The 57,490-nt window shown below is 68.2% G+C and carries 49 protein-coding genes (1 of these 49 cut by a window edge); 25 read left to right on the top strand and 24 right to left on the bottom strand.

Annotated features, from left to right (window positions below; translation table 11 throughout):
- From tmk to F1193_RS07210, 7 genes are all read left to right on the top strand, one after another.
- A protein-coding gene (gene tmk, locus F1193_RS07240) for a dTMP kinase (RefSeq protein WP_150097008.1) crosses the window boundary here: on the top strand, nucleotides 1-542 show its 3' portion. 148 nt of this gene lie to the left of the window's left edge; only the last 542 of its 690 coding nucleotides appear in the window; its start codon lies off the left edge, out of view; its stop codon occupies nucleotides 540-542.
- On the top strand, nucleotides 539-1,570 hold the full coding sequence (locus tag F1193_RS07235; RefSeq protein WP_150097007.1) for a DNA polymerase III subunit delta': 1,032 nt from the start codon (nucleotides 539-541) through the stop codon (nucleotides 1,568-1,570). Before tmk ends, F1193_RS07235 begins: the two co-directional genes overlap by 4 nt.
- A gap of 12 nt (nucleotides 1,571-1,582) precedes the next feature.
- The gene (metG, locus tag F1193_RS07230; protein WP_150097006.1) at nucleotides 1,583-3,139 is read left to right on the top strand and encodes a methionine--tRNA ligase; all 1,557 of its coding nucleotides are present in this window, start codon (nucleotides 1,583-1,585) and stop codon (nucleotides 3,137-3,139) included.
- 14 nt (nucleotides 3,140-3,153) lie between these two features.
- Complete coding sequence (locus F1193_RS07225) at nucleotides 3,154-3,963, top strand: TatD family hydrolase (protein ID WP_150097036.1); 810 nt, start codon at nucleotides 3,154-3,156, stop codon at nucleotides 3,961-3,963.
- Nucleotides 3,960-4,760, top strand: a complete 801-nt coding sequence (locus F1193_RS07220; RefSeq protein WP_150097005.1) for an MBL fold metallo-hydrolase — start codon at nucleotides 3,960-3,962, stop codon at nucleotides 4,758-4,760. Before F1193_RS07225 ends, F1193_RS07220 begins: the two co-directional genes overlap by 4 nt.
- 372 nt (nucleotides 4,761-5,132) lie before the next feature.
- Nucleotides 5,133-5,963 (top strand): nucleoside triphosphate pyrophosphohydrolase, encoded by an 831-nt coding sequence (mazG, locus tag F1193_RS07215; RefSeq protein ID WP_150097035.1) that lies wholly within the window; start codon nucleotides 5,133-5,135, stop codon nucleotides 5,961-5,963.
- A gap of 242 nt (nucleotides 5,964-6,205) precedes the next feature.
- Nucleotides 6,206-6,892 carry a hypothetical protein gene (locus F1193_RS07210; protein WP_150097004.1) on the top strand — a complete coding sequence of 229 codons (687 nt, stop codon included), beginning with the start codon at nucleotides 6,206-6,208 and terminating at the stop codon, nucleotides 6,890-6,892.
- Between the two features lie 16 nt (nucleotides 6,893-6,908).
- Here the strand turns inward: F1193_RS07210 and F1193_RS07205 are convergent, their stop codons facing one another.
- Nucleotides 6,909-7,940 carry an aldo/keto reductase gene (locus F1193_RS07205; RefSeq protein ID WP_210247318.1) on the bottom strand — a complete coding sequence of 344 codons (1,032 nt, stop codon included), beginning with the start codon at nucleotides 7,938-7,940 and terminating at the stop codon, nucleotides 6,909-6,911.
- Between the two features lie 236 nt (nucleotides 7,941-8,176).
- On the opposite strand from F1193_RS07205, the gene htpG reads away from it, so the two are divergent.
- Together htpG and bioB are read left to right on the top strand one after the other, a co-directional pair.
- On the top strand, nucleotides 8,177-10,114 hold the full coding sequence (gene htpG / locus F1193_RS07200; RefSeq protein WP_150097003.1) for a molecular chaperone HtpG: 1,938 nt from the start codon (nucleotides 8,177-8,179) through the stop codon (nucleotides 10,112-10,114).
- 122 nt (nucleotides 10,115-10,236) lie between these two features.
- Nucleotides 10,237-11,229 carry a biotin synthase BioB gene (gene bioB, locus F1193_RS07195; protein ID WP_150097033.1) on the top strand — a complete coding sequence of 331 codons (993 nt, stop codon included), beginning with the start codon at nucleotides 10,237-10,239 and terminating at the stop codon, nucleotides 11,227-11,229.
- Nucleotides 11,230-11,238: 9 nt separating this feature from the next.
- Here bioB and F1193_RS07190 read toward each other — a convergent pair whose 3' ends face one another.
- Together F1193_RS07190 and fliK are read right to left on the bottom strand one after the other, a co-directional pair.
- On the bottom strand, nucleotides 11,239-11,511 hold the full coding sequence (locus tag F1193_RS07190; RefSeq protein ID WP_150097002.1) for an EscU/YscU/HrcU family type III secretion system export apparatus switch protein: 273 nt from the start codon (nucleotides 11,509-11,511) through the stop codon (nucleotides 11,239-11,241).
- Nucleotides 11,508-12,872, bottom strand: a complete 1,365-nt coding sequence (gene fliK / locus F1193_RS07185; protein WP_150097001.1) for a flagellar hook-length control protein FliK — start codon at nucleotides 12,870-12,872, stop codon at nucleotides 11,508-11,510. The genes F1193_RS07190 and fliK overlap by 4 nt, the downstream gene beginning before the upstream one ends.
- A gap of 251 nt (nucleotides 12,873-13,123) precedes the next feature.
- On the opposite strand from fliK, the gene F1193_RS07180 reads away from it, so the two are divergent.
- A complete protein-coding gene (locus F1193_RS07180; protein ID WP_150097000.1) occupies nucleotides 13,124-14,062 on the top strand; it encodes a PepSY-associated TM helix domain-containing protein in 939 nt (312 codons plus the stop codon).
- A 93-nt stretch (nucleotides 14,063-14,155) separates the two neighbouring features.
- Nucleotides 14,156-14,659 carry a Uma2 family endonuclease gene (locus tag F1193_RS07175; protein ID WP_281287229.1) on the top strand — a complete coding sequence of 168 codons (504 nt, stop codon included), beginning with the start codon at nucleotides 14,156-14,158 and terminating at the stop codon, nucleotides 14,657-14,659.
- 1 nt (nucleotide 14,660) lies between these two features.
- Here F1193_RS07175 and gatA read toward each other — a convergent pair whose 3' ends face one another.
- From gatA to F1193_RS07160, 3 genes are all read right to left on the bottom strand, one after another.
- Complete coding sequence (gene gatA / locus F1193_RS07170; RefSeq protein WP_150096998.1) at nucleotides 14,661-16,142, bottom strand: Asp-tRNA(Asn)/Glu-tRNA(Gln) amidotransferase subunit GatA; 1,482 nt, start codon at nucleotides 16,140-16,142, stop codon at nucleotides 14,661-14,663.
- 4 nt (nucleotides 16,143-16,146) lie between these two features.
- Nucleotides 16,147-16,434, bottom strand: coding sequence for an Asp-tRNA(Asn)/Glu-tRNA(Gln) amidotransferase subunit GatC (gene gatC / locus F1193_RS07165; RefSeq protein WP_150096997.1), 288 nt, complete (start codon nucleotides 16,432-16,434; stop codon nucleotides 16,147-16,149).
- A 109-nt stretch (nucleotides 16,435-16,543) separates the two neighbouring features.
- The gene (locus F1193_RS07160; protein WP_150096996.1) at nucleotides 16,544-19,969 is read right to left on the bottom strand and encodes a YhdP family protein; all 3,426 of its coding nucleotides are present in this window, start codon (nucleotides 19,967-19,969) and stop codon (nucleotides 16,544-16,546) included.
- Nucleotides 19,970-20,327: 358 nt separating this feature from the next.
- On the opposite strand from F1193_RS07160, the gene F1193_RS07155 reads away from it, so the two are divergent.
- Both F1193_RS07155 and F1193_RS07150 read left to right on the top strand, forming a co-directional pair.
- A complete protein-coding gene (locus F1193_RS07155; RefSeq protein WP_150096995.1) occupies nucleotides 20,328-20,882 on the top strand; it encodes a peroxiredoxin in 555 nt (184 codons plus the stop codon).
- A 274-nt stretch (nucleotides 20,883-21,156) separates the two neighbouring features.
- On the top strand, nucleotides 21,157-22,230 hold the full coding sequence (locus F1193_RS07150; protein ID WP_170263435.1) for a M23 family metallopeptidase: 1,074 nt from the start codon (nucleotides 21,157-21,159) through the stop codon (nucleotides 22,228-22,230).
- Nucleotides 22,231-22,374: 144 nt separating this feature from the next.
- Here the strand turns inward: F1193_RS07150 and F1193_RS07145 are convergent, their stop codons facing one another.
- A complete protein-coding gene (locus F1193_RS07145; RefSeq protein WP_150096993.1) occupies nucleotides 22,375-23,262 on the bottom strand; it encodes a polyphosphate kinase 2 family protein in 888 nt (295 codons plus the stop codon).
- Nucleotides 23,263-23,577: 315 nt separating this feature from the next.
- Between F1193_RS07145 and F1193_RS07140 the strand changes: the two genes are divergently transcribed.
- Entirely contained in the window at nucleotides 23,578-23,898 is a 321-nt protein-coding gene (locus F1193_RS07140) for a hypothetical protein (RefSeq protein ID WP_150096992.1), read from the top strand.
- A gap of 209 nt (nucleotides 23,899-24,107) precedes the next feature.
- Here F1193_RS07140 and prfB read toward each other — a convergent pair.
- A protein-coding gene (gene prfB, locus F1193_RS07135) for a peptide chain release factor 2 (RefSeq protein WP_150096991.1) occupies nucleotides 24,108-25,239 on the bottom strand; the annotation gives its coding sequence in 2 pieces (ribosomal slippage) (nucleotides 24,108-25,169 and nucleotides 25,171-25,239; 1,131 coding nt in all).
- A gap of 246 nt (nucleotides 25,240-25,485) precedes the next feature.
- Here prfB and F1193_RS07130 point away from each other — a divergent pair.
- On the top strand, nucleotides 25,486-26,007 hold the full coding sequence (locus F1193_RS07130) for a PAS domain-containing protein (RefSeq protein WP_150096990.1): 522 nt from the start codon (nucleotides 25,486-25,488) through the stop codon (nucleotides 26,005-26,007).
- On the top strand, nucleotides 25,985-27,361 hold the full coding sequence (locus F1193_RS07125; protein WP_150096989.1) for a methyl-accepting chemotaxis protein: 1,377 nt from the start codon (nucleotides 25,985-25,987) through the stop codon (nucleotides 27,359-27,361). Before F1193_RS07130 ends, F1193_RS07125 begins: the two co-directional genes overlap by 23 nt.
- A 251-nt stretch (nucleotides 27,362-27,612) precedes the next feature.
- Here F1193_RS07125 and F1193_RS07120 read toward each other — a convergent pair whose 3' ends face one another.
- Nucleotides 27,613-28,980 (bottom strand): TrpB-like pyridoxal phosphate-dependent enzyme, encoded by a 1,368-nt coding sequence (locus F1193_RS07120; RefSeq protein WP_150096988.1) that lies wholly within the window; start codon nucleotides 28,978-28,980, stop codon nucleotides 27,613-27,615.
- A gap of 302 nt (nucleotides 28,981-29,282) precedes the next feature.
- Between F1193_RS07120 and F1193_RS07115 the strand changes: the two genes are divergently transcribed.
- From F1193_RS07115 to F1193_RS07095, 5 genes are all read left to right on the top strand, one after another.
- A complete protein-coding gene (locus F1193_RS07115; RefSeq protein WP_150096987.1) occupies nucleotides 29,283-30,746 on the top strand; it encodes a cryptochrome/photolyase family protein in 1,464 nt (487 codons plus the stop codon).
- Nucleotides 30,747-30,811: 65 nt separating this feature from the next.
- Entirely contained in the window at nucleotides 30,812-32,110 is a 1,299-nt protein-coding gene (locus F1193_RS07110) for an NAD(P)/FAD-dependent oxidoreductase (RefSeq protein ID WP_150096986.1), read from the top strand.
- 6 nt (nucleotides 32,111-32,116) lie between these two features.
- Nucleotides 32,117-32,992 (top strand): DUF1365 domain-containing protein, encoded by an 876-nt coding sequence (locus F1193_RS07105; protein ID WP_150096985.1) that lies wholly within the window; start codon nucleotides 32,117-32,119, stop codon nucleotides 32,990-32,992.
- Between the two features lie 24 nt (nucleotides 32,993-33,016).
- Nucleotides 33,017-34,249: an SAM-dependent methyltransferase gene (locus F1193_RS07100; RefSeq protein ID WP_150096984.1), complete on the top strand. Its 1,233-nt coding sequence runs from the start codon at nucleotides 33,017-33,019 to the stop codon at nucleotides 34,247-34,249.
- Nucleotides 34,246-35,610 carry an MFS transporter gene (locus F1193_RS07095; RefSeq protein ID WP_150096983.1) on the top strand — a complete coding sequence of 455 codons (1,365 nt, stop codon included), beginning with the start codon at nucleotides 34,246-34,248 and terminating at the stop codon, nucleotides 35,608-35,610. Before F1193_RS07100 ends, F1193_RS07095 begins: the two co-directional genes overlap by 4 nt.
- A 1-nt stretch (nucleotide 35,611) precedes the next feature.
- On the opposite strand, the gene F1193_RS07090 is transcribed toward F1193_RS07095, so the two are convergent.
- Nucleotides 35,612-36,385, bottom strand: coding sequence for an SDR family NAD(P)-dependent oxidoreductase (locus tag F1193_RS07090; protein WP_150096982.1), 774 nt, complete (start codon nucleotides 36,383-36,385; stop codon nucleotides 35,612-35,614).
- A 10-nt stretch (nucleotides 36,386-36,395) separates the two neighbouring features.
- On the bottom strand, nucleotides 36,396-37,076 hold the full coding sequence (locus tag F1193_RS07085) for a ChrR family anti-sigma-E factor (RefSeq protein ID WP_150096981.1): 681 nt from the start codon (nucleotides 37,074-37,076) through the stop codon (nucleotides 36,396-36,398).
- A 281-nt stretch (nucleotides 37,077-37,357) separates the two neighbouring features.
- On the opposite strand from F1193_RS07085, the gene sseA reads away from it, so the two are divergent.
- Complete coding sequence (sseA, locus tag F1193_RS07080; RefSeq protein ID WP_150096980.1) at nucleotides 37,358-38,203, top strand: 3-mercaptopyruvate sulfurtransferase; 846 nt, start codon at nucleotides 37,358-37,360, stop codon at nucleotides 38,201-38,203.
- Nucleotides 38,204-38,386: 183 nt separating this feature from the next.
- Entirely contained in the window at nucleotides 38,387-41,872 is a 3,486-nt protein-coding gene (gene pyc, locus F1193_RS07075) for a pyruvate carboxylase (protein WP_150096979.1), read from the top strand.
- 181 nt (nucleotides 41,873-42,053) lie between these two features.
- On the opposite strand, the gene F1193_RS07070 is transcribed toward pyc, so the two are convergent.
- The 5 genes from F1193_RS07070 to F1193_RS07050 form a co-directional block, all read right to left on the bottom strand.
- Entirely contained in the window at nucleotides 42,054-42,389 is a 336-nt protein-coding gene (locus F1193_RS07070) for a GIY-YIG nuclease family protein (protein ID WP_150096978.1), read from the bottom strand.
- A 365-nt stretch (nucleotides 42,390-42,754) separates the two neighbouring features.
- Nucleotides 42,755-43,516: an amino acid ABC transporter ATP-binding protein gene (locus tag F1193_RS07065; protein WP_210247317.1), complete on the bottom strand. Its 762-nt coding sequence runs from the start codon at nucleotides 43,514-43,516 to the stop codon at nucleotides 42,755-42,757.
- Nucleotides 43,517-43,524: 8 nt separating this feature from the next.
- Nucleotides 43,525-44,655, bottom strand: coding sequence for an amino acid ABC transporter permease (locus tag F1193_RS07060; protein WP_150096976.1), 1,131 nt, complete (start codon nucleotides 44,653-44,655; stop codon nucleotides 43,525-43,527).
- A gap of 3 nt (nucleotides 44,656-44,658) precedes the next feature.
- On the bottom strand, nucleotides 44,659-45,843 hold the full coding sequence (locus F1193_RS07055) for an amino acid ABC transporter permease (protein ID WP_150096975.1): 1,185 nt from the start codon (nucleotides 45,841-45,843) through the stop codon (nucleotides 44,659-44,661).
- 37 nt (nucleotides 45,844-45,880) lie between these two features.
- Nucleotides 45,881-46,909 carry an amino acid ABC transporter substrate-binding protein gene (locus F1193_RS07050; RefSeq protein ID WP_150096974.1) on the bottom strand — a complete coding sequence of 343 codons (1,029 nt, stop codon included), beginning with the start codon at nucleotides 46,907-46,909 and terminating at the stop codon, nucleotides 45,881-45,883.
- Nucleotides 46,910-47,324: 415 nt separating this feature from the next.
- On the opposite strand from F1193_RS07050, the gene metC reads away from it, so the two are divergent.
- Both metC and F1193_RS07040 read left to right on the top strand, forming a co-directional pair.
- A complete protein-coding gene (gene metC / locus F1193_RS07045; protein ID WP_150096973.1) occupies nucleotides 47,325-48,515 on the top strand; it encodes a cystathionine beta-lyase in 1,191 nt (396 codons plus the stop codon).
- Nucleotides 48,516-48,531: 16 nt separating this feature from the next.
- Complete coding sequence (locus tag F1193_RS07040) at nucleotides 48,532-49,527, top strand: DUF4424 domain-containing protein (protein ID WP_150096972.1); 996 nt, start codon at nucleotides 48,532-48,534, stop codon at nucleotides 49,525-49,527.
- A gap of 340 nt (nucleotides 49,528-49,867) precedes the next feature.
- Here F1193_RS07040 and F1193_RS17050 read toward each other — a convergent pair whose 3' ends face one another.
- The 8 genes from F1193_RS17050 to F1193_RS07000 form a co-directional block, all read right to left on the bottom strand.
- The gene (locus F1193_RS17050) at nucleotides 49,868-50,029 is read right to left on the bottom strand and encodes a hypothetical protein (protein WP_170263433.1); all 162 of its coding nucleotides are present in this window, start codon (nucleotides 50,027-50,029) and stop codon (nucleotides 49,868-49,870) included.
- 523 nt (nucleotides 50,030-50,552) lie between these two features.
- Nucleotides 50,553-51,347, bottom strand: a complete 795-nt coding sequence (locus F1193_RS07030; RefSeq protein WP_150096971.1) for a DUF2092 domain-containing protein — start codon at nucleotides 51,345-51,347, stop codon at nucleotides 50,553-50,555.
- A gap of 217 nt (nucleotides 51,348-51,564) precedes the next feature.
- The gene (locus F1193_RS07025; RefSeq protein WP_210247316.1) at nucleotides 51,565-52,263 is read right to left on the bottom strand and encodes a TVP38/TMEM64 family protein; all 699 of its coding nucleotides are present in this window, start codon (nucleotides 52,261-52,263) and stop codon (nucleotides 51,565-51,567) included.
- Nucleotides 52,264-52,266: 3 nt separating this feature from the next.
- A complete protein-coding gene (locus F1193_RS07020) occupies nucleotides 52,267-52,998 on the bottom strand; it encodes a glycosyltransferase family 2 protein (RefSeq protein ID WP_150096970.1) in 732 nt (243 codons plus the stop codon).
- 202 nt (nucleotides 52,999-53,200) lie between these two features.
- Nucleotides 53,201-54,049, bottom strand: a complete 849-nt coding sequence (locus F1193_RS07015; RefSeq protein WP_150096969.1) for a metal ABC transporter permease — start codon at nucleotides 54,047-54,049, stop codon at nucleotides 53,201-53,203.
- The gene (locus tag F1193_RS07010; protein ID WP_150096968.1) at nucleotides 54,046-54,906 is read right to left on the bottom strand and encodes a metal ABC transporter permease; all 861 of its coding nucleotides are present in this window, start codon (nucleotides 54,904-54,906) and stop codon (nucleotides 54,046-54,048) included. Before F1193_RS07010 ends, F1193_RS07015 begins: the two co-directional genes overlap by 4 nt.
- Nucleotides 54,903-55,883 carry a manganese/iron ABC transporter ATP-binding protein gene (locus F1193_RS07005; RefSeq protein ID WP_425457215.1) on the bottom strand — a complete coding sequence of 327 codons (981 nt, stop codon included), beginning with the start codon at nucleotides 55,881-55,883 and terminating at the stop codon, nucleotides 54,903-54,905. The genes F1193_RS07010 and F1193_RS07005 overlap by 4 nt, the downstream gene beginning before the upstream one ends.
- A 14-nt stretch (nucleotides 55,884-55,897) precedes the next feature.
- Nucleotides 55,898-56,764 (bottom strand): metal ABC transporter substrate-binding protein, encoded by an 867-nt coding sequence (locus F1193_RS07000; protein ID WP_150097030.1) that lies wholly within the window; start codon nucleotides 56,762-56,764, stop codon nucleotides 55,898-55,900.
- Between the last annotated feature and the right edge of the window lie 726 nt (nucleotides 56,765-57,490).

The raw sequence follows: 57,490 nt of genomic DNA, 5'->3' as shown, positions 1-57,490 counted from the left end.
CGCCCGGCGCCGAGGCGATCCGCCACGTGCTGCTGTCGGGCGCGGCCAAGCCGCTCGGTCCGGCGGCCGAGGCAATCCTGTTCGGCGCGGCGCGGGCGGACCATGTCGCCAACGCCATCGAGCCGGCGCTCGCCGCCGGCAAATGGGTGCTGTGCGACCGGTTCATCGATTCCACCCGCGTCTACCAGGGCGCGCTCGGCGAGGTCGATCCAAAGCTGGTCCGGGCGCTGGAGCGCGTCGCTGTCGCTGAGACAAAACCCGACCTCACCTTGGTGCTGGATGTGCCGACTGAACTCGGCGTGGCGCGCGTTGAAATCCGCGGTGCCGGCAGACCACCCGATCGTTTCGAAGGCGAAGACCTCGCATATCACCGCCGCGTACGCGACGCCTATCGCCAGCTTGCCGAGCGCGAGCCGAACCGCTGCATCCTCATCGACGCCAGCCGCAGGGCCGACGAGGTCGCCGCGGCGATCTGGCAGGCGGTGACCTCGCGCCTGATCGTCCCCGACATGCTCGCCCAGGCCCGCGAGGTGCTGGGGTGAAGGACGCGCCGGAAGAGGGCGACCGCGTCGCCGGCACGCCGCATCCGCGCACCAACCGGCGCCTGATCGGTCAGGAGGCCGCCGAGGCGGCGATGCTGGAGGCGTGGCGCGGCGGCCAGATGCACCATGCCTGGCTGATCGGCGGGCCGGAGGGCATCGGCAAGGCCACCTTCGCCTATCGTGTCGCGCGCTTCATGCTGGCGTCCGGCGACCCCGCCGCCGCGAGCCTCGACGTGCCGGCCGACCACCCCGTGGTCAAGCGCATCATGGCGCAGTCGAATTCCGACCTGTTCGTCCTGCGCCGCGTCATCACGCCCGAGCGCACCACGCTGCCGAGCGTCATTCCCGTCGATGAGGTGCGAAAGACGGTGGGCTTCCTCGGCTCCACCGCGGCGTCGGGCGGCTGGCGGGTGGTGATCGTGGACTCGCTCGACGAGCTGAACACCGCCGGCGCCAATGCGCTGCTGAAAAGCCTGGAGGAGCCGCCGCCGCGCGTGCTGTTCCTGCTCATCGCCCACCGGCCAGGACGGGTGCTCGCCACCATCCGCTCGCGCTGCCGCAAGCTGATGCTACATCCCCTCGGCGAGGCCGAGCTTTCGCGGGTGCTCGCCGAGGTGGTCGGGCTCGATGCGGAAACGCCGAACCTTGCCGAAGCGATTGCCGCGTCCGGCGGCTCGGTGCGGCGGGCGCTGGCGCTGCTCGATCCCGAGCAGGCAGCCGTGCAGGGTGCGACCCGCGCTGTGCTGGCCAGGCTGCCGGCGATCGACGGCACCGCGCTGCACGCTTTGGCCGACCGGCTGGCGGCTGGCGGGGAGGCGGCGTTCACCGCCTTCATCGAGGCGGTGGAGGATTATCTGGCGGCGCCGCTCGCTGCACCGCACCAGGCCGGCGCCGCCCGCCTTGCGGCCCATGCCGAGGTGTGGGACAAGCTCGCCCGCGCGGCAGCCGAAACCGACGCCTTCAATCTCGACCGCAAGCCGTTCGTGTTCTCGGTCGTTGCGTCCCTGGCCGAGGCCGCGCGCCGCTGACACGAGGGCCGAATGAAGGGCCGTTACTATATCACCACCGCCATCGCCTATCCCAATGGCGTGCCGCACATCGGCCACGCCTATGAGGCGATCGCCACCGACGCCATCGCCCGCTTCCAGCGGCTCGACGGCTACGACGTGCTGTTCCTCACCGGGACCGACGAGCACGGCATCAAGATGCTGCAGACCGCCCAGCGCGAGGGGCTGACCCCGGCCGAGCTGGTGGCGCGCAACGTGCCGCGGTTCCAGGCGATGGTCGAGCGGTTCGACATCTCCAACGACGATTTCATCCGCACCACCGAGGCGCGCCACAAGCAGGCCTGCACCGAACTGTGGCAGCGCATGGCGGCGGCCGGCGACATCTATCTGTCGAAATATTCCGGCTGGTACTCGGTGCGCGACGAGGCCTACTACGCGGAGGAGGAGACCACCGTCCGCGAGGATGGCGTGCGGATCGGCCCGCAGGGCACGCCGGTGGAATGGACCGAGGAGGAAAGCTATTTCTTCCGCCTGTCCAAGTACACCGAGCCGCTGCTGAAATATTACGACGAGCATTCTGACTTCATCCTGCCCGAGGCGCGCCGCAACGAGGTGGTGAGCTTCGTCAAGGGGGGCTTGCAGGATCTGTCGATCTCGCGCACCACCTTCGACTGGGGCATTCCGGTGCCGGGCGACCCGGACCACATCATGTATGTGTGGGTGGACGCGCTGAACAACTACGTCACCGCCACCGGCGTGCTCAATGGCGGCGGCCCGCGCGAGGCCTACTGGCCGGCCGACCTCCACGTCATCGGCAAGGACATCACCCGCTTCCACGCCGTCTATTGGCCGGCCTTCCTGATGTCGGCGGGGCTGCCGCTGCCCAAGCGCGTGTTCGGCCACGGCTTCCTGTTCAACAAGGGCGAGAAGATGTCGAAGTCGGTCGGCAACGTTGTCGACCCGTTCGCACTCGCCGACGCCTACGGCGTCGATGCCGTCCGCTATTTCTTCCTGCGCGAGGTGCCGTTCGGCCAGGACGGCTCCTACACGCCCGAGGCCATCGTCAACCGCACCAATGCCGACCTCGCCAACGATCTCGGCAATCTGGCGCAGCGCTCGCTGTCCTTCGTCGCCAAGAACTGCGAGGGCAGGGTGCCGGCGCCCGGCGCGTTCTCGGAGGCCGACGCCACGCTGCTCGCCGCGGCCGATGCGATGATCGGGGCGGCGCGCGAGGCGATGAAGACCCAGCAGATCCACGCGGTGCTCGCCACGGTGTGGGCGGTGGTGGCCGACGCCAACCGCTATTTCGCCGGCGAGGCACCCTGGGCGCTGAAGAAGACCGATCCCGAGCGCATGGCCACCGTGCTCTATGTCACCGCCGAGGTGATCCGGCAGGTGGCGATCATGGCCCAGCCGTTCGTGCCGCGCGGCGCGGCGAAGCTGCTCGACCTGGTGGGCGTTCCGGCCGACGCCCGCGGCTTCGACCAGCTCGGCCCGGCCGGCCGTTTGGTCGCGGGAACGGCATTGCCGGCGCCCGAGCCGGTGTTCCCGCGCTACGTCGACCCCGACGCCCCGGCCAAGGGCGGCTGATGCAAGATCGCCCGATGATCGTCGACAGCCACTGCCATCTCGACTTCCCCGACCTCACCGCCGAGGCCGACGCCGTGGTGGCGCGGGCGCGAGCGGCCGGGGTCGGGCGGATGGTGACGATCTCGACCCGCGTGCACCGTTTCGCCGAGGTGCTGGCGATCGCCGAACGGTTCCCCGACGTGTTCTGCTCGGTCGGCACTCACTGCCACCATGCCGCCGAGGAGGAGGACGTCACCACCGACGACCTCGTGCGGCTCGCCCAGCACCCCAAGGTGGTCGCCATCGGCGAGGCCGGGCTCGACTATCACTACGACTTCTCGCCGCGCGACGTGCAGGAGAAGAGCTTCCGCCGCCACATCGCCGCCGCCCGCATCACCGGCCTGCCGCTGGTGATCCACGCCCGCGAGGCGGACGAGGACACGGCGCGCATCCTGGAGGAGGAGATGGGGCAGGGGCCCTTCCCGGCCCTGCTGCACTGCTTCACCGGCTCGGCCGAACTGGCGCACCGGGCGGTGGCCCTCGGCCACTACGTCTCGTTCTCGGGCGTGCTGACGTTCAAGAAGACCGACGAGCTGCGCAGGATCGCCGCCGAACTGCCGGCTGAGCGCATTCTGATCGAGACCGACGCGCCGTATCTGGCGCCGGGCAGGTGGCGCGGCAAGCGCAACGAGCCGGCCTATATCGTCGAGACGGCGCGCGTGCTGGCCGAGGCGCGGGGGCTGTCGCCGGCCGCGGCGGCGGACCTGACGACGGAAAATTTCTTTCGGCTTTTCAGGAAAGTGCCCAAGGATCTTCAAGCGCCGGAGCTTCGGGTGTCCGCATGACGCTGGTGGCGACGATCCTCGGCTGCGGCTCCTCGGGCGGTGTCCCGCGCGTCGGGTCCGGCTGGGGCCGTTGCGATCCCGCCGAGCCGAAGAACCGCCGCCGCCGCTGCGCCATGCTGCTGCAGCGCCTCGGGCCGGCCGGCACCACCACCGTGCTGATCGACGCCGGACCCGATCTGCGCGAGCAGCTTCTCGATGCCGGCGTGACCCATCTCGACGGCGTGCTGATCACCCACGAGCACGCCGACCACACCCACGGCATCGATGACCTGCGGCCGCTGGTGATCCATCAGCGGCGCCGCGTCGACGTCTACATGGATGCCGAGACCTCGGCGGCGATGCGGACGCGCTTCGGCTATTGCTTCGCCACGCCGCCGGGCAGCGAATACCCGCCGATCCTGACCGAGCACCGCATCCACGCCGACGAGCCGGTGACCATCGCCGGCGCCGGCGGACCGATCACCGCGCTGCCGTTCCGGCTGGTGCACGGCGGCATCGAGGCGCTGGGCTTCCGCATCGGCGATCTGGCTTACAGCGCCGACGTGAGCACGATCCCGCCCGAAAGCGTGGGCGCGCTCGACGACCTCGGCACCTGGATCATCGACGCTCTCCGTGACGCGCCGCATCCCAGCCATTTCTCCCTGGCCGATGCGCTGGCCTGGATCGAGCGGATCCAGCCGCGCCGGGCCATCCTCACCAATCTGCACACCGATCTGGACTTCCAGGATCTGGCGCGGCGCCTGCCGGAGGGCGTCGAGCCGGCCTTCGACGGCCTGCGTATCGAGATCCGCCCGTGACGATCAGGCCGTAATGCCAAGCGCCGCAGGATCGCATCGCTGCGGCCGCGCCCGCACGCTGAACCGGACCACCGAACACGAGGACGACCGCGAAAACCGAAGCCGGCCGGCAGACGCGCCCAGCAACCCACAGCCAATCCAAGCCCCAAATCCAATCCTCAAAACCGAGCCTCAAAACCGAGCCTTCATTTCAGGCCCTCCAAACCGCTGGCACAGAACAATGTTCCATAATATTCCTTATGCGAATCGGCCAATCCGGGTCGTCATCTCACCGGGACACCGATCTGTCAGCGACCATCAGGCCCTCCACCGCGACCGCCGGACCTCCAGCCGGATCGCGCTCGCAGCCGGAGCCGTCGCATGAGCCAGCGTATTGAGCCGTCCCGCGACATCGCCCGGCTGCTGGAATTGATGGCGGCGCTACGCACGCCGGGCACCGGCTGTCCCTGGGATCTCGACCAGGATTTCGCGACCATCGCGCCCTATACGATCGAGGAAGCCTATGAGGTGGCCGATGCCATCGCCCGCGGCGATCTCGTCGACCTCAATGACGAGCTGGGCGACCTCCTGCTGCAGGTGGTGTTTCACGCTCGCATGGCCGAGGAGATCGGCCGGTTCGATTTCGGCGACGTGGTCCAGGCCATCACCGCCAAGCTGATCCGCCGCCATCCGCACGTGTTCGGCGATGCCCGCGACCTCGACCCCGAGGCCGTCAAGGCGCTGTGGGCTGCGATCAAGGCCGAGGAGAAGGCGGAGAAGGCCCGCGCGCACGCGGCGGCCGGCCAGACGGCCGAGGTGCGGGCCAGCGCGCTTGACGGCGTTCCCCTCGCCCTCCCCGCGCTCACCCGCGCCCTCAAGCTGCAGGAAAAGGCCGGCCGGGTGGGCTTCGATTGGGGCGCGGTCGCTCCGGTGATCGCCAAGATCAAGGAGGAGATCGCCGAGATGGAGGCCGAGATCGCGGCCGACGACCGCGACGCCGCGGCCGGCGAGATCGGCGACGTGCTGTTCGCCGTGGTCAATCTGGCGCGCCATCTCGGCGTCGATCCCGAGGATGCGCTGCGCCGCACCAACCACAAATTCACCCGCCGCTTCCACGCCATCGAGGCGGCGCTGGCGCGAGACGGGCGCACGCCCGAGCAGTCCGACCTGGCCGAGATGGACGCGCTGTGGAACGCCGCCAAACAGGCGGAATCGCGGGAATGAGCCAGGCTCGGCTCCCTCAGGGCTCGGCTCCCATCATGCCGGAAACGAACGGCACGGCGCCATGTCATGCGAACGTCGCACTTTATGGCGAGTAGCATCTCGGACACTCTTCGCCGCTGAAATCGACGATTTCACGAGTGGCGAACCTCGTTGCGGACGACGCGGGCCATCACGGCCGGCCGGGCGCGCTTGGGAGGATCGGGAGGAGACGCGGTCATGAATGTATCCCGGAGACAGGCTCTGTGAACCTGAAGCGACCGTCGATCATCCGCAATCGCAGCCTCGCCGCGGCCCTCGTCGCCGCGCTGCTGCTGGCCAATCTGATACCGGCAGGCGGCGAGGCCGATGACCTCGCGCTGGCGATGAACGAGCAGGTGCTGGCGGATCGCCGGATCGCGGCCGAGTATGTCCGCACCGGCAACAGCGCCCTCGCCGCTGCGGCGCTGAAGCGGCTGTCGCAGGCGCTGGCCGGCAGCACGCACGGCGACCTCGCGGCGGCGGCGCTGACCGCCACCAAATCCGGCGATGCAACCGGGGCCACCGACCTCCTCGAAGAGTTGGCCGAGGCACTGGCCGAGGACCGCCATGCCGCCGACCAGCGGGTGTTTGCCGATTGCGTTCGCGAGGCGAAGAAGGTCTACGATCCGCTCGACGCCTACCGTACCGACAAGCCGGACCTGAAGGTCTCGACCACCGCCGTGGCTATTTCGGCTGCGGCCGCCAGCGTCAGCGCGGCGCTGGAGCGCTGCGAGGCCGAAGCCGGGCCGGCGGTGGCCGGCAACGCGGATTTTAAGCAGATCATCGCCGACGCCCGCCGCGCGCTGGACCAGATCGCCGTCGCCGTCGACGCCGAGGACGCCGATCAGCTACCCGGCCTTCTGACCGATCTGCGCGCCCATGTGTTCCTGCTGCTGTTCCACTATGGCTGACGACGATGCCGGCCGGTCAGCCCGGCATCGCCGGGCCGCTGCCCGCGCCGGTGGCTGAAATGGCGCGGGCGATCTCCTCGATGTCGGCCCGGCTCAATTCGAGCGTTGCGGCATCGAACCAGCCGTCGACCTGCTCCGGGCTGCGTGCGCCGACGATCGCGCCGGTGACTCCCGGCCAGGCCAGCGTCCAGGCCACAGCAACGGTGGCGACCGTGGTGGCGCGCCGCAACGCGATGGGCTGCAGGGCCGCGGCAAGCTGGAGATTGCGGTCGAGCTTGTCGCCCGCAAAGTCCGAGGCGCGCGAGCGCCAGTCGGAGGCTGGGAGATCCCTGGCGCGCTCATGCGTGAAATGACCGGTCAGCAGGCCGGACTGCATCGGGCTGTAGACGATCACCCCGGTACCGTGGACGTCGCACCATGGCAGTTCCGTCGCCCCCACCTCGCGGTGGATGGCGGAGAATGGCGGCTGCAGGCTGTCGACATGGCCAATCCGCTCGCACACCCGAAGCTGCTCGGCGGTGTGGTTGGAAAGGCCGACCGCGCGGACCTTGCCCTCGGCCTTGAGATCGAGCAGCGTCTGCCAGTAGGCTTCGAGCGGCGTGCCGTCGCCGGCCGGCCAGTGCATCTGGTAGAGGTCGATCCGCTCGACACCGAGCCGCTTCAGCGACGCCTCGACCTCCCGCCGGATGCTCTCCGGCGCGCCGACGCGTGAGGGCATTTTCGTCCGGTCGGCCTCGTCCCAAACTAGGCCGCATTTGGTGAAGACGTAGGGCCGCTCGTCGAACGGAATTTCGGCCAGCGCCTCCCGCACGATCTCCTCGGAATGGCCGAGCCCGTAGACGGCGGCGGTGTCGATCCAGTTGAGGCCGCGGTCGACGGCGTGGCGAATGGCGGCGATCGAGGCGCGGTCGTCCTGGGTGCCCCAGCCGGCGGCCCAGTCGCCGCCGCCGATCGCCCAGGCGCCGAATCCGACACGGGTGATGGTCATGTCGGTGCGGCCCAGCCGGCGGGTCGGAAGCGTGATGATCGGCAAGTCTGATCGGGTCATGAACCTCTCCTTGCCAATTGAAATGGACCGCGCGCCGGTTATTTCAAATTTTCGATCTTGAGCGAAGCCGCTCAGCCCCCGCGACCTCAGATCATGATACCGCCGTAGACGCGCGCAACATTCGGGCCCTCTTGAAGTTTTGCAACGCTCTTGCCATTTCGGGGCCGACCAATTCGAGCGGGATCACACCTGCCAAGACGGATGCCATGACGGAACCTGCCATGACGGAACCTGCCATGACCGAACCTGAAACGAGCCCTGACACCCCCAACGAAGCGTCCAGGCACGAAGCGGCTCCCGGCGAGAGCCGCGCCTTCGCCGCCGACGTCGCGCGCCTGCTGCACATGATGGTGCATTCGGTCTATTCGGACCGCGACGTGTTTCTGCGCGAGCTGATCTCGAATGCCGCCGACGCCTGCGAGCGGCTGCGCTACGAGGCGATCGCCAATCCGGATCTGCTCGGCGACGATCCCAAGCCGCGCATCACGCTCGCCATCGACGCCGATGCCCGCCGCCTCACGCTCGAGGACAACGGCATCGGCATGAGCAGGCCCGAGCTGATCGAGGCGCTCGGCACCATCGCCCATTCCGGCACCAAGGCCTTCCTGGAACGGCTCGACGCCGCCCAGGGCGACACCGCCAATCTGATTGGCCAGTTCGGCGTCGGCTTCTATTCGGCCTTCATGGTGGCGGACAAGGTGGACGTCATCTCCCGCCGCGCCGGCAGCGATGAGGCGTGGCAGTGGTCCTCCGACGGCAAGGGCACCTACACGGTGACGCCGGTCGAGCTTGCCGAGGCCCCTGCCCGCGGCACCCGCGTGGTGCTGCACCTGATGGCGGACGCGACATCCTACACCGAGCGCTTCAAGCTCCAGCGCATCATCAAGGACCAGTCCGGCCACGTACCGGTACCGATCACGCTGATCGACAAGCCCGGCGGCGAGGCGTCCGAGGTGACGGACGGGGCGGCGCTGTGGACCAAGCCGAAGTCCGAGATCACGGCGGAGGAGTACACCGACTTCTACCGCAGCGCCGCCGGCCAGTTCGATACGCCCGCACTCACCATCCACGTTCATGCCGAGGGTCGGCAGGAATATTCGCTGCTCGCCTTCGTGCCCTCGGTAAAACCGTTCGACCTCTCCGATCCCGAGCGCAAGGGCCGGCTCAAGCTCTATGTAAAGCGCGTCTTCATCACCGACGATGCCGAGATCGTGCCGCGCTATTTGCGCTTCGTGCGCGGCCTCGTCGATTCTACCGACCTGCCGCTCAACGTCTCGCGCGAGATGATCCAGGAGAGCCCGATCCTCGCGGCGATCCGCAAGAGCGTCACCGGGCGGGTGCTGAGCGAGCTGGAGAAGCTCGCCGGCCGCGACGAGACGGCCTATGCGGACGTGTGGGCCAATTTCGGCGCGGTGCTGAAGGAGGGCCTGTGCGAGGACTTCGAGCGCCGCGAGGCGCTGCTCGGCCTTGCCCGCTTCAAGACCACCGCGTCGGGCGAGGGCTGGCGCAGCCTGAAGGACTATGCCGGCGCGCTGCGCGAGAACCAGACCGCGATCTACTACATCGCCGGTGACGACGCAGACCGCCTTGCCGCCTCCCCGCACCTCGAAGGGTTCCGCGCCCGCGGCATCGAGGTGCTGCTGCTGTCGGATTCGGTCGACTCGTTCTGGGTGACGCTCGGCCCCGATTTCGAGGGCAAGCCGTTCAAGTCGGTGACGCAGGGCGCGGCCGACCTCGCGGCAATCCCGCTGCTCGATGCCTCCGCGCCGACAGCGCCCGAGGTTCCGCCTGCGGTGGCCGATCTCCTCGCGTTCATCAAGACCACGCTTGGCGACGATGTCGCCGACGTGCGCGCCTCCGACCGCCTCACCGACTCGGCGGTGTGCCTCGTCGCGTCCGAGGCCGGGCTTGACCGCCAGTTGGAGAAGATCCTGTCCAGCGCCGGCCGGCTCGGCGCCGCCGCCAAGCCGATCCTGGAGGTCAATCCGCGCCACGACCTGATCGTGCGCCTCGCCGGGCTCGGCGAGACCGACGCCGGGTTCAGGGCGGACGTCGCGCACCTCTTGCTCGACGAGGCCCGAATCCTCGACGGCGAGCGGCCGGGCGACGCCAAGAGCTATGCGGCCCGCCTCGGTCGCGTCATCGGCCGCAGCCTCGGCGCCTCGACGAGCTGAGGACCGCTCTTCCCCGGCACCGCGCCTCCAGACAGAGGTGCGGTGCCGGCAATTTGGGGCTGACGTTCCGCCAGCGCTGGCCTAATGACAGCGACTGGCTGACCGAAAAGGACAATCCCACGGTGTCCGAGACCCTGCTGCGTACCCCCGCCGCCCAGACCGCCGCTCCGCGTTGGACCCGCGCCGAAGCTGACGCGCTGTGGCGAAAGCCGTTCAACGACCTCCTGTTCGAGGCCCACACGGTCCATCGCGCCAACTTCGACCCCAACCGCATCCAGCTCAGCCAACTCCTGTCGATCAAGACCGGCGGCTGCGCCGAGAATTGCGGCTATTGCGGCCAGTCGGCCCACCATCACACCGGGCTCGACGCCACGAAGCTCATCGATCTCGACCAGGTGCTGGCCGAGGCCGAGAAGGCCAAGGCGGCCGGCGCCACCCGCTATTGCATGGGCGCGGCGTGGCGCAACCCCAAGGACCGCGACATGGCCAAGCTGGTGGCCATGGTCGAGGGCGTGAAGGCGCTGGGGCTTCAGACCTGCATGACGCTCGGCATGCTGACCGGAGCGCAGGCCAGGACGCTCGCCGACGCCGGGCTCGACTACTACAACCACAACCTCGACACCTCCGAGCGCTTCTACCCGGAAGTCGTCACCACCCGCACGTATTCCGATCGGCTGGAGACGCTGGACCACGTCCGCGACGCTGGCCTGAAGGTGTGCTCGGGCGGCATTGTCGGCATGGGCGAGAGCGTGGCCGACCGGCTCGACATGCTGGTGACGCTGGCCAATCTGCCGACACCGCCCGACAGCGTGCCGATCAACATGCTGATCCCCATCCCCGGCACCCCGATGGCCGGCGCACCTGGGGTCCGCCCGTTCGACTTCGTGCGCACCATCGCGATGGCTCGCATCATGATGCCGACGTCCGAAGTCCGGCTGTCGGCCGGCCGCAGCGAGATGAGCGACGAATTGCAGGCGCTGTGCTTCTTTGCCGGCGCCAACTCGATCTTTGTCGGCGAGGTGCTGCTGACCGCCGACAATCCCGGCGAGGACCACGACCTCGCGCTTCTGCGCGAACTGGGGCTGAAGCCGGAAACGGTTACTCGTTCCGATTGAAGCCGGACCTCAGCTCGGCGGATTGTATTTGCCGGTGCGCAGCACGAAGGCGATGACCGCGGCCACGGCGCGATAGAGTTCTTCGGGGATCTCGGCATCGAGTTCGACGCGCGACAGCGCCTGCGCCAGCGCGGCGTTCTCCTCCAGGTGCACGCCGCTTTCGTCCGCCTTGGCGATGATCGCCTCGGCCACCGCGCCGCGCCCCTTGGCGGTGACGCGGGGAATGCTGCCGGTCTGGTATTCCAGCGCCACGGCAACCGGGATCTTCTCGGTCTCGCTCATGTCACGCGGTCGACCAGGTGGCGGGTGGGAGGCGGCGGCGCATCCGGCCGGCCGTTGCGGACCAGCAGGCGATCGAGCGTCAGCTCCTGCTCGGCCAGGGCCGCGGCAAATCCGCCCTCCCCGGCCTGCAGCATCTCGGCCGTCGCCGGCCGTTCCGCCCACAGCGAGACGGCAAGGTTCGCGCCCTTCAACGTCAGCAGCGCGTGCACCGGGCCGACCGGCTCGACATCGATCGAGAACCGGATGCTCCAGCCCTGGCTCGGCTCTGTTCCAACGGGCGCGTGACCGTCATCGGGGCGGATGTCGATCTGGGCGATGCTGGTGCGGCCCTCGGCCACCAGCGGCACCTCGAAGGTCCAGGCGGGCTGGGCCGGCGCATCGCTGCGGCCGGGCAGCATTGTCTCGGCATCGGCGCAGGCGAGCTGGGCGAGCGACAGCCGGGCCAGCGCTCCCTCCGTCTCGGCCAGCAGCGTCCGCAGCGCATCGCGCGGTGGCGCCTCCTCGGCGATGAGCGGCGCCACGGCCGGCTGGCCGCGCGGCATGGTGCCCCGGCGCGGCGGTCGCGCCACCTCGCCGGTCGCCGGCATGGATGCCGACAGGTGTGCTGCCTCCTCGCCGAGCGCAGCGACAAGGGCCGCCCGAAGGCTGATCAGCGCCGCTTTGAGATCGGCCGGCGGCGCTGATTGGCCGCCCGGCGCAGCCGCCGGGTCCGTTCCGTCCGCGGGCTGCGCCAACAGCGCCAGCAGCGCCCGCAAGGTTGTCGCCGGCTGGTTCGCCGGCCCCGAACGCAGGGCCGCCTCGTGAAACACGCCGGACCGCAGGAAGGCGGCCAGAACCTGCGCCGGATCGCCGACATCCGTGGCCTGCAGCCGCAACCCGAGCAAATTGGTGGCGGCGGCGGTCACGTCCGCCGGCAAAGCGGGTGCCCGTCCGCCCGCCGGAGCCTCGACGAGCCGAGCCAGATCGGCAAACAGCGGCGCCAGACTGGCCTGCCGCGCCATCAGGCCCGACAGGGCACGGCTGAGGGCCGGAATCGGCGCCGCCTCGGCGGCAGGCCACGCCGGGCGGGCCGCCTCGCCGTGCGGTAGGGTCGATGTCGGAGCGCGCTCGACCACCGACAATTTGAGCGCGCCGCCCTCCTCCTCGACCAGCATGCGAACGGTCTGGCCCGGCGTGAGCTGGGCGGAGGTGGCGGCTTCGATCACCCGCCCGGCGATGGCCAGACGGACCATGCCGCTGTCCATGAGCGCCAGAATCCGCGCGTCGACCACCAGCCCGGCCGCCAGTGCGGGGATCTGCCCGCGGGTGGTGGGCAGCGCCGTAATGGCGCCGACTGGCGTCACCTGCTCCACCACCGCCACGTCTCCCGCCCGATTGCCTGCAACCGCACTCTATCACGAGCAGCGACCGATTCTTCAGGCTGCTTCTTGAGGCTGCGCCGCGCCACCCCGCTCAGGGCCGGCACTTGTCGCGAACTGCTCGCAAAATCCGGTTGATGCCGCAACAATAAGTCGCCCAGCGTCAAGAGAATACGCTGCATTACCAAGCTTTCACTTGAGTTTTAAATGTCGAGGTATACGGATTATGCGAGAAATTGACATTGAGGCATCCCATGAACAAGAACCTGCTGCATCGTCTCCATCGTTGGACGACGCTCGTCTTCGCATTGCCGCTTCTCGTGATCTTGACGACGGGGTTGATTCTCTCATTCGAGCCGGCCGCCAGCCGCTCTGCCATTCAGCCGGGGTCGCTCGCCATTGCCGACGTCGAGCAGATCATCGCGAAGCATGATCCGCAGGGCCAGGCGCGCGGGCTGATGATTAGCCCGCTCGACGGCACGCTGACACTGATGTCGGGCGCCCCTGGTGGCCATGGCGCGCCTGGTGCCGGCGTGGTGGTCGACCTTGCGACCGGCGAGCGGCTGGACCCCGCGTCCCCGGGGTGGTCGAGCCTGTTCATGACGGCGCGGCGCCTGCACGAGCATTTCGTGTTCGACCTGGACTGGGTGGTGACGGCCTCGACCATCGCCATGCTGGCGCTGATCGCCATCGGCGTGCTGATGGGCCTGCCCAGGCTGCGCAACAGCCTGTCGGGCTGGCACAAGGGCATCGCCTGGTTCCTGCTGCCGCTGGTGATCCTGAGCCCGCTGACCGGCCTCCTGATGGCGTTCGGCCTCACCTTTTCCGGCCCGTCCCCGGCGAAGAGCGCCGGCACGCCCACGCTGGTCGAGGCGGTGCGGATGATCGCGGACGATCACGACCTCGCCGGCGTCACCTGGATTCGCGCGCGTGGCGGCCAGCTCATGGCCCGCATCAATGAGGGCGGCGGCCCGGTGGTCTACACGCTCACGCGGGAGACCGTGACGCCTCTGCCCGAGAACTGGCCGCGGCTGATCCACGAGGGCACATTCGGTGGTCCGACCGGCAGCATCCTCAATGCGATCACCTCGTTCGCCCTGATCGGCCTGCTCTGCACCGGTCTCCTGATCTGGGCGAAGCGCAAGTTGCGTAAGCCGCAGCGGGTCCGGGACGGAGCGACGGCGAGGGCCTGAACCAGCTCGCGCGGTGTGAAAGGGAGCCCTCGGCGGTCGCAGATGCCGCTCCGAGGGCTCCGGCGTTTCTGGTAGAATATCGGCAATCGAAGGTTGGGGCGGTCCGGAGGCCGCATCGCAAAGATGACCGAGCCCTCTGCGAAACATGCCGAAATCACGGCAAGGCTACGGATGTGGCTCGGCACCGCGCTCGATCCCGAGCGCTTCGCCGTGTCGTCGTTCGATCCCGGAGTCCCGACCGAACGATCCATTCGCCATCCCGACGTGCTCGTCGATGCTCAAGGCTCAGATCGCGCGGCTAATCTTGCTGCCGCACCGGTGCTGATCGCAGAAGTCACCGAGCCGCAGACCTACGCCACCGACTTCGGGTCGAAAGTGGTCGAGTACACCAGCCTGCCCAGCCTCGCTGCATATCTCGTCCTGTTCCGGAACGAGCCGCGGGCGTGGATCTGGCGGCGCACTGCCGAGGGCACGTTCCCCGAGGAGCCGGAGATGCTGGTCGGCCGGGAGGCGACGATCCCCCTGCCCGGCCTCGGCCTGACGCTGGCGCTGTCGGACATCTATCCCGGCGAAGAAACCGACGCCTTCCCGGCCTGACCTACCCCCACCACGCCTCCGGCGCCACGAACCGCCCGGCGGCCTGCTCAATCGCAGAGCCCAGCGCGAACAGCGTCTCCTCGTCGAACGGCCGGCCGATCAGCTGCAGACCCAGCGGCAGGCCCTGGCCGTCGAGGCCAGCCGGTACGGCGATGCCCGGCAGCCCGGCCATGTTCACCGTCACCGTGAACACGTCGTTGAGATACATCTCGACCGGGTCGGCCGCGCCCTTCTCGCCGATGCCGAACGCAGCGGACGGCGTCGCCGGCGTCAGCACGGCGTCCACCCCGGCGTCGAACGCGATCTCGAAGTCGCGCTTGATCAGCGTGCGCACCTTCTGGGCACGCAGGTAATAGGCGTCGTAATAGCCGGCGGAGAGAACATAGGTGCCGATCATGATGCGGCGGCGCACCTCGCGGCCGAAGCCGGCGGCGCGGGTCTTCTCGTACATGTCGCCGATGCTCTCGCCCGGCACGCGCAGGCCGTAGCGCACGCCGTCGTAGCGGGCGAGGTTGGAGGACGCCTCGGCCGGCGCGACGATGTAATAGGCCGGCAGCGCGTATTTGGTGTGCGGCAGCGAGATCTCGACGATGGTGGCGCCGGCCTCCTTCAGCCAAGCGATGCCCTGCTGCCACAGCGCGTCGATCTCGGCCGCCATGCCGTCGATGCGGTATTCCTTGGGGATGCCGATGGTCAGCCCCTTCACCGGGCGGCCGATCGCCGCCTCGTAGTCCGGCACCGGCCGGTCGACGGAGGTGGTGTCCTTGGGGTCGTGGCCGGCCATCGAACGCAGCAGGATGGCGGCGTCGCGCACCGTCTTGGCGAACGGCCCGGCCTGGTCGAGCGACGAGGCGAACGCCACGATGCCCCAGCGCGAGCAGCGCCCGTAGGTCGGCTTGATGCCGACGGTCCCGGTGAACGCCGCCGGCTGGCGGATCGAGCCGCCGGTGTCGGTGCCGGTGGCGCCCAGGCACAGGCCGGCGGCCACCGCCGCGGCCGAGCCGCCCGACGACCCGCCCGGCACCAGCTTGGTATCAGAGCCCTGCCGACGCCACGGCGACACCACCGGTCCGAACGCGCTGGTCTCGTTCGACGAGCCCATCGCGAATTCGTCATTGTTGAGCTTGCCCAGCATCACCGCGCCGTCGCGCCAGAGCTGGCTGGTGACGGTCGACTCGTAGGGCGGCACGAACTCGCCCAGGATCTTCGAGCACGCCGTGGTGCGCACGCCCTCGGTGCAGAACAGATCCTTGACGCCGAGCGGGATGCCCTCCAGCGGCCCGGCCTCGCCGCGGGCGCGGCGGGCGTCGGAGGCCTCGGCCATGGCCAGCGCCTTCTCCGGCGTCTCCAGCACATAGGCGTTGAGGGCGCGGGCCCGGGCGATGGCGTCGAGATGCGCGGCCGTGAGTTCGCGGGCGGAAAATTCCTTGCGGGCCAGGGCGTCGCGCGCCTCGGCGAGCGTCAGGCGGGTGAGATCGGTCATCGTCTCACTCCACCACCTTGGGGACGAGGTAATAGCCGTCGTCGCTGGCCGGCGCGTTTGCCAGCACCTTGTCGGCGATGAAGCCGTCGGTGACCTTGTCCTCGCGGGCCTTCATCGCCATCGGGGTGACCGAGGTCATCGGTTCGACGCCGGAGACATCGACCTCGGCAAGCTGCTCGACGAAGGCCAGGATGGCGTTGAGCTCGCCCTGGAGATGCGGCACTTCGGCGTCGGTGACGGCAATGCGCGCCAGATGCGCCACACGGCGCACCGTGGCCTGATCGACGGACATGGAAGCCCTCGGGAATGAGCGCCGGATCGGCGCGAAAACGGCTCGTCCAGCTTCTACAAAGCCGCGTTTCGCGCCGCAACCCGCGCCCGGCAATCGGCGCGGGCCACGCCTACCGCGTCACGAGGTCGGCCGGCGGCTTGTCCGGCGCGCCGCGGAACTCGAACAGCTTGCGCAGGAAGCCCGGCGCGACGGCGGAGATCGGATTGATGCGCAGCGTCGGCGCCGATGGCGAGCCCACCACCTCGTAGGTCACGCCGAGCAGTCCCTCATTGGGGCCGCCCATGAACAAGCCGACGATCGGGATGCGGGCGAACAGGTTGTTCAGCCCGTAGGCCGGCACGAAGGTGCCCCGCAAGCCGATCTCGTTGCGGCCGTAATCGATCTGCCCCTCCACCGTGGCGCCGATCTGCGGCCCCCAGATCACCCCTTCGCTGATGGTGATGCGCGAGGGCGCACGCACGAACTCCACCCGCATCTTGGTGAAATTGACCGGCGAGCCGCCGGTCTGGCGGCCACCGGCGCGCCCTTCCGGCTTGCGCTCGGCCGGGGCGGAGGCGATCAGCTTGTCGACGCCGGAATCCCGCACCGCGAAATTGGCCAAGTTGAGCACGCCTTCCTGCGGACCGAGTCCGTCGGCGGACGGCGGATCGATGACCATCCAGAACTCGCCGCCGGACACCTTCGTATAGACGTCGACGAAACGCAGCAGCGCCCCGGCATCGGTGGAATGGGCGATGATGGCGGTGCGCGCCCCTTCGAGTGCCCGCAGGTCGGCCTTCGCCGAGGCTTCGCCGCCGATGCGCGCGGTGAGCGCCAAGGCGCGCAGCTCGCCATTGCGCCGGGTCATGCGGAAGTCGAGCTGGCGGGCGGTCTCGCCGTTCAGGCCGACGACGACGCCGAGCTTGGCTTCCACGTCGAGGTCGCGCGGACGCGAGCGCTGGCGCGTCGCCGCGGCCGAAACCGACGGGCCAGCCAGCAGCGACTTGAGCAACCCGCGCCCGTCGAACACGTCGCCACGCAGCGCAATGCGCAGAACACCGTCATTGCTGCGCTCGAGCTTCAGCGCCGCCCGGTCGCCGTCCGAAAGCTGAAAGGTCGGCAGGTTCACCGACACCGGATCGCCCGTCCCGTCGAGTTCGACCGAGCCCTTGAGAAGGGCGCCGCTGCCCTCCAGCACCAGATCGTCGAACCGCACGGACGTGCCGGATTTCTCGGTGACGGTGAAGGACGCCTTGGCCGGCTTGCCCTTCGGCTTGACCCAGCCCGGAACCAGGTCGGTGATCGCGGCATCCTTGAGGTCGGTCTCGATGGCGAGGCGGCTTTCGCGCTCGCCCATTTTGCCCTGCGCCTTGAGCGCCAGCGACCCGGAGAGCACGCCCGGCGGACCGTCGATGCCGAACTTGGTGCGCGCCGCGTCGTCGAGGGTTGTCTGGAAGCGCACCTCGGTATCGGCGTCCGGGCGGGGCTGGCGGACCTCGAAACTGATCTGGGCACCGGCCACCTTGCCGTCGCCCTTGAACGTCACCCCGTCCTTGGAACTGGCGGCGACCTTGATCGTCGCGCCCTCCACGCGCTGGCCGCGCACCTGCTTGTCGGCGGCGAACCCGGTGAGCTGGGCATCGAGGTTGTAGCTCACGGCGCTGCGCGGCACGTCGCGGATCAAGGGCAGCGAGACCTGGGCGTGCACCGTCGCGGCGCCGCGGGTGGTCTGCGGGTCGAGCTGCGGCGCACCCTGGGCCCGCATCAGGTCGGATTGCATCAGCTCGGCCAGCGCGTCCGCCTGCCCGTCGGCACGGAAGCGGATGTTGGTCGGGGCGCCCTTTGGGAAGGTGTCGGGAATATCGAACACGCCGTCGGAGAGTTCGAGGCGGCGGCCGGACGTTTCGATAGCCGCGCGCGGGATGGTGATGTTGGCGGTGCGGCCGGTGAGGACGGCATTGGCGCTGAAATCGCGCAAGGGCGGCAGGCCTTCGACTGCGGTCACCACGCCGTCCGACAGCACGAACTCCGCGCGAAGGCCCGCATCGGGCAGCGGAAGCTGCTTGTTCATCAGCGCGTCCAGCGGCGAGTTGACCGCGATGTCGCCGCGCTCCAGCGTGCCGGAAAGAACGTTCTTCATGATCCAGGCACGGGCGCCGGGCGCCACCACCGGCGGCCACAGCCGCTTGACCACATGCACCGGCATCCGGCTGCCAGTGAGGCCGAGCTGGAGGGACGGATTCGGGCCGGTGGTGATCAGCGTGGCGGTGGCCGCCGCCGCGACCGCCGAGCCGCCGATCTCGACCTTGTCGATGGTGACGATGCCGGCTGCCGGTTCGATCCGGCCGTGGGCGCTGATGCGATCGAGGATCAGCGGCGGATCACGCGGGCGCTCGGTCGCCAGCTCCATCCGCCCGCGCACCACCCGCCAGGCCCACGCCCCGTCCGCGGTCTCCGGCGGCACCACTGCCGCCGACAGCATGGTGCGGTTCTGGCGGGTCTGGACCACCACCGGCTCGATGGCGATGGTGCGGCGCTGGGCGTCCCAATGGAAATCGGCGCTCGCCTCGTCGATCACCAGCCGGCCTTCGGGATCGTCGCGCGGCCCGATCTGGCCGGCGCCGGCCCGGAACTTGGCGGTGCCGGCAAGCAGGGTGCCGTCGCGCGCCACCCGCGCCCGCACCATGACGTCGAGCGCGGAATCGGCGTGCAGGTCGGCGTCGGCGAGGCCGAACGCCAGCAGCAGATCCTTCGGCGACAGGTCGCGCCCGACGAGGTCGAGCGCCCTCACCTCGTCGGTCTCGTGGCTGATTGTGGCGGTGACGGACCATGGCCCGTCCGCCCCCCCCGACATGAGGGTGACCGCGACCCCGCCCTCGCTCGGACGGCTGAGCGACAACGCAATATTGTCGAACCGCCACTGCCGGTTCTTGGCCGCGTCGTCCACCACCAGCGTGCCGTTCTTCAGGCCGATCGTCGACAGGCCGAGGCCGCCGAAGCCGTCGCGTTCGATCCCTTCCAGAATACCAACCAGCGGCGCCAGCAAAGCCGGCTTGGCGATGTCCTCGGCGGTGGTCGGCGCCAGCGCGGCACTGGGCGGCGGCTCGCGCGATGTTGCTGTCTGCGGCGGCTGGCCAGCCGGGCGCGCCGACAGAGTTGCCGTGCCGCCCTCGATCGTGACCAGCATCTCCGCGCCCGACATTTCGATGCGGCGCGGATTGGGCTGACCGAACAGCCCGCCGAATTCGAGCGCGATCTCGGTCAGCGGCACGGTGGCGACGGTCCGGCCGTCCGCCCCGCGCACGGTCAGGTCGCGCAGCTTGAGCAGCGTCAGCCCATCGGCATCCTCGGCGCCCTCGGCGCCGCCGATCGAGACGGCGTAGCCCTCGCCGAGCCGTTCAGCCAGGGAACTCTCGATCCAGGGCAGCGCCTGACCGAGCAGCGGCCCACGCAGCAGCCACGGCAGGGCGTAGATCGCCACCACCGCCACCAGGACGACGGACAGGCAGGCCGCCGCAAGGCGCGGGCGCCGCCGGACGTCGGGCAGCCATGACAAGACTCGCCGCCCTCCTTCCCGGAGCCCGGCGAGCCCAGCGGCCATCGTCCGCCCTCGCCGTGGAGCCGGCTGGGCACCCGGTCGCTGCCCGTTTAAGCTGTCAGCCATTGGCGGCCGTTCTCCACCAAGAGCATTCTCCGCAAAAGTGGGACGCGGTTTTGCGAAACAGAATGCGCCAACTCAATAACTTAGGGCGTCCGTCTGGTTCAGTCAGATCGGTGGATTCTCTCGAATGCCCATTCTGGACCATCGCGCTGACCCTCGGCCTTACCGCAATTCCGTCATCGCGATTCGGTCCCCTCGCCGGCTGCGCAGATGAAGTTAGAAGAAACGCAGGAACACGCCGAAAGGAAGGCACATGGCTGTCGAAAAAGGACGTCCGGCTCATGAAAAAGAATCGCCGGCCAACGGAAAAGAAGCCAACGCAAAAGAACACGCGGCTCTGGCCGTTGGCGATCCCGCGCCGGACTTCGATCTTCCGGGCGACGGCGGCGGGCGCGTGTCGCTCGCAGGCCTGCTCGGAAAGCCCACGGTCATCTACTTCTTTCCCAAGGCCGACACCTCCGGCTGCACCCGGGAATCGGTCGCCTTCAGCGCCTTGAAGCCGGACTTCGACAAGGCCGGTGTCGCCGTGATTGGCGTCTCGGCCGACCCGGTCAAGACGCAGGACAGGTTCAAGGCGAAGCACAACCTCACCGTCGCCCTCGCCTCCGACGAGGCGAGCTCGATGCTCGAAGCTTATGACGTGTGGGTCGAGAAATCCATGTACGGCAAGAAATACATGGGCATCGAGCGCACCACCGTGCTGATCGGCACCGACGGCCGCATCGCCCGCATCTGGCACAAGGTGAAGATCGACGGTCACGCCGAGGACGTGCTCGCCGCCGCAAGAGCGCTCTCAAAGAGGGAATAATGCATCCTTAGAGAGCATTTCGCGCATATCTCCACCAAGCGTCAGAAATCTTAGATTGTATAACTCTTCCGTCGCGCTCTTTAATTGTGCCTCAAGTTGATGCGAGGTCGAGGCCCGGCGGCGCCTTTGTTCGGGCGGCGCCGATCCGTTCAATTTGCCCTTTATTAACCTTAACCAACTCTAATCGGCGCGTTCAACCTGTCTGCGTTGGCTGCCGATGTCTTCAATCCGATTTGCCTCCCCGTCTGTTCCGACAGCATCGTCCGGCGGCGTGATGATTGGCCGCCGGACGTTCGCAGTCTCCATCGCGGTGTTCGCCGGGGTTCTGTCCTGGGCGGTGGGGCTGACCAGCTATGTGATCTTCCGCGACGAGGCGCTCGCCGGTCTCGCCCATCACTATCGCGACGCGGCGATGGTCTATGAGGACCGGATCAGCGAGCTCAAGGCCGAGATCGAGAAGACCCGAACGCGCCGGATGGTCGAGTACGAGCAGCTCGAACGCAAGATCGAGGGCCTGTTCAAGCGGCAGGCCGCCATCGAGACCCGCCAGCAGACCCTGTCCACGCTGACAGAACGGCCGGCGAAGGCGCAGACCCGCGCGGAAACCGCGCGTCCGAAACCGGAGGCCGGGCTTGTCGCACCTGGGTCCGGCCGACAGCTTGTTGCGCTCCACCAGTTGCTCGACCGCGCCGAGCGTTCCCAGGCAACCATTCTCGACCGCATCGAGGCCCAGACCGAGGCCCGCTCGCGCCGCCTGCGGGCGGCCCTGGACGATCTGGGACTTGGCGCGGCGCGCGTGCCGTCAGCCGCGCCGATGGGCGGCCCGTTCGTGCCGGCCGCGCCCGAGACCAATTTCGAGGCGCGGGCCGCCCGCGTCGCCGCGGCGGTGGACGATATGCGGCGGCTGGAGAAGGCCATCGCCACCATGCCGCTCGGCCGGCCGATCGGCCGCGACGCCGAGGTGACGTCGGGATTCGGCGTCCGGCTCGACCCCTTCCTGCGGCGACCGGCCCAGCACGGCGGCATCGATTTCCGGGCGGATACCGGCACCCCGGTTCGCGCGACGGCGGCCGGCCAGGTCAAGGAGGCCGGCTGGCAGGGCGGCTACGGCAACATGGTCGAGATCGACCATGGCAACGGGCTCTCGACCGTGTTCGGCCACCTGTCCGCGATCGAGGTCGTCGAGGGACAGACCGTGCGCAGCGGACAGATGGTCGGGCGGGTCGGCTCGACCGGCCGTTCGACCGGACCGCATCTGCACTATGAGACCCGCATAGCCGGCGAGGCGGTGGACCCGCAGCGCTTCCTGCGCGCCGGCGTCCGGCTGGGCCTGAGCGAGTCGGACTGAGCCGAGGCCCCAGCACCGCTGCGGGGGCCTCCCTCCCTCTTCTAGAGCGTTATCCGATCTGACTGCATCAGATCGGACGCTCTAAGTTTTTGATTTGTCGCATTTTCTTTCGCAAAACCGGTATCCACTTTTGCGGAGAATGCTCTAATCTTCGGCCATCAGCGCCTTGCGGGCCTCCTGCAGGCTGGCGCGCGTGGCGTCATCGACCTTCGGGAAGGCCAGCTTCAACCCCTCCAGCCGCTTGATGACGGCGGACGCCACCACGAGGCGGGTGAACCATTTGTTGTCGGCCGGCACCACGAACCACGGCGCCGCCTCGGCCGCGGTGTGCTGGATCATGTCCTCATAGGCCGTCATGTAGCGCTGCCAGTGCGACCGCTCGGCAACATCGCCGGCCGAGAACTTCCAGTTCTTGGCCGGATCGTCGATGCGCTCCAGGAAGCGCTTCTTCTGCTCGGCCTTGGAGACGTGGAGGAAGAATTTGAGGATGACCGTGCCGTTGCGGGCGAGATAGCGCTCGAAATTGCGGATGTCCTCGAACCGTTGCTCCCAGATCCGGTCGGTGACCAGCTCCGGCGGCAGCTTCTGGCGCGCCAGCACCTCCTCGTGGACGCGCGCCACCAGCACCTCCTCGTAATAGGAGCGGTTGAAGATGCCGATCCGTCCGCGCTCGGGCAGAGCGAGCTGACAGCGCCACAGGAAATCGTGGTCGAGCTCAGTCGCCGAGGGCGCCTTGAACGGGGTGACGTCGCATCCTTGCGGATTGATGCCGCTCATCACGTGCTTGATGGCGCCGTCCTTGCCCGCCGCGTCCATCGCCTGGAAGATCAGCAGAACCGACCAACGGTCCTGCGCATAGAGCTTTTCCTGGAGGTCGGACAGCCTCTCCACGCCGCTCTGCAGCGCCTCCCGGGCGCCGTCCTTGTCGAGCTTCAGGCCGCCGGTGTCCCCGGGATCGATGTCGGACAGCTTGAAACCCTTGCCGTCTGTGATCCGGTACGGCTTCACGAAATCGTCGGCGCTGATGCTCATGGGTGCTCTCGGAACGAACGGCGGTCCGCACTGCCGGCTGGGGCGAAGGCCCAAGGTCCAAGGTCCAAGGCTCAAGATCCAAGGCCCTCTTGGGCGGGCATGATAGGGCCCAAGCCAGACCGCGCAATCATCCGCCTCCGGTCCGCGCGCCACGTCCCCGCGGCCTGCACAGCTTCCGCTTGCAGAAATTTAAGCAATTTTGTCCGTTGCGCGCGGAACCGAGCACGCATGTTGCCTGTTTATTCCCAGCGGCAGGGTGGTGTCTCGGCCGAGAACAGTCGCAAGTCACGTCAGAGGACACTTCCGGAGAACGACATGAGTGCGGGCACCCGTGGTGTAGAGGCCCATCTTGCGATCGCCCTCTCCTGCCTGTCGTTGGCGCTGGCAGGGGGCACGCTGGTGATGTTGAACCTCGGCGCGCCGAAGAGCCCGACGCCACTCGCGGCCGTCGATACCGGGCCCGTCGCGCACGTGCAGTGGCAGGAAACCCTGCGAACCGCCTTTGACGATCTCTCGCGAATGCCGATCACCACCCTTCCATTGCGGGGCGATGTCGGGTTCGGCCTGATCACCGAACCGGATCCGTCGATGCTGGCGCAGCCGGAGATCGCGCCTTCGGCCATGCCGAAAAGCTGACAATTCGATTTAGGAAACGCTCACACCACCTTCTGCCCAACAAAGAAACGGCCGACTGAGCAGCCGGCCGCTTTGCCTTATGGCTGGCCTCGGTGAAGTCCCGCTCGAGCTTGCGCCGGCGGGGACGTTCAGCTTGGCGGCGACCCATTTCGTTCGCAGGCCACTGGAAGATCCCCGCGGAGTAGATTGTCTCCGCTGCGAAACTCGTCCTAATCGACGTCGTCGACTGCGCCCGGTCCGCCGCCATAGGCCTTCTGGGCGAGCGTCGCCTCCATGAAATCGTCGAGCCCGCCATCGAGCACCTCTTGCGGCGTGCCCGACGTGTGGCCGGTGCGCAGGTCCTTCACCAGCTGATAGGGCTGCAGCACGTAGGAGCGGATCTGGTGGCCCCAGCCGATGTCGGTCTTGGCCGCCTGCTCGGCCATCGCCTCGGCCTCGCGCCGCTTCAGTTCGCGCTCGTAGAGCTTGGCCCGCAGCATGCGCCATGCCTCGGCGCGGTTCTTGTGCTGGGAGCGGTCGCCTTCGCTGACCACCGCGATGCCGGTCGGGATATGCGTCAGGCGAACGGCGGATTCCGTCTTGTTGACGTGCTGGCCGCCGGCGCCGCCCGAGCGCATGGTGTCGACCCGCACGTCGGCCTCGTTGATCTCGATGATGATGCGGTCGTCGACCTCGGGGTAGACGTCGATCGAGGCGAACGAGGTCTGGCGGCGGGCATTGGCGTCGAACGGCGAGATGCGCACCAGCCGGTGTACGCCGGCCTCGGTCTTCAGCCAGCCATAGGCGTTGTGGCCCTTGACGTGGATGGTGGCCGACTTGATGCCGGCGCCCTCGCCCGCCTGCTCCTCGACCAGCTCGACCTTGTACTTCCGCCGTTCCGCCCAGCGCGTGTACATGCGCAGCAGCATCTCGGCCCAGTCCTGGCTCTCGGTGCCCCCGGCGCCAGGGTGGACTTCGAGGAAGGCATTGTTGGCGTCGGCCTCGCCGGACAGGAGCGCCTCGATCTGGCGGCGCGCCGCCTCGGCCTTCACGGCTTCGAGCAGGCCCTTGGCCTCGTCGATGGTCGCCTCGTCCTCCTCGGCCTCGCCCAGCTCGACCAGCGTGATCGCATCGTCGAGTTCGCGCTCAAGCTTGACCACGCCCTCGATCGCGTCGGCGAGCGCGTTGCGCTCCTGCATCAGCTTCTGGGCGGCGTCGGCGTCGTTCCACAGATTGGGGTCTTCCGATGCGGCGTTCAGTTCCGCCAGTCGGCGCTGGGCAACATCCCAGTCAAAGAGACCTCCTCAGCAGTCCCGCGGACTGCTTGATGTCATCGACGAGATTCTGAAGTTCGGCTCGCATGGTTACGCATCCGGTTCGGGAGCGTCGCATGTAGCGGTCCCGCGACCGAAGCGCAACCCGGGAGCTTATAATATTACCGCATCCCGCGGGATGCCCGCATCTTTCGGCAATCCTGCCATTTCGGACGCGGTTGGTCCCGAAAGTTCCAACATTTCCGCCGCTTCATCCGGTCGAATTTACACTTATTGAACCCGGATCTGCTCCAGTGGCGCGCCTCCCACCGTCACCCCTCTTTGGGCCACTGCCATGCGGACACCAGTCGCGCCGACCACGGTCGAGCGATTTTTCGACTCCAGCGAGCTGATCGTCTCGAAGACCGATCTCAAGGGGCGGATCACCTACGCCAATAGCGTCTTCTGCCGCTTGGCCGGGTTCAGCGAGGCCGAACTGCTCGGCCAGCCCCACAGCATCATTCGCCATCCGGACATGCCACGCGCGGTGTTCAAGCTGCTCTGGGATACCATCATCGCCGGGCACGAGATCTTCGCCTACGTCAAGAACATGGCGAAGAACGGCGATTTCTACTGGGTGTTCGCCCATGTCACCCCGTCCTACGACGCCGCCGGCCAGCTCGTGGGCTTCCACTCCAACCGCCGGGTTCCCAGCCGCAGCGCCATTGCGGCAATCGAGCCGATCTATGCCGAGGTCGCCGCCGTCGAGGCCCGCCACAAGAACGGCAAGGACCAGCTCGAGGCCGGCTACCGGCACCTCACCGCCTTCGTCGAGTCCACCAAGAAGTCCTACGATGAACTGGTCCTCGCTCTCTAAGGCCCTGGCCGCCAGCGGCGCGGGCGCAGCGGTTGTCGCCGCGGGCTTCGCGTGCGCGCTCATCGGCTGGCACGGCGCCGTGCCGGTCCTGCTGGCGGTGGGCCTCGCCGCCATGGCGCTGGCCATTCATTTCGCCCTCAGGGTGCGGCGCGAGTTCGGTCGCATTGCCACCGTCTGCCGCGCCATCGCCGACGGCGACTTCGAGATGCGGCTGGTCGGCATCACCGAGCGCGGCGATCTCGGCGCCGTGCAGTGGACGCTGAACGACATGATCGACCGCTGCGACGCCTATGTGCGCGAATCGGCGGCGGCGATGCAGGCGGTCCGCTCCAACACTTATTATCGCACCATCCGCCCCGAGGGGTTGAAGGGCGCCATGCTCGCCGCGGCCAACACCATCAACGCCACGATGGCGGCGATCCAGGCCCGCCTCGGCGCCTTCGCCAACGAGACCGCCCGGTTCGAGACCTCGATCCAGGGCATCGTCGAGAATGTCGCGTCGGCGTCGACCAGCATGGGCGATACGGCCAGCGCCATGACCGAGAACGCCAGCGCCACGCTGAGCCGTGCTACCACGGTGGCGGCGGCCTCGGAAGAGGCGACGGTGAACATGCAGACGGTCGCGGCGGCGGCCACCCAGCTCTCCACCTCGGCCCGCGAGGTCGGCGAGCAGGTCGGGCTGTCGGCCACCATCGCCCAGCAGGCGGTGACCCGCACCCGCGAGGCGCACCAGACCATCCAGGTGCTGGAGACCGCCAGCGAGAGCATCGGCCAGGTCGCCGAGTTGATCCGCGCCATCGCCGCCCAGACCAACCTGCTCGCCCTCAATGCCACGATCGAGGCCGCCCGCGCCGGCGAGGCGGGACGCGGCTTCGCCGTGGTGGCGCAGGAGGTGAAGTCGCTGGCCGGCCAGACCGCCCAGGCGACCAGCCAGATCGCAGCCCAGATCGCCGAGGTCCAGACCTCGACCCACAGCGCGGTCGAGGCAATTGCCGAGATCGCCCGCACCATCGGCGAGGTCGACCAGATCACCAGCCATGTCGCCAAGGCGGTCGAGACGCAGATGGCCGCCACCGAGGAGATCGCCCGCAACGTCGAGCAGGCGTTCGACGGCATCCGCGACATCACCACCAACATCCACGGCGCGACCGAGATCGCCGGCCGCACCGAGACGCTGGCGGACGGCACCAAGGCCGCCTCCGGCGAACTCTCGGCCAAGGCCCAGCAACTGACCGAGGAGGTGCGCAGCTTCCTCGCGGCCCTGCACAACGGTCCGCTGAACCGCCGCAAGCGCGATGACCCGAACTATCGCGGGCCGGAGCGGCGGCAGGACCGCGGCAAGGCTGCAGCCTGATATTCATATCGACGGCCCCGGACGCTGACGCGTGGGGCCGTCGACTCTCGCGGAATCTCTTTCGGGAAATCAGAGATTTCGCGAAAACCCGCGACCGGAACCAACGGTCCGCGTTCGCGGCCGTTGGAATCAGTTGGGTGATCCCGGCCGAGCGCCCCGTGTGTGCGAGCCGGGTCGTTCGCAGAATGGTGTCCTTCCCGAAGGACGGCCCCAGGTCTCGGCTAAGCCTCGCCCGGGGCGACGCTCCCTGCCTACTCCGCCGCGATCTTCGGCAAGAGGTCGAGCGAGGCGCTGAGCGCGGCCGCGTCATAGTCGCGGTCTTCGAGCTTGCCCGACAGGTAGTCCATGTAGGCCTGCATGTCGAAATGGCCGTGGCCGGACAGGTTGAACAGGATGGTGCGCGGCTTGCCTTCGAGCTTCGCCGCCAAAGCTTCGTCAATGGCTGCGCGCACCGCGTGAGTCGATTCCGGCGCCGGCACGATGCCTTCCTGGCGGGCGAACAGCAGGCCGGCCTCGAAGCACGGGTTCTGGTGGACGGCGCGGGCCTCGACCAGGCCGAGTTCGCGCGCGTGGCTGACCATCGGCGCCATGCCGTGATAGCGCAGGCCGCCGGCGTGGAAGCCGGGCGGCACGAAAGCCGAGCCCAGCGTGTGCATCTTCATCAGCGGCGTGAGATGCGCGGTGTCGCCGAAGTCGTAGGCGTAGGTGCCGCGGGTCAGCGTCGGGCAGGCCGCCGGCTCCACCGCCACCACCCGCACCTCCTTGCCCTCGCGCAGCTTCTTGCCGAGGAAGGGGAAGGCGATGCCAGCAAAATTGGAGCCGCCGCCGGCGCAGGCGATCACCACGTCCGGCCAGAACCCGGCCATCTCCATCTGCTCGATGGCCTCAAGGCCGATCACGCTCTGGTGGATGCCGACATGGTTGAGCACGCTGCCCAGCGCGTAATTGGTGTCGGGGTTCTGGGCGGCGACCTCGACGGCCTCGGAGATCGCGATGCCGAGGCTGCCCGGCGAGTCCGGATCGGCGGCGAGGATGGCGCGCCCGGACGCAGTCTCCACCGAGGGGCTGGCGATGCAGGTGGCGCCGTAGGTCTCCATCAGCGCCCGCCGGTAGGGCTTCTGATTGTAGGAGACCTTGACCATGTAGACCTTGACCTCGATCCCGAACAGGGATCCGGCGAAGGCCAGCGAGGAGCCCCACTGCCCTGCCCCGGTCTCGGTCGACAGCTTCCGGACGCCCGCCTCGCGGTTGTAGAAGGCCTGGGCCACCGCGGTGTTGGGCTTGTGCGAGCCGGCGGGGCTCACGCCCTCATACTTGAAGAAGATGCGCGCCGGGGTGTCGAGCGCCTTCTCCAGGCGGCGGGCGCGCACCAGCGGTGAGGGCCGCCACAGGCGATAGATGTCGCGCACCGGCTCCGGGATCTCGATCTCGCGCTCGGTCGAGACCTCCTGGGCGATCAGCGCCATCGGGAAGATGGGGGCAAGGTCGTCGGGGCCGAGGGGCTTGCCGGTTCCCGGATGCAGACCTGGCGGCAGCGGCGCCGGCAGGTCGGCCGCAAGATTGTACCAGGCGCGCGGAATGCGATCTTCCGGCAGCAGATACTTGACGCTGTCGCTCATGGAACTCCCCCCGTGCGAGCGATGAAACTGCGGCGGTAGGTCTAAACAGGATTTGCCGGCGACGCCAATAGCGAGCGGCGCGGATCTCCTCCAACCCGCGTCAAGGCGGAGGCTCGGCTGATCCAAGGTCAGCGCTCGTCCGTATTTGTAACGATGTCGTACGAGACCAGCCCCAGGGACCGGAATTTCGTGTCCCGATCGCCGAAAATCCCATTTCCGAGCAAACATTTCAGGCGAGTATGTTTCCGGCTGTCAGGACGTGATCCCTCGGAAATCCAGTCATGACGGAATTGGTACGAGCGATGCCCCGCGACGACCGCGCCACTGGCCCCGACGCGCCGGCGGTGGTGTGGTTTCGCTTCGACCTTCGCCTGTCCGACAATCCGGCTCTGACCGCCGCGGCGAACTCCGGACGGCCCCTCGTCGGCCTCTATGTGCTCGACGAGACCGGGCATGGTTCGCGTCCGCTCGGGGCGGCAGCGCGCTGGTGGCTCGCGGGCTCGCTTCGCGCACTCCAGTCCGCCCTGGCGCGCGCGGGTGTGCCGCTGATCCTGCGGCGCGGCCCGGCGACCGCCGTCATCTCGGCGGTGCTGCGCGAGACAGGCGCCGGCCTGATCGCCTGGAACCCCCGCCCCATGCCGGCCGAGCAGGCGGCTGACGACTCGGTTCGCGACATCGTCGCGGCGGCTCTCCCGCACGTCGCCATCGCCGATGGCCAGCGCCGTACCTGTCTGCTGCACGATCCGGCCGCGGTGCGCGGGCGGGTGTTCACGCCCTTCTGGAAGACCCTCACGGCCAAGCTGGCGCCGCCCCCACCGCTGCCGGTGCCGCGGCTGCGCGCCGGCCCGAGGATCGATTCCGACCGCCTCGCCGACTGGCGGCTGGAGCCGACCGCACCCGACTGGGCCGGGGGCTTGCGCGACACCTGGACCCCCGGCGAGGCCGGCGCAGCCTCCCGCCTCGCATCATTTCTCGACGGCGGGATCGAAGGATATGCGACGCTGCGCGACCGGCCGGACCTCGCCCACGTCTCGATGCTGTCGCCCCATCTGCGCTTCGGCGAGATCACGCCGGGGCAAGTCTGGCACACGGTGCAGATGGCGCTGGCGAGCGGACGGGCGGCGACGGCCGACGCCGAAAAGTTCCTGTCCGAGCTCGGCTGGCGCGAGTTCGCCTACAATCTCCTGCACCATCACCCCGATATTGCGGCCGCCAACCTCCAGGCGCGTTTCGACGCCTTCCCCTGGCAGCCGGACGACGCGCTGTTGCGTGCGTGGCAGCGCGGCGCCACCGGCTATCCGATCGTCGACGCCGGCATGCGCCAGCTCTGGCGCACCGGCTGGATGCACAATCGCGTGCGGATGGTTGTCGCCTCGTTCCTGGTCAAGCACCTGCTGCAGGATTGGCGGGCCGGCGAGGCCTGGTTCTGGGACACGCTGGTCGATGCCGACCCGGCGTCGAATCCCGCAAGCTGGCAATGGGTGGCCGGTTGCGGTGCCGACGCAGCGCCCTATTTCCGGATCTTCAACCCCATTCTGCAAGGCGAGAGGTTTGATCCCGATGGCGCCTACGTCCGCCGCTTCGTGCCCGAGCTTGCCGGCCTGCCGAACGCCGCCATCCACCAGCCCTGGAGGGCCACGCCGGTTGAGCGTGCTGCCGCCGGCGTCCGGCTCGGCGACACCTACCCCGCCCCCATCGTCGAGCACACGCGGGCACGAAACCGCGCGCTGGCCGCGTTCGGCGAAATCAAGTCAAATGCAGCCTGAAGGCGTATGCTGACAGCCTTCTCACCAAGACGCCTGCGATCCTTCTGCCGCATGGGGAGACATTGATGCGCATCGCCGTGATCGGATCCGGCATCGCCGGCAACGCCGCCGCCTGGGCGCTGAGTGGCAACCATGCCGTGGTGCTCTATGAGCGCGAGCCGCGCCCCGGCGGCCACAGCCACACCGTCGATGTCGACTATGACAGCACGCCGGTCTCGGTCGATACCGGCTTCATCGTCTACAACGAGCGCAACTATCCGAACTTCACCGCGCTGCTCGCCCATCTCGGCGTCGCGAGCCACGTCAGCGACATGAGCTTCGCGCTGTCGCTGGGCGACGGCGCATTCGAATGGTCGGGCCAGTCGCTCGACACCGTGTTCGCGCAGCGCAGCAATCTCGTCTCGCCCGGCTTCTTGTGGATGCTGAAGGAGATCTGGCGCTTCAACACGGAGGCGCCGGCGGCGCGCCGCTCTGGCGATCTCGACAGTCTGACGCTTGGCGTATGGCTCGACCGGCGGCGCTTCTCGCGCCGGTTCATCGATCACTACATCGTGCCGATGGGCGCGGCGATCTGGTCGACGCCGTTCGACCGCCTGCTGGATTTCCCGGCGGCGAGCTTCGTGTCGTTCTTCGAGAACCACCGATTGGTCAATGTGCGCCAGATCGTCTGGCGCACGGTCACCGGCGGCAGCCGCTCCTACGTCGATGCCCTCATCGCCGCCTTCCGCGGCACGCTGCGTCTCGCCACGCCGGTGGCCGCCGTGCGCCGCACCAAGGACGGCGTCGAGGTGGTCGACCGCACGGGCGCGGTCGAGGCGTTCGACCAGGTCGTGTTCGCCACCCACGCGCCCGATACGCTGGCGCTCTTGGCGGATGCCTCCGAGGCCGAGCGGGACATCCTGTCGGCGGTGCCCTACCGGCCCAACCGCGTGTTCCTGCACCGCGATACGGCCCTGATGCCCAAGCGCCGAAAGGTCTGGTCGTCCTGGAACGTCACCGGCGCCATCTCCGCCCCCGCCGACGGCGCCAGCGAGGTCGCCGTCACCTACTGGATGAATCGGCTGCAAGGCATCGATCCGAGCCGGCCGCTGTTCGTCAGCCTCAACCCGGTGCGTGACCCCGATCCCGACCGCGTGTTCCGCACCTTCGAATATGACCATCCGCAGTACGATGGGCGGGCGATCGGCGCCCAGGCCCGGCTTGCCACCATCCAGGGAGCGAACCACGCCTGGTTTGCCGGCGCCTGGACCGGCTACGGCTTCCACGAGGACGGGCTGGTGTCCGGCCTCACCGTCGCCGAAGCGCTCGGCGGAGTCATTCCGTGGCGTACCGTGCCGCGCAACGTCTTCGCCGCGGCGGCGTGAGGCGGCATGAACGCACAGCAGCCACGTCCGCTCGCCAGTCAGCGCCCGCCGCCTGTGGCCGCCGCATCGCTGTTCGAGGGCGTGGTGACGCACGCGCGCCTGCGCCCGGTCGACCACCGCTTCCGCTACCGGGTGACGAGCCTGCTGATCGACATCGATCGGCTCGCGGAGGCCAACCGCCTGTCGCCGCTGTTCTCGGTCGGCCGGTTCAATCTGTGGGGCTTCTCGGAAGCGGATCACGGTGCGGGCGACGGCTCGCCGCTGCGGCCCTGGGTCGATGACCTGCTGGCTTCCGCCGGCGCGCCGCGGCCGGCGCGGGTCTTGCTAATGTGCTATCCGCGGGTGTTCGGGGCCGTCTTCGATCCGTTGTCGGTCTATTGGTGCTACGCGGCCTCCGGCGAGCTTGCCGCCATCCTCTATGCGGTGCGCAACACCTTCGGCGAGCGCCACGCCTATGTCTGCCCGCTCAGGCCCGGCGAGGCGTCGGTCGCCGAGATCCGCCAACAGGCTGAAAAACGGTTCTTCGTGTCGCCGTTCAATGCGCTCGATCAGCGCTATCTGTTCCGCATGCGCCCGCCCGGCGACGATGTCGCGGTGCGCATCCTGCAGACCGACGCCGAGGGGCCGCTGTTTGCCGCGACCTTCTCCGGCCACCACCGCGTGCTGAACACCGCCAATCTGTTGCGCGCATCATTCGTACATCCAATGATGACCGCCAAGGTTCTCGGCGCCATCCACTGGGAAGCCCTGCGGCTGTGGCTGAAGGGCGTTCCCCTCCGCCTGTCGGCGCGGCCGGCGACCGCGCCGCCGCCGGCGAGCCGGGACGGCGTGTTTCTGCCCACGACGCATGATGCGCCCCCCCGTGATGCGAAATCCGGCTGACGAAACAGAGGCCCAAGAACGACGATGACACAACAGCCGATCCTGGTTTCCCCCGGCACGCTTCATCTTGTGGCGCCCGGCCTGCCGCCTGCGGCGCGTCTGGCGCTTTCGCTCGCCGCCCGGATCAGGCACGGCACGCTCACCGTCCAACTTCCGGATGGACGCAGCCTGATGCTCGGCGGCGTCGAGCCCGGGCCGAACGCGGTGATGATCGTCAAGAATTTCAGCTTCGCCCGGCGGCTGATCGTCTCCGGCGATCTCGGCATTGCCGAGGCCTATCTGCGCGGTGAGTGGGAGAGCCCGGATCTGACGCAGTTCCTGCACCTGTTCTGCAGCAACCAGGACCTGACCCAGGCCATGCTCGCCACCCAGCCGCTGGTGCGGCTGTGGCAGAATTTCCGCCACTGGCTGAACCGCAACACCCGCCGGCAGGCCAGGAAGAATATCGAGGCCCATTACGACCTCGGCAACGCCTTCTATGCGGCGTGGCTCGACCCGTCGATGACCTATTCGGCCGCGCTGTTCGAGGGCGGCATCAACGACCTGGAGAGTGCCCAGCGCGCCAAGTATCGACAGCTCGCCGACGAGCTTGCGCTGGCCCCCGGCCACACCGTGCTGGAGATCGGCTGCGGCTGGGGCGGCTTCGCCGAATACGCCGCGGCCGAGCGCGGCTGCAAGGTGGTGGGCCTCACCATCTCGCGCGAGCAGTTCGACTACGCCACGGCCCGCATCGCCAAGGCCGGCCTCTCCGACCGTGTCGAGATCCGCTACCGCGACTATCGCGACGAGCACGGCCTCTACGACCGCGTCGTCTCGATCGAGATGATCGAGGCGGTGGGGGAGACCTTCTGGCCGACCTATTTCCGCAAGCTGCGCGAGCGCCTCCTGCCCGGCGGCCTCGCCGGCATCCAGAGCATCACCATCCAGGACCGGGTGTTCGACGCCTATCGCCGCGAGCTCGATTTCATCCGCCGCTATGTCTTCCCCGGCGGCATGCTGCCGCCGCCGTCGATCTTAAAGGAGCTCGGCGCCCGCATGGGCATGCCCCTGGTGAAGGAGCGCGAGTTCGGGCTCGATTATGCCACCACCATCGTCCATTGGCGCGACCGCTTCCGCGCCGCCTGGCCCCATCTGGCGCCGATGGGCTTCGACGAGCGCTTCCGCCGCCTGTGGGAGTACTACCTCGCCTATTGCGAGGCCGGATTCCGCTCGCGCAACATCGATGTGCGCCAGATGATCTTCGCGCGGGCGGGATGAGCGGTGGCGCGCCGGTCGCGGCCAAGACCGGACAAACGGCCGAGCCGAGCCGCGGCCAAATCCTTGCCTACGCCGCGCCGGCTTTGCCGCTGGCGGCGCTGGCGCTGCCCTTCTACGTGCTGGTGCCGGAATTCTACGCCCGCAGCGTCGGCCTGCCGATCGCCACCGTGGGCGCGGTGCTGCTGGCGGTGCGCATCTTCGATGCCCTCACCGATCCGCTGATCGGGCTCATCGCCGACCGCACCCGCGTGCGCTTCGGCCGGCGGCGCATCTGGGTGGCGGTCGCGGCGCCCGTCACCGCCGGCGCGGCGGTCATGGTGTTCCTGCCGCCGGCCGGCGCCGGCGCGCTTCATCTGCTGCTGTGGGCCGGGCTGATGTCACTGGCCTGGACCGCGCTGGCCGTGCCCTATTTCGCCTGGGGCGCCGAGCTCTCCACCTCCTATGCCGGCCGCAGCCGGGTGGTCGCCGCCCGCGAGACGCTGACCGTCCTCGGCACCGTCGTGGCGCTGCTCGCCCAGGCGATCATTCCCGCCTGGTGGGGCGCCGGGCAGGCAAGCGCGTTGGCGGGGCTGGCCGTGCTCGTCGGGTTGACGCTGCCGGCCGCGGCGGCGCTGGCGGTGGCGGCCGCGCCCGAGCCGGCCGACCGTTCGGTGACCCGGCTCGCCGTGCGCGAAGGCGCGGTGCAGATGCTCGCCAACCGGCCGTTCCGGCGGCTGCTCGCGGCGTTCTTCCTCAACGGCCTCGCCAATGGGTTTCCGGCGACGCTGTTCCTGTTCTATGTCGGCGACCGGCTTGGCGCCGCTGCCTATGCCGGCCCGTTGCTGCTCGTCTATTTCCTGTGCGGGGTGGCCGGGATCCCGGCATGGCTCGCTCTGGCGCAGCGGACGTCGAAACACCGTGCGTGGTCGCTGGCCATGCTGATCGCCTGCGCGGCGTTCGTGACGGCGGCGTTTCTCGGCCCCGGCGACGCCGGCATTTTCCTCGTCGTATGTGTGATCACCGGCCTGACGCTCGGTGCCGACCTGATGCTGCCCGGCGCCATCCAGGCCGACGTGATCGACGTCGACACGGCAGCGACCGGCGAGCAGCGCTCGGGCCTCTATCTTGCCGTCTGGAGCCTCGCCACCAAGGCCGCCTTGGCGGTTGCCGTCGGCATCGCCTTTCCCGTGCTGTCGTGGGCTGGCTTCGATCCGGCGCAGGGCGCCGCGAGCGAGCGTGGCCTGATGACCCTGGCGATGCTCTATGCGGCGGTTCCGGTGGCGCTGAAGCTTGCCGCCATCACGCTCATGTGGCGCTTCCCGCTCGATGCCGCCGAACAGGCCCGCCTGCACGCCACGATCGACAGCAGGAGGGGGGCTTGAGCTATCCGTGCGGCTTGTTCCAGCCGGTGGCTCGCGCCACCAGCGGAAAATAGAGCCAATACGGCAGGAGATTGACGGCTTTCAGGATCCAGGCGAGACGCCGCGGAAACGCGATCTCGAACCGGTCGGTCTCCAGCCCGTCGGCGATCCGCCGGGCCGCGTCCTCGACCGGCAGCAGGAATGGCATCGGGAACGGATTGACCTCGGTCGCCGGGGTGTCGACGAAGCCGGGGCAGATCACCTGCACCGTCACGCCCTGGCGGTCGCAGTCGAACTTCAGGCTTTCGGCCATGTTGATCAGCGCCGCCTTGGTGGCGCCATAGGCGGCCGAGGTGGGCAGGCCGCCATAGCCGGCGACCGACGCCACGAAGGCGATGCGCCCGCGCTTGCGCGCCAGCATGCGCGGCAGGATCGGCGCCAGCGCATTCACCGTACCGCCGAGATTGACCGCGAAGGAGGTTTCGAACTTGGCACGGTCGAAGTCCTCGGCCCGCACCGGCAGATAGAGCCCGGCATTGAGGACGGCGGTGTCGATCGGACCGTCCTCGGTCTCGACGCGCGCCACAAGTGCTTCCAGCGCACCGGCGTCGGTGACGTCGGCCGGCTCGGCGCCGATCGATCCCTTGAGACTGGCCGCTGAACCCGAAAGCTCGGCCAGCGCTTCGGCCCGCCGGGCAGTCGCCACCACTGTGGCTCCGCGGCGGGCCAGCTCAAGAGCCAGCGCCCGACCGATGCCCGAACTGGCACCGGTGATCCAGACGCGCTGTGCGCTCATCTCGAGGTTCTCACCCTTGGCCAGCGAGGCGCTGGAAGATGCGGCCGAGCAGGCCGGTCAGCCTGACGTGACCCTCTTCGACGACAAAGCAGATGCAGTCCTCGCCATCATCGTCGGCCACCGGCTTGTGGTCGATCGACTCGTCGGCAACCGCGACGTCGCCGCGCTCATAGTGTCCGTTGGCGTCGGCAAAGCCGCCCTTCAGCACCAGCACCGCCTCAAGTCCGGTGTGGGTGTGGGAGGGCATCGCCTGCCCCGACCGGATCCACAGCAGGCTGGCCTCGCCGTCCTCGCTGTCGAGGTGGCACTCCTTCAGGCCGGGCAGCCTGGACTTCCAGGCGATTTCGCTGAACGGGCGGCCGATGAAGCGGCGCAGCGCCACCGGCAGCACCGGATCGGCCGGCGTCCGCGGCCGGGCCCGGATGGGGCCGGACGGCGCCTCGTCGGCAAGGATGGCGGCAATGCGGGCATCGCGGTCGGCGAGCGCCACCGGCGGCGCCTCGTCGAGAAGCATGCCGCCCACCGCCTCCAGATCATGCACGAAGCGCCGGTTGTCCGGAGAGAGCTCCAGATGCGCCTCGATCAATACGGACATCGGGCTCCGCAGCGCCCCGGCAGCATAATCGGCCAACAAGGCATCGACTGCGGCCGCCCCTGCCTGGTTCGTGTGGGTTTGGCTCGCATGGGTCATGTTCGACGTCACCTCGGCTGCGTTGACGACATTGTTACGGTGGAGGCGCTTTTCCGGATCACATCGGCAAAGGACGGATGTAGCCCGAATTTCCGCCCGCGGGCGGAAATTCGTTCGCAGAGGCCCGAGATCCGTTGATCGGACAAGGATTTCCGGAGCGCCGGCAACGACCCCCCGGGGCGGCCATGCGCAGACCCCGTGCGGTGGCCCGTCTTGCCAGCGTATTGCTGCTTCGCTACCCCGAGCCACCCCCCGGTCACGATCCCTCCCGGAGAACACGCATGCCGTCCCGCAGCCGCTGGCTTGTCTCGACCGAATGGCTCGCCGCCCATCTCGGCGCCCCCGACGTGGTGGTGGTCGAAGGCACCTATCAGCTTCCCACGACCGGCCGCAACGCGGAGGCGGAGTATCTCGCCTGCCATATCCCGCACGCGGTGCGCTTCGATATCGACAAGATCAAGGATCCGGCCTCACCCTACCCGCACATGGTGCCGTCGCCGGACCTGTTCGGCGCCGAGGTCGGCAAGCTCGGCATCGGCAGCGGCCAGACCATCGTCGTCTACGACGCCTGCGGCCTGTTCTCGGCGCCGCGCGTGTGGTGGAACTTCCGCATCATGGGTGCCCGCGACGTATTCATCCTGGACGGCGGGCTGCCGAAATGGCTGGCCGAGGGCCGGCCGGTCGAGACCGGACCGGTGAGCCGGTCGCCCCACACCTTCCATGCCCGCCTCGACCACAGCGCGGTGGCCGCAGCCGCGGACGTGCTGAGCGCGCTCACGACGGACTCCGCCCAGGTCGTCGATGCGCGCGGTCCCGCCCGCTTCTTCGGCGAGATGCCGGAGCCGCGCCCCGACATGCGGGCCGGCCACATGCCGGGCGCCAAGAACCTGCCGTTCGACATGCTGGTGTCCGAGGGCCGGCTGGTCGACGAGGAGGCCATCCGCGCGGCCTTCGTCAAGGCCGGCGTCGATCTCGACCGCCCGGTCATCACCTCCTGCGGCTCGGGCGTGACCGCGGCGGTGCTGACGCTGGCGCTCGACTCGATCGGCAAGGCATCCCGCATCTATGACGGCTCCTGGGCCGAGTGGGGTTCCCGGCCCGATCTGCCGGTGACGGCGGCGGCGTGACCGGCGGCGTCCACGGCCCGGCCGGAGGCAAGCTTGAACTAGACCTTCGTCGAAAGTCGTTGTTACCAAAGGTAAATTTTGACCCGGCAACTCCGAACTCCGGCCCCCGAGGGCCGGAGTTTCGTGTAAGAAGGCTCCGTTTACGTCATCGCCCTCCCGTCGTTCCTGCGTGAGCCGAGCCAGATGCCCAACGTTTCGCCGCGTCCGATCCGCCGCCTCCTCGTCGCCAACCGCTCCGAGATCGCCATCCGCGTGTTCCGCGCCGCGACCGAGCTCGGCATCCGCACGGTGGCGATCTACGCCGAGGAGGACAAGCTCTCGCTCCACCGCTTCAAGGCGGACGAGGCCTACGAGGTCGGCAAGGCGCGCCCCGGCAGCGACAAGCTCGGCCCCATCGCCGCCTATCTCTCGATCGACGAGGTCATCCGGGTCGCCAAGGACGCGCAGGTCGACGCCATCCACCCCGGCTACGGCTTCCTGTCGGAAAACCCTGACTTTGCTGAGGCTTGCGCCGAGGCCGGCATCATCTTCATCGGGCCGTCGCCCGACACCATGCGCACGCTCGGCAACAAGGTGTCGGCGCGCAACCTCGCCATCTCGGTCGGCGTGCCGGTGATGCCGGCGACCGACCCCTTGCCCGACGACCCGGCCGAGATCGAAAGGCTTGCTGCCGCAATCGGTTATCCGGTGATGTTGAAGGCCTCCTGGGGCGGCGGCGGCCGCGGCATGCGGCCGATCGAAGGTCCGCAGGGCCTGATCGACACCGTCACCACCGCCCGGCGCGAGGCCAAGGCGGCGTTCGGCAAGGACGAGGTCTATCTGGAGAAGCTGGTGCGCCGCGCCCGCCACGTCGAGGTGCAGCTTCTGGGCGATCGCCACGGCAACCTCGTCCACCTGTTCGAGCGCGATTGCACCATCCAGCGCCGCCATCAGAAGGTCGTAGAGCGCGCTCCGGCGCCGTATCTCGACGCTGCGGCGCGCGAAGCGTTCGCTGCGGCGGCGCTGAAGATCGGCCGCGCCACCGATTATGTCGGCGCCGGCACGGTCGAATTCCTGATGGATTCCGACACCGGCGACTTCTACTTCATCGAGGTCAATCCGCGCGTCCAGGTCGAGCACACGGTGACCGAGGTGGTCACCGGGCTCGACATCGTGAAGGCGCAGATCCGCATCGCCCAGGGCGGCCGGCTCGGCCACGTTGCCGAGACCGGCATCCCGGCGCAACACGATATCCGGCTCGATGGCCACGCCATGCAGTGCCGCATCACCACCGAGAATCCGGAGAATAACTTCATTCCGGACTACGGGCGCATCACCGCCTATCGCGGCGCCTTCGGCTTCGGCATCCGCGTCGACGGCGGCACCGCGTACTCCGGCGCGGTGGTGACGCCCTATTACGATCCGATGCTGGAGAAGGTCACCGCCTGGGCGCCGACGCCCGCCGAGACCATCTCGCGCATGGAGCGCGCGCTGCGCGAATACCGCATCCGCGGCGTCGCCACCAACCTGGCCTTCCTGGAATCGCTGCTGAACCACCCGCGCTTCCGCAATGGCGACTACACCACGCGATTCATCGACGAGACCCCCGAACTGTTCCAGGTGGCGCGCCCCCGCGACCGCGCCACCAAGCTGCTCGGCTACATCGCCGACGTCACCATCAACGGCCACCCGGAGGTGAAGGGCCGCGCCAAGCCGCCGTTGACCGCCCGCGAGCCCGTGCCGCCCTTCTTCGGCACCGCGCGCGAGGCCCCGGACGGCACCAAGCAGCTGCTCGACCAGCTCGGCCCGAAGCGCTTCGCCGAATGGATGAAGGCCGAAAAGCGCGTGCTGGTCACCGACACCACCATGCGCGACGCCCACCAGTCGCTGATCGCGACGCGCATGCGCTCCTTCGACATCATCGCCGCGGCCGAAGCCTATTCGACCGCGCTGCCGCAGCTCTTCTCGCTGGAGTGCTGGGGCGGCGCCACCTTCGACGTGGCGATGCGCTTCCTCACCGAGGACCCGTGGGAGCGCCTCGCCACCCTGCGCGAGCGCGTCCCCAACCTGCTGCTGCAGATGCTGCTGCGCGGCGCCAACGGCGTCGGCTACACCAATTATCCCGACAATGTGGTGAAGTTCTTCGTCCGGCAGGCGGCGGCCGGCGGCATCGACGTGTTCCGGGTGTTCGACTGCCTGAACTGGGTCGAGAACATGCGCGTCGCCATCGACGCGGTGGGCGAGACCGGGCGGCTGGCGGAAGGCGCCATCTGCTACACCGGCGACATTCTCGATCCCGACCGCGCCAAGTTCTCGCTCACCTACTATGTCGACCTCGCCAAGCAGCTGGAGAAGGCCGGCTGCCACATCCTCGGCATCAAGGACATGGCGGGGCTCCTGAAGCCCGCCGCCGCCCGCGTGCTGGTGAAGGCGCTTAAAGAAGAGGTCGGCCTGCCGATCCACCTCCACACCCACGACACCTCGGGGATCTCGGGCGCCTCGGTGCTGGCGGCGATCGAGGCCGGCGCCGATGCGGTGGATGCCGCCATGGACGCCATGAGCGGGCTGACCTCGCAGCCCTGCCTCGGCTCGATCGTGCAGGCCTTAGAGCACACCGAGCGCGACACCGGGCTCGACCACGACGTCATCCGCCATCTCAGCTTCTATTGGGAGGCGGTGCGCGACCAGTACGCCGCGTTCGAGAGCGACCTCAAGGCCGGCGCCTCGGAGGTCTATCTGCACGAGATGCCGGGCGGCCAGTTCACCAATCTCAAGGAGCAGGCCCGCGCGCTCGGCCTCGACACCCGCTGGCACGACGTGGCCAAGGCCTATCGCGACGCCAACGATTTGTTCGGCGACATCGTGAAAGTGACCCCCTCCTCCAAGGTGGTCGGCGACATGGCGCTGATCATGGTGTCGCAGGGCATCACCCCAGCCGACGTGATGGACCCCAAGAAGGACATCGCCTTCCCCGCCTCGGTTGTCGAGATGCTGCACGGCGACCTCGGCCAGCCGCCCGGCGGCTGGCCGCAGGCGCTGGTCAAGAAGGCGCTGAAGGGCAAGGAAGCCTCGACCGCGCGGCCGGGCGCGCTGCTCGCCGACACGGATTTGGAGGCCCAGCGCGGCGAGGTTGCCAAGCTGGCCGAGGAGGCGCCGAGCGACTTCGACCTCGCCTCCTTCCTGATGTACCCCAAGGTCTATGCCGACTTCGTGCGCGCCGTGCGCAAGTACGGGCCGGTCTCGACGCTGCCGACCCCGGTCTATTTCTACGGCATGAAGCTCGGCGACGAGATCACGGTGGAGATCGAGCGCGGCAAGGCGCTGGTGATCTCGCTGCAGGCGCTGGGCGAAACCGACGAGGACGGCCAGGTCGAGGTGTTCTTCGAGCTCAACGGCCAGCCGCGCGTCGTCAAGGTGCCCAACCGCGTCGTCGCCTCGCAGCTCCCCGCCCGCCGCAAGGCCGAGGACGGCAACGACGCCCATGTCGCCGCCCCCCTGCCCGGCTCGGTGGCAGCATTGGCGGTGAAGCCCGGCATGACGATCAAGGCCGGCGACGTGCTGATGACCATCGAGGCGATGAAGATGGAAACCGCGCTGCACTCCCCGCGCTCAGGCACCATCAAGGAGGTGCTGGTGCACCCCGGCAGCCCGGTCGACGCCAAGGATCTGCTGGTGGTGTTCGAGGGGTAAGGGCGATTTTGTCATCCCGGGCGAGCGTCAGCGAGACCCGGGATCGTCTCGCCTCGTGCCTCGTCATCCCGGGCGAGCGAAGCGAGACCCGGGATCGTCATCAGAACAAGACACCCCTTCCTGCATACGGTCCCGGGTCGCGCAGCTTCGCTGCTTGCCCGGGACGACAGAATGGGCCTCGTCATCCCGGGCGAGGCGTCAGCCGAGACCCGGGATCGTCCTCCGGAAATGCCCCAGCAATCCTCTCGTAAAGGTCATCCCACCCGGGGTTTTCTGCCTCGATCATCTCGACCTTCCAGGCGCGGTGCCAGCGCTTGATCTGCTTCTCGCGGATGATCGCCGCTTCAATTGAATCGTGCGGTTCGAACCACACCAGTCGGTGGATATTGAATTGCCACGTGAAGCCGCGCACCGCACCGGAGCGATGCTCGAACACCCGGCGAACGAGATCATTCGTCACGCCGACATAAAGCGGCCCGTCCTTGCGCGTCGCGAGCATGTAGACCGCATAACGCATGTGTGGTCCGTTCTGCAGAACGGTCCCGGGTCGCGGGCCTGCGGCCCTTGCCCGGGACGACACGCCTTAAAATACACGTCATGCTGGGCGAAGCGAAGCGGAGACCAAGGATCGTGTCTTCCGTGCCTCGTCATCCCGGGCGAAGCGAAGCGAGACCCGGGATCGTCATCAGAACAAGACACCCCTTCCGGAACACGGTCCCGGGTCGCGGGCCTTCGGCCCTTGCCCGGGACGACAACCCCCGGGGCCTCGTCATCCCGGGCGAAGCGAAGCGAGACCCGGGATCGTCATCAAGAAAAGACACCCTCTCCTGCAAACGGTCCCGGGTCGCGCGGCTGACGCCGCTTGCCCGGGACGACGGATCCTCACCGCAACACCTGCGCCAGGAACGCGCGGGTGCGCTCGTGCTGCGGCGTGGCGAAGAATGCCTCGGGCGGCGCCGCCTCGATGATCTGGCCCGAATCCATGAACACCACGCGGTCGGCGACCTCGCGGGCGAAGCCCATCTCGTGGCTGACCACCAGCATGGTCATGCCGTCGCGCGCGAGTTGGACCATGGTGTCGAGCACCTCCTTCACCATCTCGGGGTCGAGCGCCGATGTCGGCTCGTCGAACAGCATGATGCGCGGGTTCATGCACAGCGCGCGGGCGATGGCGACGCGCTGCTGCTGGCCGCCGGAGAGCTGGCCGGGAAATTTGTGCGCCTGCTCGGGGATGCGCACGCGCTCCAGATAGTGCATGGCGATGGAATCGGCCTCGCGCCTGGGCAGCTTGCGCACCCAGACCGGCGCCAGCGTACAGTTCTCCAGCACCGTGAGGTGCGGAAACAGGTTGAACTGCTGGAACACCATGCCGACCTCGCGCCGGATCTCGTCGATGTGCTGCATGTCGTCGTTGAGCTCGATGCCATCGACGATGATGCGGCCGCGCTCGAACGTCTCCAGGCGGTTGATGCAGCGGATCAGCGTCGATTTGCCGGAGCCGGACGGTCCGCAGATCACGATGCGCTCGCCGCGCTTCACGGTGAAATCGATGCCGCGCAGCACGTGAAAGCCGCCGAACCATTTGTCGAGCCCTTCGATCTCGATGGCGATCGGGTGCCGGGTGGTCTCGATCTTCGGCGCCATTTGCATCCTCAACGTCCAGCCTTCAGCCGGCGCTCGATGAAATGCGCATAGCGGCTCATGCCGAAGCAGAAGGCGAAATAGATCAGGCCGGTAAAGGCGAAGCCGGTATAGAGCGTCGAGGGCGACGCCCACGACGGATCGGCGAACGCCGCACGAAGCTGGCCCAACAGATCGAAGATCGCGACGATCATCACCAGCGTGGTGTCCTTGAACAGGCCGATGAAGGTGTTGACGATACCGGGAATGACCAGCTTCAGCGCCTGCGGCAGCACCACCAGCGCCATGGTCTGCCATGGCCTGAGGCCGAGCGCGGTGGCGCCCTCATATTGCGCCTGCGGCACGCCCTGCAGTCCGCCGCGCACCACCTCGGCCATGTAGGCGGCGGCGAACACCGCGACGCCGATCAGCGCCCGCAGCAGATTGTCGATGCTCCACGAGCCCGGCAGGAACAGCGGCAGCATGTAGGTGGCGAAGAACAGCACGGTGATCAGCGGCACGCCGCGCCAGAACTCGATGAAGGCGACCGAAAGCCAGCGTACCGCCGGCAGGTCGGAGCGGCGCCCCAGCGCCAGCAGGATGCCGAGCGGCAGCGACGCGACAATGCCGGTGACCGCCACCACCAGCGTCACCAAGAGGCCGCCCCAGGCGCGGGTTTCGACAACGGCAAGGCCGAACCAGCCGCCGACCAGCAGCACATAGGCCGCGAGCGGAAACGCCACGAAGAACAGCGCGGCATTGAGGCGCTTGAACGGCGCAGGCGGAACGAGCAGCGGCACCAGCAGCGCGAACGCCGTGGCGAACACCAGATCGACCCGCCAGCGCTCCCCGGCCGGATAGAAGCCGTAAATGAGCTGGCCGAGCTTGGCCGCAATGAACGGCCAGCAGGCGCCGACCGGCCGGCCGGCGGTCTCGGCGAGGCACGCCTCGCGCCCCTCCCCGCTCCACACCGCGTCGATGACGAGGAAGGTCACCAGCGGCGGCACGATCAGCCACAGCACCAGGAGGCTGGCGAGCGTCAGGACCGTGCTGACCGGGCCGGCGAACAGCCGCGTGCGCAGCCATCTGAGCGGACCCGACGCCGCAACCGGCGGCGGCAGCGCCGGCGAAAGCTCCCTGCGGACGAACCTCCCTTTGCGCATCGCTCACCGCCCCACCGGCTGGAAGCGCCGATTGTAGAGGTTCATCACCAGCGCGGTGAGAAGGCTGATGGCGAGATAGACCGCCATGGTCATGGCGATGATCTCGATCGCCTGCCCCGTCTGGTTCAGCGTGGTGCCGGCGAACACCGCGACCAGATCGGGAAAGCCCACCGCCATCGCCAGCGACGAGTTCTTGACGACGTTGAGAAACTGGCTGGTCAGCGGCGGCACGATCACCCGCATCGCCTGCGGGATCACCACGAGCTGCAGCGTCCGCCCCGGCCTGAGGCCAAGCGAGGCCGCAGCCTCCGCCTGTCCGCGATCGACGGCCTGGATGCCGGCGCGCACGATCTCGGCGATGAAGCCGGCGGTATAGAACGATAGCCCCGCCACCACCGCCACGAATTCCGGCACCAGCCGGATGCCGCCGATGAAATTGAAGCCGCGCAATTCGGCCGGCGCCAGCGCCAGCGGCTGGCCGAGCAGGAGGAACGCCGCCAGCGGCGCGCCGAGCATCAGCAGCAGCGCCACCCGGCCGGCGGGAAAGCTGCGGCCGCTTCTCGCCTGCCGCGCCCGCGCCCATCGACCGACAAGGATTGCCGCAAGCACGGCCCCGCCGGCCGCCGCCGCCACCCACTCAAGCCCGGCGCCCGCCACCGGCTGCGGCAGGATCAGGCCGCGATTGTTGAGGAAGAGGCCCAGCGGCCCCTCCAGGCTCTGGCGCGGCCCCGGCAAGACGCCGAGCATCAGCAGGTACCAGAACAGGATCTGGAACAGCAGCGGCAGGTTGCGGGTGATCTCGACATAGGCGCCGGCGAGCCGCGCCAGCACCCAGGACGGCGACAGCCGGGCGATGCCGACGGCAAAGCCGATGACGGTGGCCAACAGGATGCCGAGCGCCGAGATCAGCAGCGTGTTGGCGAGCCCGACCAGGAACACGCGGCCATAGGTGTCGGACCGGCTGTAGGCGATGAGGCTCTGCGACACGTCGAAGCCGGCGGTCTGCTGCAGGAAGCCGAAGCCGGAGGCGATGTGCTGGTCGGCGAGATTGTGGCGGGCGGTGTCGATCAGGCTCCAGCCGACCAGCGCCACGGCGGCGACGAGCAGCGCCTGCGGCGCCAGCGTGCGCAGAGCGGCCCGCGACAGCCGGATGCGGCGTTCGGGAACGTGGCCGGTTTCACGCGTCATGTCACCTTTCGTGGCGGCCGGGAGGACGAAGCGCCCACTACCTTATCGGCGGCGCGTATTGCAGGCCGCCCTTGGTCCACAGCGCGTTCTGGCCGCGCGCGACGCCGAGCCGCGAATCCTTGCCGACATTGCGCTCGAACACCTCGCCATAATTGCCGACCTGCTTGACGATGCGCACCACCCAGTCCTTGGTCAGGCCAAGCTGCTCGCCGGCATTGCCCTCGGTGCCGAGCAGGCGCCGCACCTCCGGATTGGGCGACTTCAGCATGGCGTCGACGGTCGCCGACGACACGCCGAGCTCCTCGGCGGAGACCATGGCGAAATGCGTCCAGCGCACGATGTCGGTCCACTGGTCGTCGCCGTGGCGCACCGCCGGTCCCAGCGGCTCCTTGGAGATCACTTCCGGCAGCACGACGTGGTCGGCGGGGTTGGCGAGCTTCAGCCGCTCGGCATAGAGGCCGGCAATGTCGGTAGTGAAGGCGTCGCAGCGGCCGTTCTCGCCGGTGTCGTAGGTCTTGATCGCCTCGTCATTGGTGGCGAAGGCCACCATCTCGTAGGTCATGTTGTGGGCGTGGAAGTAGTCGGCGGCGTTGAGCTCGGTGGTGGTGCCGGTCTGGGTGCAGATCGAGGCGCCGCTCAATTCCAGCGCCGAGCTGACCTTCAGCGACTTGCGCACCATGAAGCCCTGGCCGTCGTAGAAGGTGATGGCCGGGAAATCGAGCCCCAGCGCGGTGTCGCGCGACAGCGTCCAGGTCGAGTTGCGCGCCAGCACGTCGATGTCGCCCGATTGCAGCGCGGTGAAGCGGTCCTTGGCCGACAGCGGCACGAAGGTCACCTTGGCGGTGTCGTTGAAGATCGCCGCCGCCAGCGCCCGGCAGAAATCGACGTCGAGCCCGGTCCATTCGCCCTTGTCGTTCGGCGCGGAGAAGCCGGGCAGCCCTTGGCTGACGCCGCAGATCAGGTGGCCGCGGCCCTGGATCCCCTTCAGCGTCGCCTGGGCGGACGCGGTCGATACCCCGCCGCAGCAGGCAATCCCAAGCGCGAGAACGACAGCAAGCCAATGCATGGCGGAAAGCCTTCCCAGAATCGTTGTTTCCCCGAACAGCGCGCCACCGCCGGACCGCCGGCAGGGAGAACCGCACACGCCCCGATGTCAAATCGGCCTGCGCCGCCGCTCGGGCCGCGCTGCGGACAGGCCCGCGCGCCGGCACCGGTGGCGGCGCCAGCCCCCTGGCCGACCTAAGCCGTTGTGTCGACACAGTTTCGCAACCATGGCCGATCGCACGTCTCCCGAAACCAGTAGCCACGCTTGCGAAAAATGCTCTAGACCTCTCTATCCTTGACCTTTCACCTCCGCGCGGTGCACGCGCCGCCGTTCCTGCGGCATCTCAGACTCTGGCGGGGCCGGGGTCAAGGTTCCCCGGGCTCTGAGGGTCGCTCGCGGCCGCCCAATCCTCCATCCGCGAAGGACGCCGAACCGCATGTCGTCTTCCTCCTCGTCGTCTGCCTCTCCCCGCCGCCGCCTCGCCACCGCCCTCGTCCATGCCGGCCGCGAGCCGGCCGAGCAGTTCGGCTTCGTCAACACGCCGATCTATCGCGGCTCGACGGTGCTGTATCCGACCGCCGACGACCTCGCCAACCGCCGCAGCCGCTACTCCTACGGCCGGCGCGGCACCCCCACCTCGCACGCGCTGGAGAGCGCGCTGACCGAGCTCACCGGCGCGGCTGGCGTGGTGCTCACCCCGTCGGGCCTGTCGGCGGTGTCCGTCGCCCTGCTGTCGGTGGCCCGCGCCGGCGATCACATCCTGGTGGCCGACAATGTCTATGAGCCGGCGCGGCATGTCTGCGACACCGTGCTGACGCGGCTGGGCGTCGAGATCGACTATTTCGATCCGCTTATCGGCGCCGCCATCGCCGCGCGGATGCGGCCGAACACCCGCCTGATCTATGCCGAGGCGCCGGGCTCGCAGACCTTCGAGATGTGCGACATTCCCGCCTTCGTGGCCGCCGCGCACGCCCGCGGCGCGCTGGCGGCGATCGACAACACCTGGGCGACCGCGCTCGGCTTCGACGGCCACGGCTTCGGCGTCGACCTCGTGGTCGAGGCCGGCACCAAGTATCTCGGCGGCCATGCCGACGTGAACCTTGGCTTCGTGTCGGCCGCCCCCTCGGCCTGGAAGGCGCTCAAGGACACCCACGGCGCGCTCGGCCTGTGCGCGGCGGCCGAGGACATCTTCCTGTCGCTGCGCGGCCTGCGGACGCTGGCGCTGCGGCTTGAGCGCCACCAGGAGTCGGCACTCAAGGTGTGCGACTGGCTGGCCGGCCGGCCGGAGGTGTCGCGCATCCTCAATCCGCTGCTGCCCACCGATCCCGGCCACGCGCTGTTCAAGCGCGACTACGCGGGCGGCTGCGGCCTGTTCGGCGTGGTGCTGAAGCCGGTGCCGAAGCCGGCGGTGGCGGCCTTCCTCGATGCGCTCGAACTGTTCGGCATGGGCTATTCGTGGGGCGGCTATGAGAGCCTGGTCATCCCGTTCGACGCCGCGCCCTACCGCACCGCCACGCGCTGGCAGCCCGAGGGACCGACGCTGCGCTTCCATATCGGCCTGGACGATCCGGCGGACCTGATCGACGATCTCACCCAAGGATTCGCCAGGATGGCCGCTGCCGCCTGAATCCGGAGGGCTTTTCATGACACCGCGCCTCGCCGCCGCCCTGCTCCTGACCGCCTCTCTCGCCGCCCTGTCGGGCCCGGCCGGCGCCAATGATTCGACAGCCGAGCTTGGTATCGGCGGGATCTCGCTGACGGTGACGGCCAATATCGAGATGCTGTCGGAAGATCTGTTCATCTCGCCGGACGAGGTCCGCGTCGCCTACCGCTTCAAGAACCGGACCGACAAGGACATCGACACCATCGTCGCCTTTCCGATCCCCGAGATCCCCGGCGGCGAGGAGTTCTATTACTATCCGCTGCCGGTGGACGACGCGCAGAACTTCGTCGGCTTCACGGTGACGGTGGACGGCAAGCCGGTGACCCCCAAGGTGGAACAGCGCGCCACCGCCAACAATCTCGACCGCACCGAGCTTCTCGCCTCGCTCGGCATCCCGATCTTTCCGACCAAGGCCAAGGACGCGCTCGACCGGCTGCCCGACGACAAAAAGCGGGAGTTCGAGAAGCTCGGCCTCGCCTATCCGGAAGAGGATTACGAGACCAAGACCACCAAGCTGGTGCCGGCCTGGAACCTGCGCACCACCTTCTGGTGGGAGCAGACCTTCCCGGCCGGGCGCGAGGTGGCGGTGTCGCACACCTACAAGCCGGTGGTCGGCGCCACCGCCGGCCTGCAGTTCGACCCCAAGACCGCAGCCAAGGACAACCCGGACTATGTGAAGAAATACTGCATGGACAAGGCGTTCCTCGACGGGGTGCAGAAGATGGACGCCGCCGCCAAAAAGCGCGACACCATCGCCGCCGAACATCGCCTGTCCTATGTGCTGACCACCGGCGCCAACTGGGCCGGCAATATCGGCGCGTTCCGGCTGGTGGTCGACAAGGGCCGGCCGGACGCCTTGGTCAGCTTCTGCGGCGATGGGGTGAAGAAGATCTCGCCCACCCAGTTCGAGATGAAGAAGACCGACTTCGTCCCCGAGGACGATCTCAAAATCCTGCTGGTGAAGACCGGCGAGTGAACGAGTTTCGATGACGTGCGGAATCCGGCCGCTCAGGCCGGATTCTGGATCATATACCGCGACGCCGATGAATTCCCGTACGCCGGCCGCGCGCCAGCCGGACGGCACGAGAGGTATTCCCTCGCAGACGCGGTCTACCAACGGCCGCGAATGCGGACCGTTGGTTCCGGTCGCGGAATTTCGGGAAATCAGAGATTTCGCGAAATCTCTGATTTCCCGAAAGAAAATCTGCGAGAGTCAACGGCCCCACGCATCAGCGTCTGGGGCCGTTGGTATCATGTCGATCGTCTGCGCCTGCACCGCGATGCACGCCCTGCGGACCAATGGCCGACCGATCGCCTCAGGGCGGCGCCACCACCGTGTAGACGGTGCGGTTTCCGAGGAATTGCGGCTGATACCAGTTCGCACCGCAATTCTCGTACGTCACGCCGCTCACCACGACGGTCTGGCAAGCCTCCGGCAGGGTCGCCGCCACCGTGCCGACCGCCAGGGCCGCCCCCACCGCCGCAGCACCGGCGGCCCAATAGCCCGGACCATAGGCCGGATAATAAGGGGCGGGCCAATAGCCCGGATGATAGGGGCCGGGCGGCGGGCCGGGCGGATACGGGCCAGGGGGGCCAGGCGGATACGGGCCAGGAGGGCCGGGCGGATGCGGACCGGGGGGACCAGGCGGATGTGGTCCCGGTCCCGGTTCTGGCCCAGGGCCCGGCCCAGGCGGACGCGGTCCGGGTCCCGCATGCGGTCCCGGTCCGGGCTCCGGCCTGAAGCCCGGACCGGCCGGCCCGGGTCCAGGCGGTGCGTTGTAGTGGGGGCCGAAATTGAGCGGCGCGCCATGAAACGCACGATCCCCGCCAAATCCCCCGGGGTGGAATCCGCCGCCGAAGCCGCCGTGGAATCCGCCGCCGCCGAACCCGAATCCGCGGGCTGCGGCCGTGGTCGGCGGAAGCATCAGCGTGAGGAAACCGACGCCGCAGATCATCGTCGCAAGAGGCCGCCGTCGCGGCGCCGAGAGCATGCCGCGCATGTCACTGCCCTCCCTGTGTGCCGCCGATCCGCTGCAGATCGATCCGCTTCTGCTCGCCGGTCGGGACGAAGGTGAAATCCGTGTCCGCAATGTCGCTGCGATCGGTCCAGGCGAACGTCACGGTGGTGCGGGGATGCGCCGGCTGGGTGCGGTCGATCAGCGTGAACTTCAGCGGCACCGGCTTGTCGCCGGCGCGGATCCACACCTCCCAATCGCGCGTCTCGCTGCGAAACGCCAGGTGCTCCGCCGCGATGCCGTCGACCTCCGCGGCGCCGACCACGAACGCACTGCTGACGTGATTGGCGGCGCTGTGCGGGGTGCCGAAATCGAACAGGTCGGCACCCGGGATTTCGAGCGCATACTCGGCGGCAGCGCGGGCCAACGTGTCCCGTATGGTTGGCTGTGCGGCAACCTGGGCGTAGTAGGGTTCACCCGCGGAGACGACCACCAAGGTTTTGCCGTCGTACACATACCGGCGCGTGAAGAGGTCGTTCTCGACCTCGACGGCAAGCTTGTCGGGTCGTTTGGCGAGGTGATGTCCCGTGCCGTCGACCGTGATGGTCTGACCATTCCTGGCGACGACATCGAACGCGTATGTCGTCCTGAACTCGAAGGCGGGAAGAGCGGCCACGTAGCTGCTCATGCGGTTGAACGCATCGAGCGCAGCCGGATCGATCAGCGCGGCCGGAGCCGGGGGGGCATCGGGTTTCGGGGCGGCGGCGACGGATCCGACGGATCCTAAGATAATCAGTCCTGCCGCCGCCAGGCGGAAAGTCTGTGTCGGTGATCTGGCCATAAGTGGAGGAGACCTTGTCAGAAGGTACCTTTACCAACGAGCGAGGAGCGGTATTGAACAATCAAAGTGTTTCGCAAACATAAACTTGTGCCGACCGGCGCGGAAAATGATTCCCGGGCATCGGCGCGAAGTCTGGAATTGATTCAACGGGGCAGACGGAAGGATTCGCCACGGTTGCCTTGCGACGTCGCGGCGTTTCCGATGCCGAAATCCTGTTCTACCCCGCGACCTCGTCCAGCCGCTTCGCGCGGCGGTAGCGGCGATAGAGGATCACCCCGAGGGCGCCGGAGACGATGAACAGCCCGGCCGAGACGGCGATGCGCAGCTCGGCGTCGAGCTGCACGCCGGAGCCGGCGAGCGCGAACACCAGCGTCTGCGGCAGATAGCCCAGCGCCGAGCCGGCGACGAACGGCATCATCCGCACGCTCGAAACCCCGGCGGCGAGATTGGTGATGAGGTTGCTGCCGACCGGCAGAAGCCGCAGCAGCAGCGTCATCGAAAAGGTGTTGCCGTGCAGCACCCGGTCGATGGCGGCGATGCGGCGCGGAAACCGGTGCTGGACGATCGCCCGGCCGAGCAGCCGCGCATAGCCGAAGGCGAGCACGCAGCCGCCCACCGAGGCGAGAAGCGCCAGCGCGGTGCCGAGCGTGACGTCGAATGCGTAGCCGGCTAAAAAGCAGATGAGCTGGCGCGGCAGTCCCGCTGCGGTGAACACCGCGCCGACCGCGACGAAGATCGCCTCGCCCGAGATGCCCCGGCCCTTCACCTGGGCGTCGATCCACGTGGTGCTGACGGCATCCGACAGGCCGGTTTCCTTCATCGCATAGCCGAGCGCGACGAGGGTGACGATCAGCACCAGGCCGCGCGTCATCAGCTTGAGATTGGTGCGGGCGCGGATGTCGGCAGGTGCGGTCACGGCCTAGAGCTCCGCGACCTCGGGCACCCGGCGGCGGCGGCGGATCAGCCACCACACGCCATAGAGGTCGAGGATGCCGACCCACAGCCGGTCCCACAGGCCGTAGTTCGACGTGCCGGCCCGCCGCGGCCGGTCGACCACGTCGAGCAGCGCCACCTCGAACCCCTCGCGCCGCACCAGCGCCGGCATGAAGCGGTGCAGCGCATCGAAATACGGCAGGGCCAGAAACACCTCGCGCCGGAACGCCTTGAGCCCGCAGCCGGTGTCGCGCGTGCCGTCCCGCAGCACCCGGCCGCGCACGGTGTTGGCGATTCGCGACTGCAGCTTCTTGAAGCCGGTGTCCTTGCGCCCCAGCCGCTGGCCGGCGACCAGGCCGACGTTCGGCCCGGCGGCGGCCAGGGCATCGACCAGCCCGGGCAGGAAGGCCGGGTCGTTCTGGCCGTCGCCGTCGAGGGTCGCCACCACCGGGGCTGTGGCCGCGCGCACGCCGGTGCGGATTGCCGCCGACTGGCCGCAGGACACCGCGTGGCGCAGCGGCCGCAGCCAGGGATAGGTGCGCTTCAACTCGGCCAGCACACGCGGCGTGGCATCGGAGGAGCCGTCGTCGATCACGATGGCCTCGAACGGGCCGCGACCGGCCATGGCGGCGGCGATCTCGTCGACCAGCGGGGCAAGGTTGCCCGCCTCGTTGCGCGCCGGCACCACCACGGACACCAGCGGAGCTTGTTCGGCCACGGGCGCATCACTTTGGCTGGCGCGGATCCGGCCCGGACGGCGGACCCCTGCGCGGAGGACGGACCGGCGCACGCGCGCCGGAGGCGCCGGACGGCACCGGCGATTTCGCGCCCTTGTGGCAGGGCCGCGCCCGGCCGGCAAGCCCCCCGGCTGGCAAAGGCCCCCTCAGCGTCTAGGCCCCCTGCCCGCGCCGCAGGGCCGGCTATGCCGGCTCGACCGCGGACCTGCGCCGCGCAAGGCGCGCCGAGATGAGGAACGCAATGATGAAGACGACCGTCATCAGCAGCACGATGGTCGGCGCCGGCGCGCTGTCGATGAAGAAGCTGAGATAGACCCCGAGGAACGAACAGGAGACGGCGACCGCCACCGCCACCACCAGCAGCAGCCCGAACCGGTTGGTGAGCAGGAAGGCGATGGCGCCGGGCGCGATCAGCATGGCGATCGCCAGGATGATGCCGACCGCCTTCAGCGCGCCGACGATGGCCAGCGACAGGATCGCCAGGAAGCCGTAGTGCAGCAGCCGCACCGGCAGGCCCACCGCCTTGGCCTGGACCGGATCGAAGGCGTGCAGCAGCAGATCCCGCCATTTGAGTGCCACGAGGCCGGTGACGACGGCGGCGATGACGCCGCTCTCGACGATGTCCGCCCAACCGACGCCCAGCATGTCGCCGAACAGGATGTGGTCGAGATGCACATCGGTCTCGATCTTGGTGTAGAGCACGAGGCCCAGGCCGAACATGCCCGAGAACACCACGCCCATCACCGTGTCCTGCTTGATGCGGCTGTTCTCCTTGAGATAGCCGGTGGCGACGGCGCAGGTCATGCCGGCGGCGAACGCGCCGACCGCCAGCGGCAGGCCGGCGATATAGGACAGCACCACGCCGGGCAGGATGGCGTGGGAGATCGCGTCCCCCATCAGCGACCAGCCCTTGAGCACCAGGAACGACGACAGCAGCGCCGCCGGAACCGCCACCAGCACCGAAATGAGCAGCGCGCTGCGCATGAACTCGAACTGGAACGGCAGAGCGAGGCTCGTGGCAAGCTCGGTCATGCGGCGCCCTCCAGGCTTCTCGCCACCCGCCGCCGGCTGGCGAGCAGGCCGTGCTTGGGCGCAAACACGAAGGCCGCCAGGAACACCAGGGTCTGGAGCACGACGATGACCCCGCCGGTGGCGCCGTCGAGGAAGAAGCTGACATAGGCGCCGAGGAAGCTGGTGGTTGCCCCGATCGCGACGCTGATGGCGATCAGCCGCGGAAACCGGTCGGTGAGCAGATAGGCGGTGGCCCCCGGCGTCACCACCATGGCGATGACCAGGAAGGCGCCGACCGTCTGCAGCGCCGCCACCGTGCAGGCGCTGAGCAACGTGAAGAACAGGAGCTTGAGCAGGTCGGGATCGAGGCCGATGGTGCGGGCGTGGTTCTCGTCGAAGAACACCACCATCAGGTCCTTCCACTTCAGCAGCAGCACAACGAACGACACCGCGCCGATGATCGCCAGTTGCAGCGTATCCTCGGGCGTGATGGCCAGAATATTGCCAAGTATGATCGTCTGGATATTCACCGAAGTCGGCGACAGCGACACCATGAACAGGCCGAGCCCGAAGAAGGAGGTGAAGATCAGGCCGATGACGGTGTCTTCCTTCAGCTTGGTGCGCTGGCTGAGAAACAGCATGGCGCCGGCGGCGAGCGCGCCCGAGAAGAACGCCCCGAGCGAGAACGGCAGGCCGAGCATGTAGGCGCCGGCAACGCCCGGAACGATGGCGTGCGACAGCGCATCGCCGATCAGCGACCAGCCCTTCAGCATCAGATAGGCCGACAGGAAGGCGCACACCGCGCCGACCATGGCGCTCACCCACATGGCATTGACCATGTAACCGTAACCGAAGGGCTCGATGAGCACGGCCATCATGTGCTGCTCCCCTCGCCCGCCGGTGATTGGGTGGGCGCGTCCTTGGAGTCCCCGGCCCCGGCCTCGGCCGTTCCGGGGGCGCCTGTCGCGGGCGTGCCGGTCTCCGGGGGGCCGCTGCCATAGAGCACGAACGGCTTTTCGTCGTCGGTGATGATGCCGGTCGGCCGGCTGGCGACCCCTTCCGCGCGATCGAACACGAGATGGCGCAGCGCGCCGCCGAACGTCCGCTCCAGATTGGCCTCGGTGAACACCTCGGGCGTCGGGCCATAGGCCAGCACGGTGTTGCGGATCAGCACGGTGCGGTCGCAGAATTCCGGGATGCTGCCGAGGTCGTGGGTGGACACCAGCATCACCCGCCCCTCGTCGCGCAGGCCGCGCAGCAGGCGGATGATGGTGTCCTCGGTGGTAAGATCGACGCCGGTGAACGGCTCGTCCAGCAGGATCACCCGGCTGTCCTGCGCCAGCGCGCGGGCCAGGAAGACGCGCTTGCGCTGGCCGCCGGACAGCTCGCCGATCTGGCGCTTGCGGAACGCGGCCATGCCGACCCGCGCCAGCGCCGCATCCACCGCCGCGCGATCCTGCGGCTTGGGGATGCGCAGCAGGCCCATGTGGCCGTAGCGCCCCATCATCACCACGTCCTCGACCAGGACCGGGAAGCTCCAGTCGACCTCCTCGCTCTGGGGCACATAGGCGACGATGTTGGATTTCAGCGCATCGCGGACCGGCCGCCCGAGGATCGAGATCGATCCCTTGGCCAGCGACACGAATCCCATGATCGCCTTGAACAGCGTCGACTTGCCCGAGCCATTGACGCCGACCAGCGCGGCGATGGTGCCGGTCGGAATCTCGAACGAGGCGTCGCGCAGCGCGGTGTGGCCGTTGCGGTATGTAACAGTTACGCCGACGACCGAGATGCCCGCTTCGGGCTCAGCCGCAGGGCGCGCATTCGATGTCAGGCTGTCCGGCTTCATCAGCATCGCGGTCACTCGCTTCACGGTCGCTCGCTCAGGCCCTTGGCGATGGTCTCTGTGGTGACCCGCAGCAGGTCGAGATAGGTCGGCACCGGCCCGTCCGGCTCGCTCAGCGAGTCGACATAAAGAACGCCGCCGTATCGCGCCCCGGTCTCGCGCGCCACCTGCCGGGCCGGATCGGGCGAAACCGTGCTTTCGCTGAATATAACCGGAATGTTGTTGGCGCGAACCGCGTTGATGACCTTCTTCACCTGCTGCGGCGTACCCTGCTGGTCGGCGTTGATCGGCCACAGATAGAGTTCCTTGAGACCGAAATCCCGCGCCAGATAGGAGAAGGCGCCCTCGCTGGTGACGAGCCAGCGTTTTTCAGGCGGGATCGACTCCAGCCGGGCGCGGATCGGCGCGACGGTCGCCTCGATCTTCTGCGCGTAGGCCGCCGCATTGCGCCGGTAGACCTCGCCGTTGGCCGGGTCATGCGCGATGAAGGCGTCGCGAATGTTGTCGACATAGATCCGGGCGGCGGTCGGCGACATCCAGGCATGCGGATTGGGCTTGCCGCGATAGGCGCCCTCGGCAATGCCCACGGGCACAACGCCGTCCGACACCACGACGCTCGGCATATCCTTCAGGTTGCGAAAGAATTTCTCGAACCACCGCTCGAGATTGAGGCCGTTCCACAAAATGAGCTGCGCGTCCTGCGCCTTCAGGATGTCGCCCGGCGTGGGCTGGTAATTGTGGATCTCGGCCCCCGGCTTGGTGATCGATTCGACGGTCGCAGCCTCGCCCGCGACGTTCTTCGCCATGTCGGCGATGATGGTGAAACTGGTCACCGCCTTGAGCTTGTCCGGCCTCGCATCCTCGGCCACTGACGGTGACACGCTCCCCATCAGCGCGGCGGCGACAACGGCCCACCGGAAGGCGTCCCGACGGTTGACGGTCCCGTGCTCGGCATTCCGACGGAAGACCTCCCAACCGTTGACGCCCAAACGGATCATGGCTCTCACGACGATTCTCCTTATTCCATTTATTGCATCTAGTTTGCACATTGCGAGAGATGGCACGCTAATGCAACTCATTTGCAATTACAATCCAGATGCACAATTCGCATGCGAGATCCCCTCGGTTGTTCCCGTGTCGCATCGCGTGCCCTCTGCCGATGACTGTTCCCGCGTCGGCTTGGGTCGGTTGTCCTGTGCGGCCGCGCGCCCTAGAGCGTCCGCCGATCAGGTTGAACTGGCCGGACGCTCTAAGTTCTTGGTTTATCGAATTCTCTTTCGCAAAACCGGTTCCCACTTTTGCGGAGAATGCTCTAGGCTGTGGGCCTGCGAACCAATGCTGGTTTGGCTGACCCGTTTACATCCCTGCCTCACCGGTTCCGCCTGCGAACAGCAGGATGGCAGTATTGACTATCCCAGCACCGTGTCACGTTGAACAAAGACATGTGCAATTCGTTCGCAGTCTCGCTGCCTGCACATAGGATGATGCGGTTCTGCGAAAGATCCCTCCGTGATCCGGAAAGCGGCTCCACTCGGAAATGCTTGGTCGATGCCATGGCATCCGGCAATCAAGAGAGATCCTCCGGCCGGGTCATCCGGACGCCCTGTCTGGCACCG

The organism is Blastochloris sulfoviridis (assembly GCF_008630065.1).
GTDB classification, from domain to species: domain Bacteria; phylum Pseudomonadota; class Alphaproteobacteria; order Rhizobiales; family Xanthobacteraceae; genus Blastochloris; species Blastochloris sulfoviridis.
This window is presented reverse-complemented; position numbering and strand designations above follow the sequence as displayed.

Bases quoted from the DNA above. Each gene is read 5' to 3' on its own strand.
- F1193_RS07140 (WP_150096992.1), top strand. From the start codon at position 23,578: ATGAGTGCGGGCACCCGTGGTGTAGAGGCCCATCTTGCGATCGCCCTC.
- F1193_RS07220 (WP_150097005.1), top strand. From the start codon at position 3,960: ATGACGCTGGTGGCGACGATCCTCGGCTGCGGCTCCTCGGGCGGTGTC.
- F1193_RS07095 (WP_150096983.1), top strand. From the start codon at position 34,246: ATGAGCGGTGGCGCGCCGGTCGCGGCCAAGACCGGACAAACGGCCGAG.
- F1193_RS07010 (WP_150096968.1), bottom strand. From the start codon at position 54,906: ATGATGGCCGTGCTCATCGAGCCCTTCGGTTACGGTTACATGGTCAAT.
- F1193_RS07100 (WP_150096984.1), top strand. From the start codon at position 33,017: ATGACACAACAGCCGATCCTGGTTTCCCCCGGCACGCTTCATCTTGTG.
- F1193_RS07060 (WP_150096976.1), bottom strand. From the start codon at position 44,655: ATGCGCAAAGGGAGGTTCGTCCGCAGGGAGCTTTCGCCGGCGCTGCCG.
- F1193_RS07190 (WP_150097002.1), bottom strand. From the start codon at position 11,511: ATGAGCGAGACCGAGAAGATCCCGGTTGCCGTGGCGCTGGAATACCAG.
- F1193_RS07205 (WP_210247318.1), bottom strand. From the start codon at position 7,940: ATGACCCGATCAGACTTGCCGATCATCACGCTTCCGACCCGCCGGCTG.
- F1193_RS07110 (WP_150096986.1), top strand. From the start codon at position 30,812: ATGCGCATCGCCGTGATCGGATCCGGCATCGCCGGCAACGCCGCCGCC.
- F1193_RS07040 (WP_150096972.1), top strand. From the start codon at position 48,532: ATGACACCGCGCCTCGCCGCCGCCCTGCTCCTGACCGCCTCTCTCGCC.
- F1193_RS07115 (WP_150096987.1), top strand. From the start codon at position 29,283: ATGCCCCGCGACGACCGCGCCACTGGCCCCGACGCGCCGGCGGTGGTG.
- F1193_RS07000 (WP_150097030.1), bottom strand. From the start codon at position 56,764: ATGGGGAGCGTGTCACCGTCAGTGGCCGAGGATGCGAGGCCGGACAAG.
- F1193_RS07150 (WP_170263435.1), top strand. From the start codon at position 21,157: ATGATTGGCCGCCGGACGTTCGCAGTCTCCATCGCGGTGTTCGCCGGG.
- F1193_RS07130 (WP_150096990.1), top strand. From the start codon at position 25,486: ATGCGGACACCAGTCGCGCCGACCACGGTCGAGCGATTTTTCGACTCC.
- gatC (WP_150096997.1), bottom strand. From the start codon at position 16,434: ATGTCCGTCGATCAGGCCACGGTGCGCCGTGTGGCGCATCTGGCGCGC.
- F1193_RS07105 (WP_150096985.1), top strand. From the start codon at position 32,117: ATGAACGCACAGCAGCCACGTCCGCTCGCCAGTCAGCGCCCGCCGCCT.
- htpG (WP_150097003.1), top strand. From the start codon at position 8,177: ATGACCGAACCTGAAACGAGCCCTGACACCCCCAACGAAGCGTCCAGG.
- sseA (WP_150096980.1), top strand. From the start codon at position 37,358: ATGCCGTCCCGCAGCCGCTGGCTTGTCTCGACCGAATGGCTCGCCGCC.
- F1193_RS07065 (WP_210247317.1), bottom strand. From the start codon at position 43,516: ATGGCGCCGAAGATCGAGACCACCCGGCACCCGATCGCCATCGAGATC.
- F1193_RS07125 (WP_150096989.1), top strand. From the start codon at position 25,985: ATGAACTGGTCCTCGCTCTCTAAGGCCCTGGCCGCCAGCGGCGCGGGC.
- F1193_RS07145 (WP_150096993.1), bottom strand. From the start codon at position 23,262: ATGAGCATCAGCGCCGACGATTTCGTGAAGCCGTACCGGATCACAGAC.
- F1193_RS07050 (WP_150096974.1), bottom strand. From the start codon at position 46,909: ATGCATTGGCTTGCTGTCGTTCTCGCGCTTGGGATTGCCTGCTGCGGC.
- F1193_RS07120 (WP_150096988.1), bottom strand. From the start codon at position 28,980: ATGAGCGACAGCGTCAAGTATCTGCTGCCGGAAGATCGCATTCCGCGC.
- pyc (WP_150096979.1), top strand. From the start codon at position 38,387: ATGCCCAACGTTTCGCCGCGTCCGATCCGCCGCCTCCTCGTCGCCAAC.
- F1193_RS07070 (WP_150096978.1), bottom strand. From the start codon at position 42,389: ATGCGTTATGCGGTCTACATGCTCGCGACGCGCAAGGACGGGCCGCTT.
- F1193_RS07055 (WP_150096975.1), bottom strand. From the start codon at position 45,843: ATGACGCGTGAAACCGGCCACGTTCCCGAACGCCGCATCCGGCTGTCG.
- gatA (WP_150096998.1), bottom strand. From the start codon at position 16,142: ATGACCGATCTCACCCGCCTGACGCTCGCCGAGGCGCGCGACGCCCTG.
- F1193_RS07085 (WP_150096981.1), bottom strand. From the start codon at position 37,076: ATGACCCATGCGAGCCAAACCCACACGAACCAGGCAGGGGCGGCCGCA.
- F1193_RS07030 (WP_150096971.1), bottom strand. From the start codon at position 51,347: ATGGCCAGATCACCGACACAGACTTTCCGCCTGGCGGCGGCAGGACTG.
- metG (WP_150097006.1), top strand. From the start codon at position 1,583: ATGAAGGGCCGTTACTATATCACCACCGCCATCGCCTATCCCAATGGC.
- F1193_RS07180 (WP_150097000.1), top strand. From the start codon at position 13,124: ATGAACAAGAACCTGCTGCATCGTCTCCATCGTTGGACGACGCTCGTC.
- F1193_RS07015 (WP_150096969.1), bottom strand. From the start codon at position 54,049: ATGACCGAGCTTGCCACGAGCCTCGCTCTGCCGTTCCAGTTCGAGTTC.
- F1193_RS07005 (WP_425457215.1), bottom strand. From the start codon at position 55,883: ATGCTGATGAAGCCGGACAGCCTGACATCGAATGCGCGCCCTGCGGCT.
- F1193_RS07225 (WP_150097036.1), top strand. From the start codon at position 3,154: ATGATCGTCGACAGCCACTGCCATCTCGACTTCCCCGACCTCACCGCC.
- F1193_RS07090 (WP_150096982.1), bottom strand. From the start codon at position 36,385: ATGAGCGCACAGCGCGTCTGGATCACCGGTGCCAGTTCGGGCATCGGT.
- metC (WP_150096973.1), top strand. From the start codon at position 47,325: ATGTCGTCTTCCTCCTCGTCGTCTGCCTCTCCCCGCCGCCGCCTCGCC.
- F1193_RS07155 (WP_150096995.1), top strand. From the start codon at position 20,328: ATGGCTGTCGAAAAAGGACGTCCGGCTCATGAAAAAGAATCGCCGGCC.